The 54,156-nt window shown below is 56.8% G+C and carries 61 protein-coding genes and 3 tRNA genes (2 of these 64 only partly in view); 31 read left to right on the top strand and 33 right to left on the bottom strand.

The features are described from left to right. A protein-coding gene (locus AC2FIC_RS02325) for a GFA family protein (protein ID WP_496690779.1) crosses the window boundary here: on the top strand, window positions 1-392 show its 3' portion. It extends 25 nt beyond the left edge of the window; 392 of the gene's 417 nt are visible here — the last part of the coding sequence; its start codon lies off the left edge, out of view; its stop codon occupies window positions 390-392. A gap of 43 nt (window positions 393-435) precedes the next feature. Then, entirely contained in the window at window positions 436-1,350 is a 915-nt protein-coding gene (locus AC2FIC_RS02320) for a DMT family transporter (protein ID WP_496690780.1), read from the top strand. On the opposite strand, the gene AC2FIC_RS02315 is transcribed toward AC2FIC_RS02320, so the two are convergent. After that, window positions 1,295-1,990, bottom strand: coding sequence for a thiamine diphosphokinase (locus tag AC2FIC_RS02315; protein WP_496690781.1), 696 nt, complete (start codon window positions 1,988-1,990; stop codon window positions 1,295-1,297). The genes AC2FIC_RS02320 and AC2FIC_RS02315 overlap by 56 nt on opposite strands. 134 nt (window positions 1,991-2,124) lie before the next feature. On the opposite strand from AC2FIC_RS02315, the gene AC2FIC_RS02310 reads away from it, so the two are divergent. Next, a complete protein-coding gene (locus tag AC2FIC_RS02310; RefSeq protein ID WP_496690782.1) occupies window positions 2,125-3,720 on the top strand; it encodes a hypothetical protein in 1,596 nt (531 codons plus the stop codon). A gap of 113 nt (window positions 3,721-3,833) precedes the next feature. Here the strand turns inward: AC2FIC_RS02310 and AC2FIC_RS02305 are convergent, their stop codons facing one another. From AC2FIC_RS02305 to nthA, 5 genes are all read right to left on the bottom strand, one after another. Next, window positions 3,834-4,076 carry a DUF2842 domain-containing protein gene (locus tag AC2FIC_RS02305; protein ID WP_142634590.1) on the bottom strand — a complete coding sequence of 81 codons (243 nt, stop codon included), beginning with the start codon at window positions 4,074-4,076 and terminating at the stop codon, window positions 3,834-3,836. After that, window positions 4,076-5,371 (bottom strand): adenylosuccinate synthase, encoded by a 1,296-nt coding sequence (locus tag AC2FIC_RS02300; protein WP_142634592.1) that lies wholly within the window; start codon window positions 5,369-5,371, stop codon window positions 4,076-4,078. Before AC2FIC_RS02300 ends, AC2FIC_RS02305 begins: the two co-directional genes overlap by 1 nt. Window positions 5,372-5,587: 216 nt before the next feature. Then, window positions 5,588-5,923 carry a nitrile hydratase accessory protein gene (locus tag AC2FIC_RS02295; protein WP_281972314.1) on the bottom strand — a complete coding sequence of 112 codons (336 nt, stop codon included), beginning with the start codon at window positions 5,921-5,923 and terminating at the stop codon, window positions 5,588-5,590. Beyond that, window positions 5,916-6,596 carry a nitrile hydratase subunit beta gene (nthB, locus tag AC2FIC_RS02290; RefSeq protein ID WP_496690783.1) on the bottom strand — a complete coding sequence of 227 codons (681 nt, stop codon included), beginning with the start codon at window positions 6,594-6,596 and terminating at the stop codon, window positions 5,916-5,918. The genes AC2FIC_RS02295 and nthB overlap by 8 nt, the downstream gene beginning before the upstream one ends. After that, the gene (gene nthA / locus AC2FIC_RS02285) at window positions 6,593-7,207 is read right to left on the bottom strand and encodes a nitrile hydratase subunit alpha (protein ID WP_496690784.1); all 615 of its coding nucleotides are present in this window, start codon (window positions 7,205-7,207) and stop codon (window positions 6,593-6,595) included. The genes nthB and nthA overlap by 4 nt, the downstream gene beginning before the upstream one ends. A 151-nt stretch (window positions 7,208-7,358) precedes the next feature. On the opposite strand from nthA, the gene secG reads away from it, so the two are divergent. From secG to AC2FIC_RS02235, 10 genes are all read left to right on the top strand, one after another. After that, the gene (secG, locus tag AC2FIC_RS02280) at window positions 7,359-7,724 is read left to right on the top strand and encodes a preprotein translocase subunit SecG (RefSeq protein ID WP_142634600.1); all 366 of its coding nucleotides are present in this window, start codon (window positions 7,359-7,361) and stop codon (window positions 7,722-7,724) included. Between the two features lie 161 nt (window positions 7,725-7,885). Next, window positions 7,886-9,529, top strand: coding sequence for a CTP synthase (gene pyrG, locus AC2FIC_RS02275; protein WP_142634602.1), 1,644 nt, complete (start codon window positions 7,886-7,888; stop codon window positions 9,527-9,529). A gap of 102 nt (window positions 9,530-9,631) precedes the next feature. Continuing rightward, entirely contained in the window at window positions 9,632-10,396 is a 765-nt protein-coding gene (locus AC2FIC_RS02270; RefSeq protein WP_496690785.1) for an isocitrate lyase/PEP mutase family protein, read from the top strand. A 103-nt stretch (window positions 10,397-10,499) separates the two neighbouring features. After that, on the top strand, window positions 10,500-10,949 hold the full coding sequence (locus AC2FIC_RS02265) for a tellurite resistance TerB family protein (protein ID WP_142634606.1): 450 nt from the start codon (window positions 10,500-10,502) through the stop codon (window positions 10,947-10,949). A gap of 20 nt (window positions 10,950-10,969) precedes the next feature. Continuing rightward, window positions 10,970-11,407: a tellurite resistance TerB family protein gene (locus AC2FIC_RS02260; protein ID WP_142634608.1), complete on the top strand. Its 438-nt coding sequence runs from the start codon at window positions 10,970-10,972 to the stop codon at window positions 11,405-11,407. A gap of 5 nt (window positions 11,408-11,412) precedes the next feature. Then, window positions 11,413-12,135 carry a phosphate/phosphite/phosphonate ABC transporter substrate-binding protein gene (locus tag AC2FIC_RS02255; RefSeq protein WP_496690786.1) on the top strand — a complete coding sequence of 241 codons (723 nt, stop codon included), beginning with the start codon at window positions 11,413-11,415 and terminating at the stop codon, window positions 12,133-12,135. Window positions 12,136-12,281: 146 nt separating this feature from the next. Continuing rightward, window positions 12,282-13,058, top strand: a complete 777-nt coding sequence (locus AC2FIC_RS02250; RefSeq protein ID WP_271946306.1) for an ABC transporter ATP-binding protein — start codon at window positions 12,282-12,284, stop codon at window positions 13,056-13,058. A 33-nt stretch (window positions 13,059-13,091) separates the two neighbouring features. Then, window positions 13,092-13,805: a transporter substrate-binding domain-containing protein gene (locus AC2FIC_RS02245; RefSeq protein WP_271946303.1), complete on the top strand. Its 714-nt coding sequence runs from the start codon at window positions 13,092-13,094 to the stop codon at window positions 13,803-13,805. A gap of 72 nt (window positions 13,806-13,877) precedes the next feature. Beyond that, the gene (locus AC2FIC_RS02240; RefSeq protein ID WP_142635158.1) at window positions 13,878-14,765 is read left to right on the top strand and encodes an ABC transporter permease; all 888 of its coding nucleotides are present in this window, start codon (window positions 13,878-13,880) and stop codon (window positions 14,763-14,765) included. Next, window positions 14,762-15,568 carry an ABC transporter permease gene (locus AC2FIC_RS02235; RefSeq protein ID WP_142634616.1) on the top strand — a complete coding sequence of 269 codons (807 nt, stop codon included), beginning with the start codon at window positions 14,762-14,764 and terminating at the stop codon, window positions 15,566-15,568. Before AC2FIC_RS02240 ends, AC2FIC_RS02235 begins: the two co-directional genes overlap by 4 nt. Before the next feature lie 149 nt (window positions 15,569-15,717). Here AC2FIC_RS02235 and AC2FIC_RS02230 read toward each other — a convergent pair. Together AC2FIC_RS02230 and AC2FIC_RS02225 are read right to left on the bottom strand one after the other, a co-directional pair. Next, window positions 15,718-15,794 (bottom strand) — tRNA-His (locus tag AC2FIC_RS02230). 47 nt (window positions 15,795-15,841) lie between these two features. Next, a complete protein-coding gene (locus AC2FIC_RS02225) occupies window positions 15,842-16,324 on the bottom strand; it encodes a GNAT family N-acetyltransferase (protein ID WP_496690787.1) in 483 nt (160 codons plus the stop codon). Between the two features lie 77 nt (window positions 16,325-16,401). On the opposite strand from AC2FIC_RS02225, the gene AC2FIC_RS02220 reads away from it, so the two are divergent. Continuing rightward, window positions 16,402-16,590, top strand: coding sequence for a DUF6324 family protein (locus tag AC2FIC_RS02220; RefSeq protein WP_142634620.1), 189 nt, complete (start codon window positions 16,402-16,404; stop codon window positions 16,588-16,590). Between the two features lie 4 nt (window positions 16,591-16,594). Here AC2FIC_RS02220 and AC2FIC_RS02215 read toward each other — a convergent pair whose 3' ends face one another. Beyond that, window positions 16,595-17,026 (bottom strand): MmcB family DNA repair protein, encoded by a 432-nt coding sequence (locus AC2FIC_RS02215; protein ID WP_496690788.1) that lies wholly within the window; start codon window positions 17,024-17,026, stop codon window positions 16,595-16,597. 113 nt (window positions 17,027-17,139) lie between these two features. Here AC2FIC_RS02215 and AC2FIC_RS02210 point away from each other — a divergent pair, with 113 nt between their 5' ends. Continuing rightward, window positions 17,140-17,460: an ArsR/SmtB family transcription factor gene (locus AC2FIC_RS02210; protein ID WP_271946295.1), complete on the top strand. Its 321-nt coding sequence runs from the start codon at window positions 17,140-17,142 to the stop codon at window positions 17,458-17,460. Beyond that, entirely contained in the window at window positions 17,457-17,882 is a 426-nt protein-coding gene (locus AC2FIC_RS02205; RefSeq protein ID WP_496678221.1) for an SRPBCC family protein, read from the top strand. The genes AC2FIC_RS02210 and AC2FIC_RS02205 overlap by 4 nt, the downstream gene beginning before the upstream one ends. Before the next feature lie 275 nt (window positions 17,883-18,157). Here AC2FIC_RS02205 and AC2FIC_RS02200 read toward each other — a convergent pair whose 3' ends face one another. Next, window positions 18,158-19,054 (bottom strand): LysR family transcriptional regulator, encoded by an 897-nt coding sequence (locus tag AC2FIC_RS02200; protein ID WP_496690789.1) that lies wholly within the window; start codon window positions 19,052-19,054, stop codon window positions 18,158-18,160. A gap of 90 nt (window positions 19,055-19,144) precedes the next feature. On the opposite strand from AC2FIC_RS02200, the gene AC2FIC_RS02195 reads away from it, so the two are divergent. After that, window positions 19,145-19,972 (top strand): TauD/TfdA dioxygenase family protein, encoded by an 828-nt coding sequence (locus tag AC2FIC_RS02195; RefSeq protein WP_496690790.1) that lies wholly within the window; start codon window positions 19,145-19,147, stop codon window positions 19,970-19,972. A 112-nt stretch (window positions 19,973-20,084) separates the two neighbouring features. Here AC2FIC_RS02195 and AC2FIC_RS02190 read toward each other — a convergent pair whose 3' ends face one another. From AC2FIC_RS02190 to AC2FIC_RS02170, 5 genes are all read right to left on the bottom strand, one after another. Continuing rightward, a complete protein-coding gene (locus AC2FIC_RS02190) occupies window positions 20,085-20,390 on the bottom strand; it encodes a hypothetical protein (protein ID WP_142634632.1) in 306 nt (101 codons plus the stop codon). Between the two features lie 59 nt (window positions 20,391-20,449). Continuing rightward, window positions 20,450-20,932: a transcription antitermination factor NusB gene (nusB, locus tag AC2FIC_RS02185; RefSeq protein ID WP_142634634.1), complete on the bottom strand. Its 483-nt coding sequence runs from the start codon at window positions 20,930-20,932 to the stop codon at window positions 20,450-20,452. Further along, complete coding sequence (locus tag AC2FIC_RS02180; RefSeq protein WP_496690791.1) at window positions 20,929-21,480, bottom strand: 6,7-dimethyl-8-ribityllumazine synthase; 552 nt, start codon at window positions 21,478-21,480, stop codon at window positions 20,929-20,931. Before AC2FIC_RS02180 ends, nusB begins: the two co-directional genes overlap by 4 nt. A 2-nt stretch (window positions 21,481-21,482) precedes the next feature. Continuing rightward, complete coding sequence (gene ribB, locus AC2FIC_RS02175; RefSeq protein ID WP_496690792.1) at window positions 21,483-22,604, bottom strand: 3,4-dihydroxy-2-butanone-4-phosphate synthase; 1,122 nt, start codon at window positions 22,602-22,604, stop codon at window positions 21,483-21,485. Between the two features lie 109 nt (window positions 22,605-22,713). After that, entirely contained in the window at window positions 22,714-23,301 is a 588-nt protein-coding gene (locus tag AC2FIC_RS02170; protein ID WP_142634640.1) for a riboflavin synthase, read from the bottom strand. A gap of 138 nt (window positions 23,302-23,439) precedes the next feature. Here AC2FIC_RS02170 and AC2FIC_RS02165 point away from each other — a divergent pair, with 138 nt between their 5' ends. The 3 genes from AC2FIC_RS02165 to AC2FIC_RS02155 all read left to right on the top strand — a co-directional run bounded on the left by AC2FIC_RS02165 (window position 23,440) and on the right by AC2FIC_RS02155 (window position 27,970). Beyond that, window positions 23,440-24,738, top strand: a complete 1,299-nt coding sequence (locus AC2FIC_RS02165) for a capsule polysaccharide biogenesis protein (protein ID WP_496690793.1) — start codon at window positions 23,440-23,442, stop codon at window positions 24,736-24,738. 92 nt (window positions 24,739-24,830) lie between these two features. Continuing rightward, window positions 24,831-25,964: a polysaccharide biosynthesis/export family protein gene (locus AC2FIC_RS02160; RefSeq protein ID WP_496690794.1), complete on the top strand. Its 1,134-nt coding sequence runs from the start codon at window positions 24,831-24,833 to the stop codon at window positions 25,962-25,964. Then, window positions 25,964-27,970 carry a capsule polysaccharide biogenesis protein gene (locus tag AC2FIC_RS02155; protein ID WP_496690795.1) on the top strand — a complete coding sequence of 669 codons (2,007 nt, stop codon included), beginning with the start codon at window positions 25,964-25,966 and terminating at the stop codon, window positions 27,968-27,970. Before AC2FIC_RS02160 ends, AC2FIC_RS02155 begins: the two co-directional genes overlap by 1 nt. Here AC2FIC_RS02155 and ribD read toward each other — a convergent pair. The 6 genes from ribD to AC2FIC_RS02125 form a co-directional block, all read right to left on the bottom strand. Beyond that, the gene (gene ribD / locus AC2FIC_RS02150) at window positions 27,967-29,067 is read right to left on the bottom strand and encodes a bifunctional diaminohydroxyphosphoribosylaminopyrimidine deaminase/5-amino-6-(5-phosphoribosylamino)uracil reductase RibD (RefSeq protein ID WP_496690796.1); all 1,101 of its coding nucleotides are present in this window, start codon (window positions 29,065-29,067) and stop codon (window positions 27,967-27,969) included. The genes AC2FIC_RS02155 and ribD overlap by 4 nt on opposite strands. Next, window positions 29,064-29,534 (bottom strand): transcriptional regulator NrdR, encoded by a 471-nt coding sequence (gene nrdR, locus AC2FIC_RS02145; RefSeq protein ID WP_142634651.1) that lies wholly within the window; start codon window positions 29,532-29,534, stop codon window positions 29,064-29,066. The genes ribD and nrdR overlap by 4 nt, the downstream gene beginning before the upstream one ends. Before the next feature lie 121 nt (window positions 29,535-29,655). Next, window positions 29,656-30,069, bottom strand: a complete 414-nt coding sequence (locus AC2FIC_RS02140; RefSeq protein ID WP_496690797.1) for a secondary thiamine-phosphate synthase enzyme YjbQ — start codon at window positions 30,067-30,069, stop codon at window positions 29,656-29,658. Between the two features lie 19 nt (window positions 30,070-30,088). Further along, entirely contained in the window at window positions 30,089-30,487 is a 399-nt protein-coding gene (locus tag AC2FIC_RS02135; protein WP_142634653.1) for a hypothetical protein, read from the bottom strand. 78 nt (window positions 30,488-30,565) lie between these two features. Then, a complete protein-coding gene (locus tag AC2FIC_RS02130; RefSeq protein WP_496728298.1) occupies window positions 30,566-31,069 on the bottom strand; it encodes a DUF4166 domain-containing protein in 504 nt (167 codons plus the stop codon). Window positions 31,070-31,110: 41 nt separating this feature from the next. Then, a complete protein-coding gene (locus tag AC2FIC_RS02125) occupies window positions 31,111-31,575 on the bottom strand; it encodes a thiol-disulfide oxidoreductase DCC family protein (RefSeq protein ID WP_496700002.1) in 465 nt (154 codons plus the stop codon). 275 nt (window positions 31,576-31,850) lie between these two features. Here AC2FIC_RS02125 and AC2FIC_RS02120 point away from each other — a divergent pair, with 275 nt between their 5' ends. Continuing rightward, the gene (locus AC2FIC_RS02120) at window positions 31,851-32,858 is read left to right on the top strand and encodes a helix-turn-helix domain-containing protein (RefSeq protein WP_496690799.1); all 1,008 of its coding nucleotides are present in this window, start codon (window positions 31,851-31,853) and stop codon (window positions 32,856-32,858) included. A 194-nt stretch (window positions 32,859-33,052) separates the two neighbouring features. On the opposite strand, the gene rpoD is transcribed toward AC2FIC_RS02120, so the two are convergent. The 4 genes from rpoD to AC2FIC_RS02100 form a co-directional block, all read right to left on the bottom strand. Further along, window positions 33,053-35,041 (bottom strand): RNA polymerase sigma factor RpoD, encoded by a 1,989-nt coding sequence (gene rpoD / locus AC2FIC_RS02115; protein WP_142634659.1) that lies wholly within the window; start codon window positions 35,039-35,041, stop codon window positions 33,053-33,055. Between the two features lie 114 nt (window positions 35,042-35,155). Then, window positions 35,156-37,105, bottom strand: coding sequence for a DNA primase (gene dnaG, locus AC2FIC_RS02110; RefSeq protein WP_496700649.1), 1,950 nt, complete (start codon window positions 37,103-37,105; stop codon window positions 35,156-35,158). A gap of 80 nt (window positions 37,106-37,185) precedes the next feature. Beyond that, window positions 37,186-37,482 carry a hypothetical protein gene (locus tag AC2FIC_RS02105; protein ID WP_142634663.1) on the bottom strand — a complete coding sequence of 99 codons (297 nt, stop codon included), beginning with the start codon at window positions 37,480-37,482 and terminating at the stop codon, window positions 37,186-37,188. Between the two features lie 145 nt (window positions 37,483-37,627). Beyond that, window positions 37,628-39,058 carry a Glu/Leu/Phe/Val family dehydrogenase gene (locus AC2FIC_RS02100; protein WP_142634665.1) on the bottom strand — a complete coding sequence of 477 codons (1,431 nt, stop codon included), beginning with the start codon at window positions 39,056-39,058 and terminating at the stop codon, window positions 37,628-37,630. Window positions 39,059-39,390: 332 nt separating this feature from the next. On the opposite strand from AC2FIC_RS02100, the gene AC2FIC_RS02095 reads away from it, so the two are divergent. The 3 genes from AC2FIC_RS02095 to AC2FIC_RS02085 are packed head-to-tail and all read left to right on the top strand — an operon-like array spanning window position 39,391 to window position 42,219. After that, a complete protein-coding gene (locus AC2FIC_RS02095; RefSeq protein WP_496690801.1) occupies window positions 39,391-41,004 on the top strand; it encodes a TadE/TadG family type IV pilus assembly protein in 1,614 nt (537 codons plus the stop codon). Next, on the top strand, window positions 41,001-41,534 hold the full coding sequence (locus AC2FIC_RS02090; protein WP_496690802.1) for a TadE/TadG family type IV pilus assembly protein: 534 nt from the start codon (window positions 41,001-41,003) through the stop codon (window positions 41,532-41,534). The genes AC2FIC_RS02095 and AC2FIC_RS02090 overlap by 4 nt, the downstream gene beginning before the upstream one ends. A 4-nt stretch (window positions 41,535-41,538) precedes the next feature. After that, window positions 41,539-42,219 (top strand): TadE/TadG family type IV pilus assembly protein, encoded by a 681-nt coding sequence (locus AC2FIC_RS02085; RefSeq protein ID WP_496687444.1) that lies wholly within the window; start codon window positions 41,539-41,541, stop codon window positions 42,217-42,219. Window positions 42,220-42,290: 71 nt separating this feature from the next. On the opposite strand, the gene AC2FIC_RS02080 is transcribed toward AC2FIC_RS02085, so the two are convergent. Next, the gene (locus tag AC2FIC_RS02080; RefSeq protein ID WP_496690803.1) at window positions 42,291-42,761 is read right to left on the bottom strand and encodes a hypothetical protein; all 471 of its coding nucleotides are present in this window, start codon (window positions 42,759-42,761) and stop codon (window positions 42,291-42,293) included. 159 nt (window positions 42,762-42,920) lie between these two features. On the opposite strand from AC2FIC_RS02080, the gene AC2FIC_RS02075 reads away from it, so the two are divergent. Further along, entirely contained in the window at window positions 42,921-43,832 is a 912-nt protein-coding gene (locus AC2FIC_RS02075) for a pirin family protein (protein ID WP_496690804.1), read from the top strand. A 7-nt stretch (window positions 43,833-43,839) separates the two neighbouring features. Here AC2FIC_RS02075 and AC2FIC_RS02070 read toward each other — a convergent pair whose 3' ends face one another. Then, complete coding sequence (locus AC2FIC_RS02070) at window positions 43,840-44,427, bottom strand: TetR/AcrR family transcriptional regulator (RefSeq protein WP_142634678.1); 588 nt, start codon at window positions 44,425-44,427, stop codon at window positions 43,840-43,842. Between the two features lie 100 nt (window positions 44,428-44,527). Here AC2FIC_RS02070 and AC2FIC_RS02065 point away from each other — a divergent pair, with 100 nt between their 5' ends. From AC2FIC_RS02065 to AC2FIC_RS02040, 6 genes are all read left to right on the top strand, one after another. Then, a complete protein-coding gene (locus AC2FIC_RS02065; protein ID WP_496690805.1) occupies window positions 44,528-44,776 on the top strand; it encodes a hypothetical protein in 249 nt (82 codons plus the stop codon). A gap of 124 nt (window positions 44,777-44,900) precedes the next feature. Beyond that, window positions 44,901-46,187 (top strand): homoserine dehydrogenase, encoded by a 1,287-nt coding sequence (locus AC2FIC_RS02060; protein ID WP_282027476.1) that lies wholly within the window; start codon window positions 44,901-44,903, stop codon window positions 46,185-46,187. 69 nt (window positions 46,188-46,256) lie between these two features. Further along, complete coding sequence (gene glpX / locus AC2FIC_RS02055; RefSeq protein WP_271946243.1) at window positions 46,257-47,240, top strand: class II fructose-bisphosphatase; 984 nt, start codon at window positions 46,257-46,259, stop codon at window positions 47,238-47,240. A gap of 91 nt (window positions 47,241-47,331) precedes the next feature. Beyond that, window positions 47,332-49,074: a single-stranded-DNA-specific exonuclease RecJ gene (gene recJ, locus AC2FIC_RS02050; RefSeq protein WP_496690806.1), complete on the top strand. Its 1,743-nt coding sequence runs from the start codon at window positions 47,332-47,334 to the stop codon at window positions 49,072-49,074. Between the two features lie 98 nt (window positions 49,075-49,172). After that, window positions 49,173-49,247: transfer RNA gene (locus tag AC2FIC_RS02045), tRNA-Glu, on the top strand. 71 nt (window positions 49,248-49,318) lie between these two features. After that, window positions 49,319-49,393: transfer RNA gene (locus AC2FIC_RS02040), tRNA-Glu, on the top strand. Between the two features lie 133 nt (window positions 49,394-49,526). Here the strand turns inward: AC2FIC_RS02040 and AC2FIC_RS02035 are convergent. The 6 genes from AC2FIC_RS02035 to AC2FIC_RS02010 all read right to left on the bottom strand — a co-directional run. Next, window positions 49,527-50,279, bottom strand: coding sequence for an abortive infection family protein (locus AC2FIC_RS02035; RefSeq protein ID WP_496690807.1), 753 nt, complete (start codon window positions 50,277-50,279; stop codon window positions 49,527-49,529). Between the two features lie 165 nt (window positions 50,280-50,444). Further along, on the bottom strand, window positions 50,445-52,286 hold the full coding sequence (locus AC2FIC_RS02030; protein ID WP_496690808.1) for a V-type ATP synthase subunit A: 1,842 nt from the start codon (window positions 52,284-52,286) through the stop codon (window positions 50,445-50,447). Then, window positions 52,283-52,975, bottom strand: coding sequence for a hypothetical protein (locus tag AC2FIC_RS02025; protein ID WP_496690809.1), 693 nt, complete (start codon window positions 52,973-52,975; stop codon window positions 52,283-52,285). The genes AC2FIC_RS02030 and AC2FIC_RS02025 overlap by 4 nt, the downstream gene beginning before the upstream one ends. 1 nt (window position 52,976) lies before the next feature. Beyond that, entirely contained in the window at window positions 52,977-53,654 is a 678-nt protein-coding gene (locus tag AC2FIC_RS02020) for a hypothetical protein (RefSeq protein ID WP_142634693.1), read from the bottom strand. Next, complete coding sequence (locus AC2FIC_RS02015) at window positions 53,654-54,097, bottom strand: ATP synthase subunit C (protein ID WP_281972343.1); 444 nt, start codon at window positions 54,095-54,097, stop codon at window positions 53,654-53,656. Before AC2FIC_RS02015 ends, AC2FIC_RS02020 begins: the two co-directional genes overlap by 1 nt. Further along, window positions 54,094-54,156: the final stretch of a V-type ATP synthase subunit I gene (locus tag AC2FIC_RS02010; protein ID WP_496690810.1), read on the bottom strand. 1,734 nt of this gene lie beyond the right edge of the window; the window shows 63 of its 1,797 coding nt (coding positions 1,735-1,797); its start codon lies beyond the right edge, outside the window; its stop codon occupies window positions 54,094-54,096. Before AC2FIC_RS02010 ends, AC2FIC_RS02015 begins: the two co-directional genes overlap by 4 nt.

The raw sequence follows: 54,156 nt of genomic DNA, 5'->3' as shown, positions 1-54,156 counted from the left end.
AGGTTTCATTTCGGGTGGACTCGCCCGTTCTGTCCTGTGTGATCTGCCACTGCGACAGTTGCCGCAGACAATGCGCGGCCCCGATGACAGCTTATTTCGGGGTCCGCGACGGACAGTTGAAATGGACGGGCCAGGAACCAAAGACATTCGCATCCTCACCCGGCGTAGAACGCAGCTTTTGTCCTGACTGCGGCTCGCCGATCTCATTCCGGTCCGACGCGATGTCCGGCGTGATGCATCTGTATGTGGCCCTTCTGGACGACCCTAACCAACTGCAGCCCACGCTGCATGTCGCGCATGAAGAGCAGCTGGGCTGGCTGAAACTGGATGACGGGCTGCCGATCTGCATCGGCCCGGACTACACCAAAGTACAACCGCTGCCCGACCCCTAGCTTTCGCCTTTCCCCGGTTCAATCAAATCGCTAGCGTCGCTGCATGACACAGGATCGTCCCGTTTTTGGCATCGTGCTGATGCTTGGCTTTTGTGCGCTCGCACCGTTGGGGGACGCGGTCGCCAAATTACTGGGTGAAACCGTGCCGCTTGGAATGCTGGTCTTTGTCCGGTTTGCCATTCAAGCCATGTTGTTGGTTCCGCTGGTCGCCTGGACTGGCAGGCCCTGGCGCATGCAGGGGCGTATATTTCGCCTGGCTGTCATAAGAACCCTGCTGCACATCGTCGGCATCGCCGCGATGTTCTCTGCCCTGCAATACCTGCCGCTGGCCGACGCTGTGGCCATCGCCTTTGTTATGCCGTTTATCATGTTGCTTCTTGGCAAACTGGTACTAAAGGAAGAAGTCGGCAAACGACGCCTGATTGCGTGCCTTGTGGGCTTTGGTGGTACATTGCTTGTCATTCAACCCAGCTTTGCCGAGGTCGGATATGCGGCTTTGCTTCCACTTGTCGTCGCGGTGGTGTTTGCCCTGTTCATGCTCGTGACCCGGCAAATTGCAAAAGCTACAGATCCCATTGCGCTTCAGGCCGTGTCGGGCGTCATAGCTTCTGTCATCCTACTGCCTGCCCTGTTGGTGGGAACACCCGCCGGAATCTGGGAGCTGTCCCTGATTGCTCCGAATTTGGGCGATATCTGGCTTTTGCTTGCAATCGGGCTTCTCGGCACGGTCGCACATCTGTTCATGACCTGGTCGCTGCGATATGCACCCTCTGCAACATTGGCCCCGATGCAGTATCTCGAAATCCCGGTCGCCACGGTGTTTGGCTGGCTGATCTTTCGCGATCTGCCCGACGGTGTCGCCGCTTTGGGCATCTGCATCACCATCGCTGCCGGCCTCTATGTCATTCTGCGTGAGCGGGCCAGCGCCCGGACGGCACCGACAGAAGCGCCTGCATGACCTGATCCAGCATCGCCCTGGGAAACATTACCAAAAGGCCCGGCCCATCCATACGCAATTCAACCGAGCCCAATGCGCGGTTGGACGTTCCGACAGCGCCGTTCGGCTCCATCACCAACCCGTCGATTGGCCATTCAAGGCCGCGGCTTTGCCCTGATACACGCTGCAATGGAAACAATGAGACGACATCTCGAGGCGCCATAGAAACCGAGATTTTGGGGGGTGCGTGAAAGATAATCTCACTTTCGCCAATCAGAATACAGGGCTGATCTTGCCTGCGAACCAAGACGTTGAGTGCTGCTAACTGGTGATCCAGACGCCCCCCGAGAAAACCAACCCCAATCACCAGCGGCGCCTCGATACTGCGCAGGGCCTTGTCGAAATCCGTGCTATTTTGTTCGCCAATTGGAAACAGTCGATCCAGCGGAATCTGATCTTTGTGATCCGGATCGAGCGAATCAAAATCACCGATAACAGCGTCTGGAATGCGCCCAATTTCCAACAAACTTGCCGCCCCACCATCCGCGGCGACGGCCAACTTTGTGCGAATCAACGCCAAATCCAAATCTTCAGGGCCAATTTGACCGCTTCCAACCAGCGTGATTGACTCTTTCGAACGTACAATTCGCGTCTTTTTCATGAGATTGATCATTTTTTCCGGGTTTTGACACATTGAGACCACAAAATGATAGGTTCATGGACAAAGTTCTGAGCCAATAGCTCTGCCCACGACCGGGCTGATGGCTCGTGTAGTTTGTAGAGGACGTACGTCTGATGGTACAGAATAACAAGGTTTTGACAGTTTCCTACGGAACCTTCTCGTGCACTTTGGAAGGATTTGACGATTCTTTTGAAACGATGAAGTCGATTGCCGAATACTTCCGCGACCTTGCAGCGGATGACAGGTATTTTGGGTCCGAACCCCCGCAACCAGACGCCGAAATGCTGACCCGCATTGCTCAGCGAGATGCGACGCGTAAAGTCGAAGCCAGCCAGAGCGAAAACGGATTGCTTCTGCGGGCGCAAGACCGTGCCGCTTCACCGTCCCTTTCTACCGCGCCCATGACCCCGCCCAGTACCCCGAGTGCTCCGGCCTATACCGCTGCCTCCTCACAGTCCGCGCCCATCGCAGAGGCCGAGCCGGTTGAGGGTCGACCCGAACCCGCCGCCGATAGTATCGCCGCAAAGCTGCAACGGATCCGGGCGGTAGTCTCTCATAGCGAAGAAAACTCGGTGATCTACGCCGAGGATGAAGATTCGCCCCTGATGAAATCCGAAACCGGCCCAACTGATGCCGTATCGGCTGCCTTTCAGGCCGGAACTCTGACCCCCACAGATCTGGTCGAATCCCCCGCGGCCGATGCAGAGGTTGAAGCGGCTCAGGAAATTGAGCCCGAACCTCAGATTGACATACCCCCACCCGCCGCGGAAGAGGCAGAGATCGAAGGCCCGGCCCAAGAGACCCCCGCCGTGCCAGAAATTGATGTCGCACCCATCGTCGACGATGTGACCACTGTCGAGGCAGAAGAGGTTTTGTTTTCGGATCTGAGTGCCGAGACGGACGAAGCCGAGAGCGACGAAATCGACAATATCCTGACAGAAGACATTTCGGCGGACGCAGACGAACCTGAAGAGGTTGCCGGCTATTTGACCGAAGAAGACGAGGAAACTCTGCTTGACGAAATTGCCAGCGTCGAAGCCGTGTTGTCCGCCCGTGCATCCGAGCCTCTGCCTGAGGAACCGAACCTGGACGAGGACGTTTCTCGCCTGATGGAAAAGGCGGTCGAACAGATGGATGATCCCGCGACTGCCACTCAGCGCGAGACATATTCCCGTCTGCGCAATGCAGTGGCCGCAACCAATGCTGATCGTGCAGATGCGCTGAACCGTAATCAGGCTCAGCAGATCAGCCCGCGCCGCCCCGAAAGCAATGTTACAACTGCCCGTCCCAAGGTAGAGCCTGCCGCTCCCCTCAAGCTGGTTGCTGAACAGCGCATCGACAATAAAGACGAGGATGAAATGGGGCCGATTTCTCCGCGCCGTGTAAAATCCAAACCGCTGGGTCTTCCGATCGAGGAAAGCGGCTTTGCGCACTATGCGCAGGAACAGGGCGCACAATCTCTGCCGGACCTGCTGGAAGCTGCGGCATCTTATCTGTCGTTCATCGAAGGACAGGAACAGTTCTCGCGCCCGCAACTGATGAACAAGATCCGTTCTCTCAAGCAGGACGATTTTAATCGCGAGGAAAGCTTGCGCTCATTCGGGCAACTGCTGCGCGATGGCAAGATTGAGAAAGCTGGCGGAGGTCGGTTTGCGGCTTCGGACGAGATAGGGTTCCGCCCTGACGGAGATGAACGCGCCGCAGGCTAAATTCAAACCGAAAAGAAAGAAGGGCCGGAGACCAACTCCGGCCCTTTTTCATTGGGCGATCTTTTGTGGGCAGGCGTATGAACCCGCCGCAGGATGAGCCCGGAATAGGCCGCTCAGTCAGAGGATCCGTTTGGATCTTCTTTTCCGACACCTTTGAAGATGAATTTGAAAGGCAGAGCCCACAAAATGCCGAGCGCTACGTATACCAGAAGTTCCAACCAAATTGGTGGCCGGTCCAACCAGTTTATCACCGTCACCACCGCAACGATATAAGCCGGCAGGCCAATCAGCAGCAGCACCATCGACCAACGACGACGCGCTTTATAGCTCAGGCCATTTTTCTGTTCGCCCGCCATCAGTCAGCAAACGGGTCTGTCACCAAAATGGTGTCATCCCGCTCTGGGCTAGTGGACAGCAATGCAACCGGACATTCGATCAACTCTTCGACCCGACGCACATATTTGATGGCATTTGCAGGCAAGTCCGCCCAACTGCGCGCGCCTTCCGTGGATTCGCTCCAACCAGGCACTTCTTCGTAGATCGGAGTACATCGTGCCTGCTGATCGGCTGCAGTGGGAAGATAATCCAGACGCTTACCGTCAAGGTCATAGGCAACACAGATTTTCAGCGTCTCGAATCCGTCCAGCACGTCCAGCTTGGTCAGCGAAATACCGTTTACGCCGCTAGTGGCACAGGTTTGGCGCACCAGACAGGCATCAAACCAGCCGCAACGCCGCTTGCGCCCGGTGGTGGTACCGAACTCGTGCCCACGCTCACCCAGACGCTGGCCATCCGCATCATCCAATTCGGTTGGAAACGGCCCCTCACCCACACGGGTCGTGTAAGCCTTTACGATGCCAAGGACAAAATCAATCGAGCCGGGCCCGATGCCGACACCGGTCGCCGCCTGACCGGCGATCACGTTGGACGAGGTCACAAACGGATAGGTTCCAAAGTCGATGTCCAGAAGGGCACCCTGCGCGCCTTCAAACAGAATACGCTTACCAGCCTTGCGCTTTTCGTTCAGTACTTTCCAAACGGGTGCTGCGAAAGGCAGAATCTCGGACGCAATTTCCCTCAGCTGAGCAATCAGTGCATCGCGGTCCACGGGTTCGATCCCCAATCCCTTGCGCAGCGGGTCATGGTGCTGCAGCGCGCGATCTACACGTGCCTCAAGGGTCGCTTCGTCTGCCAGGTCAGCAACCCGCACAGAACGCCGCCCAACCTTATCTTCATATGCGGGGCCAATTCCACGACCGGTGGTGCCGATCTTGGTTCCTTTGCTTGCCGCCTCTTCGCGTGCGCGGTCCAGTTCACCGTGGATGGGCAGGATCAGCGGGGTGTTCTCTGCGATCATCAGCGTTTCGGGCGATATCTCGACTCCCTGCGCCTGGATCGTTGCGATCTCTTTCAGCAGGTGCCAGGGGTCCAGAACAACGCCATTGCCGATGACACTCAGCTTGCCGCCACGTACCACACCGGATGGCAGAGCGTGCAACTTATAGACGGCACCGTCGATTACCAACGTATGACCGGCATTATGCCCGCCTTGAAAACGCGCGATCACATCGGCCCGTTCACTGAGCCAATCGACGATCTTGCCTTTTCCTTCGTCACCCCACTGGGCGCCGACAACAACCACATTGGCCATATCTGGTCCTTTTGCGCTGAGATATCAAACCCGGCTCGTATAGCGATGTGTCAGCGACAGGGAAACCGATAATTCGCCGCAGATCATAACCACGCTGTGCGTGGTGCCTCCGGCGGAGGTATTTTTGGCCAGATGAAGAGAGGATCCCTTGCTTCATCTGGCTCAAAATACCTCGGGGGAGTCGCGGCTTGCCGCGGCGGGGGCAGCGCCCCCTTTCTAGCCATTCGACAAATGAACGGGTTCACCATGTGGAGTCGTCAGATAGGCTTTCTCCCAATCCAACGAGACTGCAGAGACATCACTTGGGTTCGCGTCACCCATTTCGGCTAAATAGGCCTCGAGTGTTTCCAGCCAGGCATGGAAATAGTCGTTGCCACCATTCAGCTCTTTGCTCAGACCATGGCGTTTTAGCATCTTCGAAAATCGATCGGCCCATTCCGACCATTCGAATCGTCCCGCTTCATTCAGCGCGACCGTGACCGCAAAGACCTGTGCATGCCAGGGCTCTGCGAATGCCAGCTCGGGTAATGGCTGTGCGTTACACTCACTCATCGGGCACCAGATAGCTTTGCCACAGATCTAATATGACCTCGTCATTTCGGTTCTCGGGATCGGCCCAAAGCTCCGAGGCTGGGAATGCAACCGCATATAGTGGTTCAGGTGCCTCTCCCAGACCATGAGCATTGGAATCTGGCAAAACATGCGCCCCATGCAGGCGTAATATCCGACCGCAAGCGCCAGAAGCGTAAGATGGCAACCTGGTATGACCACCGTTTTTCAGGCGGTTGGCAGCCGGTCGTACTGTACGCACCTTTTGGCCGGGATCAAACTGCACCGCGATATTCGAGGGTCGATCAGCCGGACCGCCTTTGGACAGTGCTCCCTCTACCGCCCCGGCTGTCAGCGCGCGGGAAGCCAAAGGATGTGAAGCATCCGTTCCTTGGCCCAGAAGGTCTTCCAAAGTCAGGACCCCCTGCTCTACCAACAGATCTGCAAGTGCTGACACCCATTTTTCGTAGTAAGAGAATCGTGCATAGTCTTTGGGCGACAGTCGTTCGCGTGCATGGCGCGAGATGTCGATATTCCATTGTCCCAGAAACCCGGCAGCCAATGTCAGTGCCAATGCGCGCCCGTGCCATTCTTCTGGGAAAATCGCTGCATCTTGGGATTCGGGGATCACCGGACCGTCGCCGAACCGTCCTCCCATATCGTGAACGCGGGTCATGACGGCACCTTTGGCAGGCCGGTTCCGATCATACTGTCACGGGTCACAAGCGCGGTCAGGTCGTCTTCGGTCATCCCATCGGTGCCATCGGGGCGCATGGGTAGAACAAGATAGCGTATCTCGGCCGTTGAATCCCAAACCCGCACGGCTGTCTCATCCGCCAGAGAAACTCCGAACTCTGACAAAATTTTACGCGGCTCACGCACGGCCCGCGCACGATAGGCATCCGATTTATACCACCCCGGTGGAATCCCCAACAAAGGCCATGGGTAGCAACTGCAAAGCGTGCAAACGACCATGTTGTGGAGATCAGGGGTATTTTCGACAACAACTATGTGCTCGCCTTGCCGACCGTAAAAGCCAAGCTTTGCCACCTCGGGCGTTGCATCCTTAAGCAGTGCTGCCTTAAAGGCCGGATCAGTCCAGGCTTTGGCAACAACCCGGGCACCGTTCTGCGGGCCAATCTTGTTTTGGTAAGTGTCGATGATCTCATCCAAAGCGGCCGGGTCGATCAAACCCTTGCGGGTCAGAATCGTTTCCAGCGCCTTGACGCGAAGGGCGGGTTCAGGCGGCAATAAGGCGTGCGGATGGTCGGGATCGTCATGTGGCATGGGTCGCAGCCTGCTTTACCATCCCCTTGCCTGTCCAGTCTCTTTGCTGTGATCCCGAAGATCACTTGGCGTGATGGTAACTCGTGACTTGCCCCCGGAACCAAACTTGCATAAGTACCTCGCGATACACGCCACGCTGTACAGGACCACCATGGAAAACGTCGTTCTCATTATCCATCTTCTTCTGGCTTTGGGCCTGATCGCCGTCGTCCTGATGCAGCGGTCCGAAGGCGGCGGCCTTGGCATGGGTGGCGGCGGAGGCGGTGCCATGGCTGGCCGGTCGGCTGCAACAGCATTGGGCAAGGTGACCTGGATTTTAGCCGCGTGCTTTATCGTCACTTCGATCACGCTGACCATTCTGGCGGCACAAAAATCCTCGGGCAGCTCTGTGCTTGACCGGATTGGGACACAGGCACCGGCCGCGACCGAAGAAAGCACACCGGCAATTCCGTCGGCGGATGACCTGTTGCCTCCGGCACAGGGTGACAACGCGCCTTTGATCCCGCAGGCCAACTGACACACAAAACCTAGAAACCGAAAAGAGAACTGCAACAGCATCTTGCGGTTCTCTTGCGCTATTGGCGCGAATCCTTTATACGTGAAGTCCCGTGATGCAGCGGTTTTTCTTGAACCGCCGGGCAGCTGATATTGACGTCTCACGGGGAGCAGCCGAAAAACATGGCGCGTTTTATTTTCATCACTGGTGGTGTGGTTTCATCCTTGGGCAAAGGATTAGCTTCGGCGGCTTTGGGCGCGCTGTTGCAGGCCCGCGGATATTCGGTGCGTCTGCGCAAGCTGGACCCCTATCTGAATGTCGATCCGGGCACCATGTCGCCTTTTGAACATGGCGAAGTGTTCGTTACAGATGACGGGGCAGAAACCGATCTGGACCTTGGCCATTACGAACGTTTTACCGGCGTAGCCGCGCGCAAAACCGACTCGGTCAGTTCCGGGCGGATTTATTCCAACGTGTTGGAAAAAGAACGCCGCGGCGATTACCTGGGCAAAACCATTCAGGTGATCCCGCACGTCACCAATGAGATCAAGGATTTCATCGCCATAGGCGAGGATGAGGTTGATTTCATGCTGTGCGAGATCGGCGGCACCGTGGGCGATATCGAAGGCCTGCCCTTCTTTGAGGCCATCCGCCAATTCAGCCAGGACAAACCACGCGGCCAATGCCTGTTCATGCACTTGACCCTGCTGCCCTACATCAAAGCCTCGGGCGAATTGAAAACCAAACCAACCCAGCACTCGGTGAAAGAGCTGCGTTCGATCGGTCTCGCCCCCGACATTCTGGTCTGCCGGTCCGAAGGCCCGATCCCGACCAAGGAACGTGAAAAGCTGGCTTTGTTCTGTAACGTCCGCCCCGATAGCGTGATTGCTGCGCAGGACCTCAGCACCATCTACGATGCTCCGCTCGCCTATCACCGCGAGGGACTGGATCAGGCGGTTCTGGATGCCTTCCAGATCAGCCCTGCCCCCAAGCCCGATCTGACCAAATGGGAAGACGTCAGTGATCGCATCCACAATGCCGAGGGCGAAGTGAAGGTCGCCATCGTCGGTAAGTACACCCAGTTGGAAGACGCCTATAAGTCGATAGCCGAGGCGCTGACCCATGGCGGGATGGCCAACCGTGTCCGCGTCAAGGTCGAATGGGTCGATGCCGAGGTATTCGATACCGAAGAGGCCGCCCCGCATCTGGAAGGCTTCCACGCGATCCTCGTGCCCGGCGGATTCGGTGAGCGCGGTACCGAAGGCAAAATCAAGGCTGCGCAATACGCCCGCGAACATAAAGTGCCCTACCTGGGCATCTGCCTGGGCATGCAGATGGCCGTAATTGAGGCCGCGCGAAATGCCGCTGGCATCAAAGAGGCCGGGTCCGAGGAATTCGACCATGAATCCGGTAAAAAGCGGTTCGAACCGGTGGTCTATCACCTGAAAGAATGGGTGCAGGGCAATCACAAGGTCGAACGCAAAGTCGGTGATGACAAGGGCGGCACCATGCGCCTGGGCGCCTATGACGCGGTTCTGGCCGAAGGGTCAAAAGTGGCCGAAGTCTATGGCGGTACCGCCATCGAGGAGCGCCACCGCCACCGCTATGAAGTGGACATCAAATACCGCGACAAGCTGGAAAAAGCCGGTCTCAATTTCTCAGGCATGTCCCCCGACGGGCGGTTGCCAGAAATCGTCGAGTGGTCGGATCATCCTTGGTTCATTGGGGTCCAGTACCACCCCGAGCTGAAATCCAAGCCGTTCGACCCGCATCCTTTGTTCCGCGACTTTGTGCGCGCAGCCAAGGACACCTCGCGTCTGGTCTGACACCAGGCACGAAAGCAGATTGTATCGGTCAGCGCGAAAAGACTGTACGCGCTGACCCTTTGCACGGTTAACTGTCCGCAACTCAGAGATAGGAGACCGGCCATGACCGATCAGATCACCAATGCACTGACATTCGCGGCCCTGCACAAAAAGGGCGAACCGGTTATCCTGTACAATATCTGGGATGCTGGCAGTGCCGGTGCCGTGCGCGACGCTGGCGCCCAAGCCATTGCCACTGGAAGCGCTCCTGTTGCGATGGCACAAGGGTTCAGCGACGGCCAAAACATCCCGATGCAGGCCGCGCTGGACAATGCTCGCCGGATTGTCGAATCCGTTGATCTTCCGGTTACTCTGGATTTCGAAGGTGCGTATGCGGCTGATGCTCAGGGTATCTCTGCCAATGTCAGGCTGGCCCTTGAATCCGGCGTTGTCGGCTTCAACTTCGAAGACCAGATCATCGGATCAAATGAGTTGTACGATATTGAAACTCAGGCCGCCCGTGTCAGCGCGATGCGCGAAGGTTGCGATGCGGCGGGTGTTCCTGCGTTTATCAACGCGCGGACCGACATTTTCCTGAAGGCGCAGCCCGAAACCCATGATGATGCGATGCTGGAAGAGGCAATGGTCCGAGCACAAGCCTATTCAGATGCAGGGGCCAGCGGATACTTCGCCCCCGGCCTACGGGATCAGGCCATGATTGCCCGGTTGGTAGAGTCAATCGACCTGCCGCTAAATATCATAGCATTACCCGGCACACCGGACACCGCCACTTTGGCTGGGCTGGGAGTCGCGCGTATAAGCTATGGCCCTGTACCCTATCGGAAAATGCTGGCCTGGCTGCAAGACGAAGCGCGAAAGGTACTCTGACCCAGCGCGCTATCCGGCTCTAGCAGGCGGTCTTTTGATCATTCTGAGCCTTGCGCGATAGTCCGTGCTTGGCGGGTTATCAAATATGGAATAATCTCTGACCATGTTGAAAAAACTCTTTCAGGCTTTCCGCCCGCCACAACACGACAATCTGCCCGACCCAGACGCTGAACTTGCACTCGGGGCGCTTATGGTGCGCGTTGCACAAGCGGACAGGGATTATAAGCTGGAAGAGATCAGCCTGATCGACCGTATCCTCGCCCGACTTTATCAACATAACGCGATCGAAGCCGCAAAGGTCCGCGCCACCTGCGAGAAGCTGCACGCAGCCGCACCGGAAACGGACACGTTCGGTAAGCTGATCCGGGAAACCACGGACCTGCACGAGCGCTTGGCCGCTTTGGATGCCCTCTGGGAGGTGGTTCTTGCCGACGGGAATACAGATGAGGGCGAGATGAAAATCGTCGAAGAAGCCCGCATCGCCATGGGTCTGAGCTTTAACGACAGCAAGACCGCCAGAAAGCGTGTGCAAAGACGCTTGGAAGAGGCGTAAGGCCTCTCTATACCTGTCTCATGTTTAGTGATTTTCTGTCTCGACTGACCCAGCCTCAGCCCGCCCCTTTCACCGATGACGATGCTCGACTGGCCTTGACGGCCCTGCTGGTGCGCGTTGCCCGATCTGACAACGACTATGCCGACAGTGAAATGGCGCGAATCGACCGGATTTCGGTTGAACGCTATGACCTATCCCCGTTCGAAGCCGCCGGCCTGCGCGCCCGCGCCGAAGATCTCGAGGCCGAAGCACCGGACACCGTACGGTTCACTCGCGCAATCAAAGAGGCCGTTGCCTATGACGACCGCCTGGCAGTCGTTCAGGCCTTGTGGTCGGTCGCTCTGGCGGATGGGCACCGCACGGGTGAAGAGGATTCCTTACTGCGACTGGTCGTCAGCCTGCTGGGCATCAGTGATGTCGACTCTGCAATGGCCCGTCAAAAGGCTGCCAAATCTTGATAGCCATGCTGGGCATGTACGACATGCCTGCGCTGCGCCCTGCGAATGATCGGTTTTGGGCATCGATTCGTGATTACCTTGGCTATGGCCCCGCAAACCTAAACCGAGACCGGGATGTCTGGGATGTCTGGTTGGACCCGGATCTGGTTTTTGCCCAGACCTGCGGCATGCCCTTTCGCGCCCGGCTGCATGGCAAGGTGCAGTTGGTTGGAACGCCGGATTACGCGTTGCCTGGCTGCCCACCTGGCCATTACCGGTCGGTTTTTGTAGCCCGCCGCCACGACCCCCGCGATCTTGATGAATTGGCCGATGGTGTTTTTGCCTATAATGAACCGCTGTCGCAATCCGGATGGGCCGCCCCAATGGTTCACCTTGAACGATACCACCGAACACCATCGTCGGTTCTGCAATCCGGTGGTCATGCGCTGTCTGCTCAAGCCATTTCCGAGGGCCGTGCCGATTATGCCGCGCTGGATGCGCTGACATGGGAGATACTGAAGGTCCATTCCGACCTTCCAGAAGCTCTGCGTGAGGTCGCCGAAACAACCCCAACCCCCGCGCTACCTTATATCACAGCGAAGGATCAGGACGCCGCTCAGATCGCACGCGCTGCTCGCAACGCGATTCTAACCATGTCACCGCAAGATCGGAACCTTCTGCACCTGCATGACCTGATCTCTATTCCTGCCAAAGATTATCTGCGCGTCCCAAATCCGTCGAAATTGTAAACTGCGATGGATAATTCATGATCAAATTGACCAGAACGCTTCGTCAAATTGACGGAATCACCCGCTTACTCTGTCATTTGCGCATTGCATTGATCTGATTTTTAAGCCCTAGTACCGCACCAACACCAATAACACCTGGACCAACCGTGACAGATTCAACTCCCGTCATTGAGATCAAGAACCTACACAAGAGTTTCGGCAATCTGGAAGTGCTGAAGGGCGTGGATATCACTGCCAGACGGGGCGATGTCGTATCTTTGATTGGGTCCTCGGGGTCTGGGAAATCCACTCTATTGCGGTGCTGCAACCTGTTGGAAGACAGCCAGCAGGGCGAAATCCTTTTCAAGGGTGAACCTGTTCGTTGGTCCGGTAACAGCCACACGCGCCGGCCTGCTGATGCGAAACAGGTTCTGCGCATTCGCACAAACCTGTCGATGGTTTTCCAACAGTTCAACCTGTGGGCTCATTTGACCATCCTGCAGAACGTGATGGAAGCACCTGTAACGGTATTGGGCCGTGACAAAAAAGAAGTTGAAGACAGCGCACGCAGATACCTTGAAAAAGTTGGTATTGGCGACAAGTGCGACGCCTACCCCGCACAGTTGTCTGGTGGCCAGCAACAGCGTGCCGCGATCGCGCGGGGGCTGTGCATGGAGCCCGAGGCGCTTTTGTTTGACGAGCCCACGTCGGCGCTGGACCCCGAATTGGAACAAGAAGTGATCAAGGTGATCAAAGACCTGGCTGCAGAAGGCCGCACCATGATCATTGTGACCCACGACATGAAAATGGCCGCTGATATCTCTAGCCATGTCGTTTTCCTTCACCAGGGCCTCATCGAAGAAGAAGGCCTGCCTGAAGATCTCTTTACTACCCCTGAATCTCCACGGCTTCAGGGCTTTCTTTCCGCCACTCAGGCGGCATAACTTCAGATCAGAACCAAAACTGGGGAGTATCCAATGAAAAAACTGATCCTGACCACTGCGGCCCTTGCGCTGAGCGCAGGCATGGCTATGGCAGACACCATCCGGATGGGGACCGAGGGCGCCTATGCACCTTGGAACTTCGTCAATGACGCAGGTGAGATCGACGGCTTTGAGCGCGAGCTGGGCGACGAGCTGTGCAAACGCGCAGACCTGACCTGCGAGTGGGTCAAGAACGACTGGGATTCGATCATTCCGAACCTGGTCTCGGGCAACTACGATGTGATCATCGCTGGTATGTCGATCACCGACGAGCGTGACGAGGTCATCGACTTTACCCAGAACTACACACCGCCGGATCCCTCCGCCTATGTAGCAATGTCGGATGACGCCGATGTTGCAGGTGGTGTGGTCGCCGCACAAACTGGCACCATTCAGGCTGGCTATATCGCCGAATCCGGCGCGACCCTGGTCGAGTTCGCCAGCCCCGAGGAAACCATCGCTGCCGTACGCAACGGTGAGGCTGATGCGGTTCTGGCCGACAAATCCTTCCTTGCCCCGATCGTCGACGAAGACGCAGATCTGCGCTTTGTGGCCGATGAGGTTCCGCTGGGTGGTGGCGTCGGCATTGGCGTCCGTGAATCCGACGGTGAGCTGAAAGAAAAGCTCAACGCAGCCATCCAATCCATGAAGGATGACGGTAGCCTGAACGAGCTGATCACCAAATGGGAAGTGTCTTCGACCTTCTAATTCTGATCCGGCGGCGTGCCCCAGTCTACGGGCGCGCCGCCCCAGCGCCTTTACCACCTGAAGAGGCCCGCCATTTTTTCGTTCTGCACTGATCCCGACACGCTGGGAACCTTTCGTTGGTTCTCGTGCTATCTGACCAATGGTGTGCATTGGTCCTTTTACCTGTCCTTCCTCAAGGTACTGGCCCTGCTTGCCGTGACGGCGCCCGTAGCGCTGGGTTTCGGGTTCGTCGGGGCCATGGCTGCCCGTTCGCACGTTCTGCCGGTCAGTTGGCTGGGTAAGGGTTATATCGCCATCGTGCGCGGCGTGCCGGATATCGCCTTTTTCATGTTCTTCGTGATTGCTTTGGATCAGGCATTCGAATGGACGCGGCATCAAATTCTCTGCCCGGACTGGACGGATTCGATCCGACAGGGCAACGACTTTATCGTCTGCCAATCTGCCAAACTGCCACTGGGCACCTCGCCGGAATGGGTGCACGAAACCTATGGGTTCTTTCTGGCTGTCATCACTTTCTCTATTGTTTTCGGTGCTTTCGCCGCCAATGTTCTGTTCGGCGGCATGCGGGCGGTACCCTATACACAGCTGGAAACCGCCGAAGCCTATGGAATGTCCCGCCGCCAGACATTCTGGAAAATCCTTGTGCCTCAGATGTGGGTTTATGCCCTGCCCGGTCTCAGCAATCTCTGGATGGTTCTGATCAAGGCCACACCGTTGCTGTTCCTTCTGGGCATCGAAGATATCGTGTACTGGGCCCGCGAACTGGGCAGCACCAAGACTCCGAAGTTTACGCAATACCCACACGGTGACTGGCGCATGTGGTATTTCCTGTTCCTGCTGGTTTTCTACCTTGGCTTCACCCGTATGTCCGAGATCGGGCTTGAACGCCTGATGCGCCGGCTGTCCCACGGACAGGCCACCGCCGCCGGAGAATTGCTGCGCAAGGAGACCACCGCATGAGCTGCTTGCAGACCATTCAGGACTACGGCCTGCGATCTCTTGGATATGGCGAGCGCCTGCTGCCAAAATCCGACTTTACCTTATGTGAGCACTTTACCCTGATCGGGTCTGGTATGATCTGGAATATCTATTTCGGAGTCATGGCGCTTGCGACCGGATTTTTCCTGGCCACAGCACTGGCGCTTGGCAAAGCTTCACCCAGTTTCTGGCTGCGCAAACCTTCGGAATGGTTCATTTTCATCTTTCGAGGTTCGCCGCTGTTCATTCAGTTTTTCTTTGCCTATTTCTTCTTCCTGTCGCTGAAGAAATCCTATCCGATGTTCGATTCTCTGACGTCGGCCTGGATAGGGGCTCTGATTGTTCTGTTTCTGAACACAGCCGCCTATTCAGCCGAAATTTTCTTTGGCGCGCTCCGATCCATTCCCAAGGGCGATACCGAGGCTGCAGATGCTTATGGCATGTCCGGTTGGTCTCGCTTCCGGCGGATCGTCTGGCCCACCATGCTGCGGCTTGCCTGGCCCGCCTACACGAATGAGGCGATCTTTCTGTTCCATGCCACCACGCTGGTGTTCTTCTCGGCCTTCCCCGCCTGGCAGCAACGAGGCGATGCGCTGTATTACGCAAGCTATTTCGCGGACAAGACGTTCAACCCCTTTGTCGCCTATCCAATCCTTGCCTTCTATTTCATCTTACTGACGCTTGTGATCGTTGGAGGGTTCGGCCTAGTGAACAAGCATCTGAACCGTCATTTACCTGCGGAACGGAAAACGAAAATGCGCTTTCGCCTGAATCTGGCACGCTAAGAACCTACCGGGGATGCAGCCGCTGCAATCCCCGGAAAAGACAATTTCTCAAATAATAATCGGTACCGTTTTGAGTGAAGGCAGCCCTTCGATTTGCGCGGTGGCTTAGGGGCCGAACTAGCTTGGGAATTTTCTGACAATCGGGGAGATGGTACCGCCTCCCTGGCTTGAACAGGGGACCTCTGGATCCACAATCCAGCGCTCTAACCAACTGAGCTAAGGCGGCACTTGTGAAGGGCGATGTACCGAACGCGTTCACGGAATGCAAGAGGATTAAAGCTGAATTTTCCAGCTTTGTTCGACCAGATCAACCCCGAAGGAATGGACCGGTTTGCTATCCATCAACTGCCACCCAGTGGACCCATAAAGCGCACAGGCAGCCTTGTGGCTTTCATGCGTCCACAGCCTCATTTCAGTGTAACCGGCGCCGCGAGCAAAGCCCATGCAGCTCTCCAGCATCCGCTTTCCCAGGCCCATCCCACGCGCTTCGGGCAACAGCAAGAACAAGCGCAGTTTTGCGGTCGTTTCACTCAGGGCAACGCAGAAAATACTGCCCAAAGGTTTACCGTCACATTCGGCTATCCAGCCACGCTCGCGCTTGGCATCATGGTCCGAGATGAAATCGTCGAGGATTTCTTTCACCAACACGGCAAAAGAGTCGTCAAAACCTTCGTCTCGTGAATACAAAAGATCATGCACAGCCACCAACCACGGCGCGTCCAAAGCTTCAAAGGGTCTGATCTGAATAGAGTGCATCCCCTATTTGAACGCAAAGGTAACTTGATTCTCAAGCCTTTGCGCGCTAGCACGAACTCTCATCCCCGGAGGCACACATGAGCATCAATACCGAAAGTGACATTCAGGCGAATTTGCAGATCGGACCAACAGATCAGGGGATGGTGCGCCTATTCATCGAAGCGGAAAACCTTGAAATTCCAATGGATTTCGATCCGGAAGAAGCCGAAGAGATTGCCGATGAACTCCGTGCTGCTGCGCATGCCGCACGGGCGGTAAAAAGCTAACCTATCAGATTCTGGGATCTCTCAGGGACTGCAAGCGCCGGGCTGCATCTGTGGCAAATTTCTGGATCATCTTCTTCCGCCGGGCCGGAGCTATCTTGTCCTCTGGTGCCATACGCACGATCTCGGCGTCATAAGCATCGGCAATGATCAACCCGGTCTCGGCAGGCAACAGCTCGGTCGGAAACTCCGTATCCACTGCCCAGAAGAATCGATCACACCACTCCAAATAACCATGCCATTTGGAATCCGACTGGAAATCAGCGCGGCTTGATTTACATTCGATCACCCAAAGCTCACCCTTAGGACCCAGCCCCATCACATCAACCCGCAGTCCGCGTATAGGCACGAATTCCTCAACGGATACAAAGCCATGCGCCGTCAGGTGACGGGCGACGCCACGTGCAAGTCTTTGTCCGGGTTGCAGGTCCAATGTCATATCCCAAATGTGAACAATTAGTGAACAAATGTAAAGTGAGCCCATACGGCTTGACATAGTACCATTTGGTATCGCATTAATGTGAAACCAAATGGTATCTCTTTAGGTTGCATATGGAAAACCAAACTCAAAACGCGTTCCGCGCTCTGGCTGACCCTACCCGCAGGGACATTGTGCAGATGCTGGCACTGCAGGACATGACGATCGCTCAGTTGACTGATCGCTTCGACATGACCCGCGCGGCGGTCAAGAAACATCTAACCGTGCTGTCGGATGGCGGCCTGATTGCCGTCGAAGCCCGTGGCCGGGAACGCATAAACCGACTTGAACCAAAAGGCATGGCCCCTGTTCTGGATTGGCTCAGCTACTTTGATCAATTTTGGGATGAACGCCTTAACTCTCTTAAAGAAGCTGTTGAAAGGAAATCAAAATGACTGATGCCGTTCTAAGGAAATCCATCTTCCTGAGGGCCGAGCCCGAGACTGTCTGGGCCTATCTAACCGAACCCGACCGGTTGGCGGAATGGTTTCACAAACCCGAACGCCCCCTGGCGCAGGGCCAAAAGCTTGAGATGTTCGGAACAACCAGTGGCGACCTGCTGATCTGGGGAGAGGTCCGCGAGGCGCGCCCTCCGTCCTATCTGGAATATTCGTTCACGGTTAAGCCGATGGGAGACGCGGTCAGCATCGTGAAATGGACCCTGGAACCGGTGGCGGGCGGTACACGCCTGGACCTGCTGCACGAAGGTCTGCCGCAAGGTGCCGATGCCTTTGGCCTGATCCTGGCGCTGGACAATGGCTGGGACGAGCATTTTGGCAAGATGCGCGTGGCCTTGCACGAAACTGTTGACGCCTGACCCCTTGTGCGAACCCGCCGGACGCCCTACTTAGGCCCGTGGCGGGTTCTGCCCTTCTTGTGACTGGTAGCATTCTGGTGGCCTTAAGCAATTCCGAGGGGGCTGGCTCTGTTCAGGTCCTGGCCTGATTACCTGGCGCCCACCTGTACATACAGGTCCTCGGGAATCAAACCGCACGGTTGACTGGTGGTCCCGCCACACTCGATCCAAACTCCGGCAGGAAATAGCCGGATTTACGAGCTCTGGGTTCTGACCTGCGGGCCAGATCGCGCTAATCAAACCTGGATCAGACAGGCATCAAGAAATGCTTTTACGGGTTCGGGTTGCCGAATGGCGCGGGGCTGCACAATCACAACATTAAAATACCCGATATCCTGTACCAGCGGACGCGCTACGACCGCATCGCCTTCTATCGTTCGGCTCGCCTCAGGCGGAAAACCAACCAGCGTGAACCCAAGCCCCTTGCCAACATAGGCATGCACCAACTCTCGTGATTGCGAGGTCAGCGGTACTTCTGGATCAAGCCCGGCGGCCTGCAACAGGTCAAGATAGCTTGGACCCGGACCGGAACGCGACACTGCGATGTAGGGCATGCCTGTCAGCTGCTCAAGCTGTATGCTGGCGGCATGCGCCAATGGGTGCGAGGCCGGGAGTAAAACCAGAGGCGCCAGTTCTTTAAGTACTTCAACGTGATGACGTCGAGGTTCAAACCCTTGATCAAACACCACAAGCGCGTCCAATTCGCCCGCATCCAGCGCAGCAACGAGGTTCGGGAAATCATCCTCAACAACCTCGATGCGGATACCGGGATGGCTTTGGCGAAAAGCCAGAACAGCTGGTAGAATGATCTTCTGCGCAATCGCATAATGCGTCCCGATCACAATAGACCCTGTTTTACCCTCAGCCATCACAGCGGCCCGATTGCCGAGCGCGCCTGCTTGCATCAGCAACGCTTCGGAATCCGTCAAAATGGCTGCGCCAACGCGGGTCAACCTCATCCCGCGTGCGGGAAAGCGGTCAAACAACGTCAAACCAGTGACATCTTCGAGCTTGTCGATTGCCGATGAAATAGCGGCGGCCGAAACATTCAGGTTCCTGGCTGCCTGCGCGATACCGCCACATCGCGCCGTCTCGGCGAAGAACGACAACTGGCGCAAAGTGAAACGTATCATCAATAAAATCTTCTCTTTACAAATTTTAAATCAGTTTTTTCGACCTTTAGCAATGCGCTACCCTGCGTTTGAAACTCAGGGAGAAAGCAGATGGACATCAGACCACTTACCGGCGGTGTGGGCGCAGAGATCATCGGCGCCGATATCCGAGACGGCAGCCTGTTCGACGCCATTCATACGGCCTTTGCTCAGCACTCTGTCATCGTACTCAGAGCGCAGGATGTCGGCCCGGATGAGCATCTGGCGTTTGCCCAACGCTTTGGCGCGATCAACATCAACCGCTTCTTCAGGCCGGTCGAGGGGCATCCAGAAATCGCTATGGTGCTGAAGGAAAAGGATCAGAAAGAGGCCATCGGAGAGGGCTGGCATACCGATCATTCCTACGACCAAATCCCGGCGATGGGGTCTATCCTGCATGCTTTGGAAACCCCGCCCTTTGGAGGCGACACGCTGTTCGTCTCGATGGGTGCGGCTTATGAGGCGCTGTCACCTACCATGCGGAGCTTTCTGGATGGGCTCTGGGCGGTTCATTCCTCTCGGCACGTTTTTGGAACAAGCACACAGGACAGTGAAGCGGCGCAAAGTGGTCGGCTAAGCAATGCACAGGCAGCCACCCAAGACGCGCGACATCCTGTGATCATAAAACACCCCCTCAGCGGGCGGCGCGGTATTTATGTGAATCCAGTGTTCACAACCCATATCGAAGGCCTGAGCGCTGATGAATCAGCAGCCATCCTTGCAATGCTATATGACCATTGCCAGCAACCCGAGTTCCAATGCCGCATTCGTTGGCAAACAGGCGACATGACCATCTGGGACAACCGGGCCACATGGCACAAAGCGGTCAATGACTATCATGGATTTCGACGATTGATGCACAGGGTTACCGTGGAGGGTGTCGCCTTGTCTGCCGAATGACCCGAACCCTGTCAGACAAAAGTCACAACGCAGTCAGACTAAAACTGACGCCCTGACCTACCAATTACGGCGGGCAAGCTCTGCGTCCACCTCAGCCGGCGTGTCACCTGTCTTAACGCCCAGTACGTGCCTCTTGTTTGATCAAGGCAGGCTTTAGCCTGACAGAAACCGGCGTTCCACCGCGCGGACCGCCGGGTTTTTCGGCCATGCTCATAATGGCATAGGCAAACTGTACACCGGCAAAGACGATCCCGTTCATGAACCAGATCATCGCCAGAGCAACCAGACCGATATCAGAACCAGTAATCAGATGACGCAGGTTGGCGACATTCAGGGCCAGAAGCACCCCGACAAAAATTGCCGAGATGGCAAAGCCCCAGGCCACTTGCGTGATATACAAACGGATCAGTTTGGGCATGGCGGACCTCATTGCGCTGTAATATTCAGTTTAACGCATACTTGATCCGTGTAAACGCGTCAGAACGCCTCGGGCTTGGCCTCGTGCGCCATGTGATCCAGCACTGCGTTGACAAATTTGGTCTCTTTACCTTCGGGGAAGAAGGCCCGCGCCACATCGACGAATTCAGTGATGACCACCTTGGGCGGTGTGTCGTTCTGTGTCAGCTCTGCTCCGGCGGCCCGGAAGGCCGCGCGCAGGGTCGGGTCGATCCGGGCAATCGGCCATTTGGCAACCAAAGCGCGATCGGTCATCTGATCGATCGGCGCCTGATAATTGACCGCATCTTCAACCAGCTTGCGGAACAGGCGAATATCGCCGTCCAGCATTTCCTCGCCCTCATAGACGGCGCCAAAGCGGTGATCCAGAAACTCGGTCACAACCTGATCGGTTGTCTGACCCGATTGCTCCATCTGGAACAGCGCCTGCACGGCATAGAGCCGAGCGGCGGATTTCATCAGGCGTTTCTGGTTGGCCGGTTTTGGCGCGTCTGTCTTGGTCATGCTGTTGTGGGTCCGTTGCTGTCGCCCGCCACAAGGATGGACTCGGACGGCGGCTTGAACCCGACGCCCTTTTTGGAAGAGCCCCACTTACGGCTGAGCGCGATCAGATGCAAGGCCGCAGCGGCAGCCCCGCCCCCTTTATTCATTTTTTCCGGATTGGCGCGCACTTCGGCCTGATCGTCATTCTCGACTGTCAGGATACCGTTGCCGATGCACAGCCCCTGCAGACCCATCAGTTGGATGGCACGGCTGGAGTCGTTGCAGACGGTTTCGTAATGCGTGGTCTCTCCGCGAATGACACAGCCCAGCGCGACATAGCCGTCAAAATTGCACTGACGGTCCGCCATGGCGATAGCCGTCGGGATTTCCAAGGCGCCGGGCACTTCGACCACATCACAGGTGCCGCCTGCCCCTTCGATCTCGGCCTTTGCGCCAGCCACCAGATTGTCAGCGATGACGCGATAGAACGGGGCCACAACGATCAACAGCTTGACGGGTTTGTCGAATGTCGGCGTTGGCAGCAAGCCGTGTTTGTCTTGTTCAGCCACAATCAGTCCTCCCTGAGGATTGAACGGGTCCCGACAATGGACAGGCCAAAAGCGTCGAGCCCGAGATAAACGGTTTCCGGCGAGTCGGTCAGCAGCACAAGTTCCTGGATCCCCATCTTGGACAGGATCTGCGCCCCCAGACCGGTTTGTTTGATGGTGCGTGGGCCCTCATCTTCAGCCGCATAGAGCGAGTTGCGCGGTTGGCGGAACAGACAGACCACACCGCGCCCTTCATCCGCAATCTTTTCCATCGCGCGCGGCAGCTCACGTGAGGATTTCGGGCCAAGACCCAGAATGTCGGGCGCCTCGTGCAGCGCATGGGTCCGGGTCAAAACCGGCTCGGGTGTGGTGATGTCACCCTTGACCATCACGACATGTTCGATGCCATGAGTCTGATCGGTGAAAATCCGCATTTCCCAATCGCCGCCATATTCGGATGTGACGGTTTCCCGAGATGTCTCAACCACCAGATTGTCATTGCGCGACCGATAGGCGATCAAGTCGCTAATCGTGCCGATCTTCAACCCGTGTTCCTTGGCGAATTCGACCAGGTCAGGCAGCCGCGCCATGGTTCCGTCAGGGTTCATGATCTCGCAGATCACGCCCGAAGGGTTCAGCCCGGCCAGGCGTGAGATATCAACGGCGGCCTCGGTATGGCCCGCGCGCACCAGCACCCCGCCCCGCTTGGCCCGCAAGGGGAAGACGTGACCCGGCGTGGCGATATGGGCCATCGTGTTTTGCTCGTTGATCGCAGTCGCCACAGTCAGCGCCCGGTCACCAGCGGAAATGCCAGTCGACACTCCCTCGCGCGCTTCAATCGACACGGTGAACGCGGTCTCATGACGTGACGAGTTGTTCACCGCCATCATAGGCAGACCCAACGTGTCAATCCGTTCCGCCGTCATTGGCAGGCAGATCAGGCCGCGACCATGGGTGGCCATGAAATTAATTGCCTCAGCATCAGCGAACTCGGCGGCAATCACCAGATCGCCCTCATTCTCGCGATCTTCGTGATCAACCAGGATATACATCCGGCCTTTGCGCGCCTCGTCGATGATCTCTTTGATCGGGCTGATTGCCGCGCGCAGTTGGGCCTCGACCGGTCCGGGAGTTTCAAAGCTCATGGGGCAGCCTTTCACATGCCAAGTTTGACCGGGTGGATAGACCACCGCGCGGTCAAAGACCAGACCGCATGCGGCACCGTTCCGGTCAGACGCGACGTTGAGTTGTGGACTAGGACATTTCAGCGAGGCGCGCGACATAGCGAGCCAGCGTGTCGATCTCAAGATTGACCCGGTCGCCGATGCCGACATCCCCCCAGGTCGTCACCTCTTTGGTGTGCGGAATGAAGTTGATACCAAAATCGCACCCGTCCACATCGTTTACGGTCAAAGAAGTACCGTTCAGCGCAACTGATCCCTTGGGCGCAATGAAGCGGGCCAGATCTTTGGGTGCGCGCAAGGTTACCCGCGTGCTGTCGCCCTCGTCCAGAACGGCGACCACTTCTGCGACGCCATCAACATGACCAGACACGATATGACCGCCCAACTCATCTCCGACCTTCAGCGCGCGTTCCAGATTGACACGTTTGCCGACGGTCCAGCGATCCAGATTGGTTTTCGAAACGGTTTCCGCGCTGATTTGCACATCATACCAGTCTTCGCCCAATGCGATGACTGTCAGGCAAACGCCGTCGCTGGCAATGGATGCACCAATATCAATCCCCGGGGTATTGTAGGCGGTTTTGATCCGCGCCCGCAGATCGCCTTGCTGCTCCAGTTCGGTGATGGTGCCGATATCTGTGACGATCCCCGTAAACATTGCGTTAACCCTCTGTTTCTAACCTGATGCCAGCGCTCACCGTCGAGGTAAGCGTAAGCGCGCCTACGGGCAAGCCCCAGGTTGCCGCAAATACGACAAACAGGCATAATTCCTCATCTAACGACAAGAGCAGCAGAAATGTCACCACTCAACGGCGCTGCGCAAAAACGCGTATTTCTTTTCCTGCAAGGACCGCACGGGCCGTTTTTTGGCGCGCTTGGTAAGATCCTGCGCGCAGCGGGTTCCGAGGTGTGGCGCGTGGGTTTCAACGCCGGGGATCAGGCTTTCTGGTCTGATAAGGCCAGCTTTATTCCCTATGCTGGCAAACCCGAGAACTGGCCGGTAAAATTTGTTGACCTGGTTGTCGGCCGCGAGGTGACAGACATAGTCCTGTATGGCGATACGCGTCCAATCCACGCCCAAGCCATCCGCATCGCCCGCGCCCACGGGATCACTGTTCATGTTTTCGAAGAAGGGTATCTGAGGCCCTGGTGGGTCACCTACGAACGCACAGGTACGAATGGCAATTCGCATCTGATGAATCTGGAAGTTACCCAGATGCAGCGAGCGCTGGAGCGTACTGATGCGCCGATGCCGCCCCCTCCGACGCATTGGGGTGATATGCGACAGCATATTTTCTATGGCGCGCTGTATCATTGGTTTGTTCTGTTCCTGAACGGCAAGTATCGCAATTTTCGAACCCACCGTGACCTACCGGTTTCGAAAGAGTTCAGGCTGTATTTCAAACGGCTGGCAATGATGCCGTTCCACAGAATCCGGCGGCGTATGGCGACGGAGCGAGTCCGGCGGGGCGGGTTTCCCTATCACTTGGCATTGCTGCAACTGGGACATGACAGTTCGGTTCAGTCACACTCGGACTTTGACTGCATGTCCGAGTTTCTTGAGCAGGTACTGCACGGTTTTGCAAAAGGCGCACCAACGCACCATCATCTGGTCATCAAAGAACACCCGCTGGAAAACCATCGGGAACCATTGCGCCAGGTGGCACGCAAACTGGCCAAAACACTGGGTATCGCTGATCGGGTCCATTATGTACCCGGGGGCAAACTGGCCACATTGCTCAACGAAGCGAGCTCGGCCGTGACGATCAATTCAACTGCGGGTCAGCAGGTATTGTGGCGCGGCATTCCTCTGCGCGCCTTTGGCAAATCGGTCTATGACAAGCCCGAATTTGTTTCCAGCCAACCGATCACTGATTTCTTTTCCAATCCAGATATCCCCGATACCGAAGCCTATCAAAGCTATAGGCGTTTTCTGCTTGAAACCAGTCAGGTCCCCGGCGGGTTTTATTCACGCCGTGGGCGGCGACAGTTGCTTAGGCGAGCCGTGGATATGATGCTAAGGGCGAAAGATCCCTACCAATCCGTGCTGACCGACAAAGAGGCGCGGACGCCACAGTTGAGGATCGTTGAGTAAATCACCCCTCTTGATGCTGGCGATTGCAGTTGGAAACAAGTACGCTGCTGGAAACAAAAGACCAAAACCAAGACGTTCGAGGATATTCGGCAGTGCAGCGCTTTCCAATCCGATGGGGACGGGGTGTAACCCTTGCGGCCGCTCTTGGCCTGCTGGCCGCGTGCCAACTACCTAAAACTGGCCCAAACAAATCCGAAATCCTTGCCGGTTCGACCACGAAAGGTGGAAACGCCTATGTTGTTGAGGTTGACGACCGGGTGGCGCAGGTCACGTCCGCAGTGCCTCAATACGGGTTCTCGCAAACCTTCCGTAGCGCTCAGAACCTGACCGCCGACACGGTTCGTCCGGGTGATGTACTGGGCCTGACAATCTGGGAAAACGTGGATGACGGGCTGTTATCCGGAGAGACCGGAGCTTCAACATCCCTGGAAGAGGTACAGGTCGACAGCGAGGGCTTCATCTTTGTTCCCTATGCCGGGCGCCTGCGCGCAGCCGGAAACACGCCGGAACAGCTTCGCATGTTGATCACGGAAAAGCTCCAGGACCAGACCCCTGATCCTCAGGTCGAAGTGCGCCGTATCGCCGGGGACGGATCAACCGTTTCGCTGTCGGGCACCCTGTCCGCGCCCGGGATCTATCCGATCGAACGACCAACCCGCACACTGGCCGGAATGCTGACACGGGCTGGCGGCGTGATCGAAGGGTCCGATATCGCCCTGGTGACACTGATCCGAGGCAATCAAAAAGGGACGGTCTGGTACAATGACTTGTTCCGCAACCCGGAATTTGACGTTGCCCTGCGGGGTGGCGACCGCATTCTAGTCGAAGCCGACAACCGGTCCTATGTCGCCTTGGGGGCGACGGGCGGTCAGTCGCGCGTGGCATTCGACAGTCAGGATCTGTCCGCGCTGGAAGCGCTGGCACAGGTTGGTGGCTTACAGCCCCTGTCTTCGGACCCGACCGGCATTTTCGTTCTACGAAAGGAACGACAGGACATTGTCCGGTCAGTCATGGGAAAACCGGACCTGCAGGGAGAGCAGCGCATGATCTACGTGCTGAACCTGACAGCACCCAATGGCCTTTTCATCGCCCGCGACTTTGTCATCCGCGATGATGACACAATTTACGTCACCGAAGCACCTTACGCGCAATGGAGCAAATCCATCTCGTTGATCGCCGGTGGCCTGACCCCGCTTGCCAATGTCACGACCCTGACAGGCGGATGATGCCCTCCGTTCCACAAGGAACGCATGCCAAGGCCGAACGCAGTCGTCTTTTGGTCTATAATGGCGGATTTCTGACAGCCGCGCGCGTGCGGAGAATTCTGTCACTGACCGGATATGATATCGGCATCGGCACGCCCAAAGGGTCGGATCTGGTGGGTATCTGGGGCAATAGCCCGACGGCACATCGTGGACTGCGTATAGCGACCAAATACAATGCTCCGATCTTGCGCGTAGAGGATGCATTCCTGCGATCTCTGCACTCAGGACGCAGTGGCGAGGCTCCGCTGGGTCTGCTGCTTGATCGCAGCGGTGTGCATTTTGATCCAACACAGCCTTCGGATCTGGAAACACTTCTTGCGACCGACCCGTTGGATAATACGGCCCTGCTGAACCGGGCACGTGGCGGGATGGCGCGGCTGCGCGAACTACATCTGAGTAAGTATTCCGCCTATGATCCCGCGACCCCTGCGCCGGACCCAGGGTATGTCCTGGTTGTAGATCAAGCACGCGACGATGCTTCAGTAAGGGCAAGCGGTGGCGATGAGGCCCGGTTCCGCGAGATGCTGGTTATGGCGCAAGAGGAGAACCCCGGCGCGACCGTTCTGATCAAATCCCACCCCGACACGATCGCAGGGCACCGGCCCGGATATTACTCTGCCGATGATCTGACCGACCGCGTATCCTTTCAGCACAGCGCCATCAGCCCCTGGACCTTGTTAGAGGGCGCTGTGGGCGTCTACACCCTGTCCTCGCAACTTGGGTTCGAGGCCATATTGGCCGGTCACAAACCCCGCGTCTTCGGCCAACCGTTTTACGCCGGATGGGGTCTTACCCAAGACGAAGCCCATTTCCCAAGACGCCAACGAAACCTGACGCGCGCGCAACTCTTCGCCGCCACCATGGTTCTTTATCCCAAGTGGTACGATCCCTATCGGGATCAGCTGTGCGAATTCGAATCCGTGCTGGACACGCTTGAAGGTCTGACCCGCGCCTGGCGACAAGATCACAAGGGCTGGACGGCATCCGGGATGCGGCTTTGGAAACGCAGGCACCTGCAGCACATGTTTGGGTGCGAGAAAAAGGTAAAATTCACGCCTGACGTTCCCGAAATCCCAGATCGTCCCCACATGGTTTGGGCGCGGCACGGCCGTGATATGGAAAACGTCACACGGGTCGAGGATGGCTTCGTTCGGTCCCGTGGGTTGGGGGCCAGCCTTGTGCCGCCTCTGTCGCTGTCGCTGGATGACCTTGGGATCTATTACGACCCGACCAAACCCAGCAGGTTGGAAGAGATGATCGCCAAGCGGGAGACCCTGCGGCCGGATCAGGAATTGCGGGCCGAGCGGTTGGTGACACAGATTATCGCCGGAGCGGTCAGCAAATATAACACCGGCGGCCCGGTTCCGGACTTGCCAAAAGGTCACCGCATTCTGGTGCCCGGACAGGTCGAGGACGATGCCTCGATCCTGTTTGGAACCAGCACCGTTCGCACCAATACTGAACTTCTGCGCACGGCCCGAGAGATGAACCCGACCGCCGTTCTGATCTATAAACCGCATCCCGATGTCGAAGCTGGCCTGCGTGAAGGTGAGGCCGAGGCTGAGGGGCTAGCAGACCTGATCGTCACGAACACCGATCCCGCCGCATTGTTGGGTGAGGTTCAGGAGGTCTGGACCATGACCTCTCTGCTAGGGTTCGAGGCGCTGATGCGCGGATTGCCGGTCACAACGCTCGGCGCACCCTTTTATGCTGGTTGGGGTTTGACGCAGGATTTGGGGTCCGTCCCCGCCCGTCGTGGTGCACGGCCCTCCCTGCTGGGATTGATTCATGCCGCACTGATCGATTACCCGAGGTATCTGGACCCTGTCACCGGCATGCCCTGCCCTCCGGAAGTGGTATTGGAAAGGCTGACAGACGGCTACCAGAGCCGATCTGGCCCCGGCCTTAGACTGCTCTCGAAACTACAGGGCGTTTTCGCAACACAGGCGCATCTCTGGCGCCGTTAGCGCAATGCCCGCGCCCAGCGATGCATCACGTCTTGACCGATGATGCGGGTCTCCAGCAGTTCAAACCGTGGGGCCTCATCCAGACGATCCATACCAAGCGCCCCGATGGCAGGCAATCCTTCGGCACCAATCGCAAGCCCGGCACTGAAGCCGATCAACTCATCAACCAGTTCATCCACCAAAAGCGACGCAGCCAGGGATGATCCGCCCTCGCAAAAGACGCGGGTCAAACCCTCCTGCCCCAACTGCAGCAACAGGTCAGCGGCGTCAATGTGATGATCGCGTAACGCGCAGGGGATAAGCCTTGCGCCCAGTCCTTCCCACGCTTTTGCACGTTCGGCATCCGGTGACGGACCATGGCACAACCACACCGGAATTTTCGAGGCGGTGCGTGCCAGTTGACCCATCAACGGGATATCCAGATGGCGCGAAACGACGACGCGCACAGGCTGACGTTCAATCCCAAGATCCCGAACTGTCAGAGAGGGGTCGTCTACGCGCGCCGTACCTGCCCCAACCATAACGGCATCATGCGTTGCCCGCATGGCATGAACAGCCCGCCGCGAGGTCTGACCCGTAATCCACTGACTATGGCCGCTTTCGGTTGCAATGCGCCCGTCAAAGCTGCAGGCCAGTTTAAGCGTGACAAATGGCCGGCCCTGTTCGGTTTTTAAGAAGAAACCGGCGTGGTCGCGGGCCGCCTGATCGGCAAGGATACCGGTTGTCACGTCAATCCCAGCCTCGCGCAGCATGGCAAAGCCCTGCCCGGCAACACGCGGATCACTGTCTTCGATGGCTGAAACAACACGCGCCACACCGGCCTCAATCAAGGCCTGAGCGCAAGGCGGGGTCTGTCCGTGATGGGCGCAGGGTTCAAGCGAGACATAAGCAGTCGCGCCACGCGCCTGCGATCCCGCCTGTCTTAACGCTTCGGTTTCCGCATGTGGCCGACCACCAGGTTGCGTCCAACCACGCCCAACAATCCGCCCGTCCTGTACGAGTATGCAGCCAACGGATGGGTTGGGCCAGCACGTCCCCTGTCCGCGCCGCCCCAAGGCAAGGGCCAGCGCCATATATCGCTTATCTGTTTCGCTCACTCGTCCGTCGAAGGCTGCGGCGGGCGCAGTTCGTGGACAAACTCCTCGAAATCATCGGCCGCCTGGAAATTCTTATACACGCTTGCAAACCGAACATAGGCAACGGTGTCGATCCGCGCCAGAGCTTCCATAACAATTTCACCGATCTTGCTGGACGGAATGTCGGTATCGCCCATGCTTTCCAGCCGCCGCACAATACCCGAGATCATCTGATCAATGCGTTCCGGATCAATCGGGCGTTTCTGCATCGAGATCCGGATCGAACGTTCCAGCTTGTCTCGATCGAAATCTTCGCGCTTTCCATTGGTTTTGATCACAACCAGATCGCGCAACTGAACGCGTTCATAGGTGGTGAACCGGCCGCCGCAGGCCGGACAGAAACGGCGCCTGCGGATCGCGACATGATCCTCTGCCGGGCGTGAATCTTTGACCTGAGTGTCGATATTTCCGCAAAACGGGCAGCGCATCCGCCGTCTCCTCGTCTCTTGTTCCGCCTCTTTTAGTAAGCGCTGTGGCCCACTTATCCACAACTATAGGGCAGCCTCTAGGATTTGGGTAGTCGGAAATTTTCACCGCTAAATAAAGGGGTCACACGAAATGCGCAGCGACGCGTCGGTTGTGTGATTGGGTCCGGTGTTCAAACAGATAAACGCCCTGCCATGTCCCCAGCATGGGCACCCCTGCGGCGACAGGAATGCCCAAGGACACAGGCAGCAACGCAGCTTTGATATGTGCTGGCATATCGTCTGGCCCCTCATAGGTGTGCCTTAAATACGCCATCGACGGATCATCCGCCGGTGGCACTAGACGTTCGAAAAAGGCCTGCAAATCCGTCCGCACCTCGGGGTCCGCATTTTCCTGAATGGCCAGAGAACACGAGGTATGGCGCACAAACAGGGTCAACAATCCGTCGCGACCGCTTGGGGCAAGCCAGTCTCGTATACCCGAGGTGAACTCATACAGCCCCGGCCCCTGCGTTGAAATTATAAACTCGGTCTGCAAAACGCGGGTCTTACCTTCTTTAATCAAAAATTGGCTGCCGGAAACACAGGCCATTCGCGTTCTGGACGGACCTGCTCTGCCCCGGCTGGAAACCAATGGAAACAAAGCTTGTGCTCTGCTCGACATTTGCTGGAGGGGTCAACGAGAATTGGACCGCCGTGCGGCGACCGGTGGCTTCGCTTGGGCCATATCCACGCACAACATAGATATTCTGCTGCCACCCTGCCCCCAAGCTGCGACGAGCAAAATCTGCAGCAGCGCACCAATAGCCATCCACATCCCTACGCGCGCGCGGGATCACCTCAAACACTTTGTCGTTTACTGCAACAGTCTGAAAACCGTTTGGTGCTGCTGTCACCGCCCCCGGTTCAAACAACGTGGCGGCGGCCAGAACCGCAGATGTGATCACTTTTTTCATAATGCTACTCTCTCATGTTTCTTGATAAATATTAAAGTAGATTGCAGGAGGCCATGGCAAAGCCACCTCACGTTCAATTCAGGCATTGTTCCTATTTACGTGAACCGGCATCAGCCAGCCCCGATATCTGATCAGTTGACCCAACATCGGCATTTCTGCCGAAACATCGAACCGAAACCGGCCTTGATCATCCTGCCATTCTACCGTCGCCGAACGCGGTAAAAGAAAGTTCGGGCATGGCACCCGCAATAGAGTGAGACGCAGGATGTTCAAATGCAGCTTTTGACCTCGAACCTGTGGGCGCATCCAGATGGTCAGCCCTCCGATCCTCTCTTTCACGCACCGCCTGTCTGCGTCGTAGACCAGATGAGACAGCGTCTCATGCCCGCCAAAATCTCTGAACCATTCCCATTCCTGGCCATTGAGTTTGGTTCGAATGCGGACCGTCTGAGTATCTGCAGCGGGAGGAAACCCACCCAACCACAATGACAAAGAGGTCAACCACCCGGTTCCTCTTTGGATGCTGCATAATCCTGTAAACTCTGCCGTTTCACTGTGGAATTTTCGAACCGCATCCGGCACCTCAGAATTGGCAGGAAGAGCCTGCAGAAATGGGTCCGGCCTCACGCATACCCTCCGGGGAAGAACCGCGCTTTCAGGGATGAATCCGGAACCAAGCACGTTTCGAACCGTCCAAAGAATGCAAATCGGTGGCGCGCGATGAAATGATAAAGCGGATCCTTCAAAAACCGCGGAAGAAATCGACAGGCCGACAGAACAGGCCACAAAGCGGGTAAGCTGCGCATTGCAGCAGCAAAAGCATCCAAGCGCTGATGCACAACACCGTCAACGATCACAAGATTGGTTTCAAACTCGTCGGTGGGCAGGCCGAGTTGCCGGTAAAGGCTTTGTCCTATGGGGGACTGGGCAATTACAAACTTGAACCGCTTCTTTGTGTCAGCCCACAGCATGAACCTGAAAAACCGAGAACACAGCACGCATTCTCCATCAAAAACGATGAGGTTCTGCTCGGTTCCCACATCTGAGATCGCCCGGTCTTGCATTGGATACCAGATCAATTTCGCCACAACCGGACCGTGCCATTGAAGGGTAAAATCCGCAATGCGACACGTAGGTTTTCAGATGAAACGTGCCGGGGAGCCACCGATCGCTAGTCTGAGACGACCGGAGCTCTACCCTCATCCCCACAAGGTGCTGACCCGACAACACGAGGTAACTATGCCTTTGCGTTGCTATATCCTTGCTGAAAAGTGCCAGAAACTTGTGAAAACCTGCCAGATGGGTTTGCCTGCACCCGTGCAAACTGGGTTCAAATTTTTCGCGAAAGCATTAAGAATTGGATATGGAGCTTGATATTGCCAGAATTCAACACCTGACCCGAACGGTAGATGAGCGTTCGGGCGGCCCAGAGTTAGCAGACCAGCTTTTGGAAGGCAGCGGTCTAAGCCGAGCGGCAATCGCTCCCCCCACTACAGTCTACAGTGCGCAAACTGAGGCGATGTTCATCAGATATGCCTGCGACGCTATGCGCGACATAACTTTTGCCGCCTATGCGGGTTCGAAAGTCAGTTCGGCCTCTAGTATTACGGCCTATATCAGCAAGTACTCTCGTGACCTCCGACAGGTGTTTGAAAACACAACCCGCTTCTCTCGCATCATAGATCCCACAATCACCTTCAGTCTGCGCCATGCCGGGAACTTTGTGTCCTTCGAGGCGGAATGGGAAGACGCAAGTTTTGCCCGGTATCATAGACGCACAGAGTTTTTGATGTTTGGGACGCTGGCGCGAATGCGGAACCTGACGCAGTCAGACTTCCACCCCATAGCAATTCGCTTTCAACACGAGGTTGGAGAGAAAAGAAATCTATTTCAAAAGCTTGCAGGATTTTCGGTAGAATTTGGAGCAGAAAACCTAGAGATTGTTCTGTCGCCTTCATCTCTGGATCTTCCCGTGCCCACATATGACCCGATGCTTCGAGAGCATCTGATTGAGTACGGGGAACGCGTCCTGGCAGAACGGGCTTCGCCTAAGCAAAAATTGCGGGCGCAGGTCGAGGGTCTGATTACACGTTCGATGCCGGGGAATTTTCCGCAATCCGATGACATAGCCGCCAATCTCGGCATGAGCCCGCGAACATTTGCGCGTCGGCTAAAAGATGAAGGGTCAAGCTATCGAGAGATCGCAGACGATCTGCGCTGTGATCTGGCCCAAACTTTCATCACCAACGGTATGCAGCTATCTGAAATTGCATTCTCACTTGGCTACGCAGACCAACCCGCCTTTTCCACCGCTTTCAAACGGTGGACGGGTCGCGCGCCCAGCGCTTTTCGCAGCCGCCTGGATCCTTGATCGTAACTTTGAGGTAGCCGGGGGTCGTCAGCCTTGCAGCCTCGCCCCGGCCCGTCCCATGAGTGGACATTGCGGATATAGGAAGACGCGCAGCGGGATTCTTGTGAGTTCTCGCCAAATTGATGTTTCTACAAGCCACCGTGAACATTGGTTTCAAACGAAAAAGGCGCCTCGGTCGAGGCGCCTTTTCTAGGTTACTGATCCAGGAACGACCGCAACTTTCGCGACCTGCTGGGGTGTTTCAGTTTTCGCAGCGCCTTCGCCTCGATCTGGCGGATACGTTCGCGAGTCACGCTGAACTGTTGGCCGACCTCTTCCAGGGTGTGGTCCGTGTTCATACCGATGCCAAACCGCATCCGCAGAACCCGTTCTTCCCGCGGGGTAAGTGAGGCCAGAACACGCGTGGTCGTTTCCTTGAGGTTTTCCTGAATAGCACTGTCCAGCGGCAGCACAGCATTCTTGTCCTCGATGAAATCGCCAAGCTGGCTGTCTTCTTCGTCGCCAATCGGCGTTTCCAGGCTGATCGGTTCCTTGGCGATCTTCATCACCTTGCGGACCTTCTCCAGCGGCATCTGCAGCTTTTCGGCCAGTTCTTCCGGCGTCGGCTCGCGGCCGATTTCATGCAGCATCTGACGTCCCGTCCGAACCAACTTGTTGATCGTCTCGATCATATGGACTGGGATACGGATCGTGCGTGCCTGATCCGCGATGGACCGGGTGATCGCCTGACGGATCCACCAGGTGGCGTAGGTCGAGAACTTATACCCGCGGCGGTATTCGAACTTGTCTACGGCCTTCATCAGGCCAATGTTACCTTCCTGAATAAGATCAAGGAATTGCAGACCACGGTTCGTGTATTTTTTGGCGATCGAGATCACCAGACGCAGGTTGGCTTCGACCATTTCTTTCTTGGCCTGGCGCGCCTCTTTCTCGCCTTTCTGGACCTGCTGTACGATGCGGCGGAATTCGCTGATGTCCAGGCCAACATATTGCCCGACCTGAGCCATATCGTTGCGCAGTTCCTCGACCTTGGAGGTCGAGCGTTCGATGAACATCTGCCAGCCCCGGCCCGGCTTTTCAGCCATCTCGGCCAGCCAGTTCGGGTCCAGTTCACGCCCACGATAGGCGTCCACAAATTCGCGACGGTTGATGCGGGCCTGATCCGCCAGCTTCACCATCGAGCTGTCCAGCGACATGATCCGACGATTGATGCCATAGAGCTGGTCGATCAAAGCATCGATCCGGTTGTTGTGCAGATGAAGGCCGTTCACCAGCTCGACAATCTCGGCGCGCAGCTTCTGATAGGTCGCTTCGTCCGTGTCGCTGAATGTGCCGTCTTCGTTCAGGGTTGCCGAAATCCGGCTGTCCTGCATTTCGCTCAGCATCGCAAAATCAGTCGAAATACGCTCGAGCGTAGTCAGAACCTGATCTTTCAGAGCAGCTTCCATAGCAGCCAGCGACATGTTCGCCTGCTCGTCTTCGTCATCGTCATCATCGGTCGCAATCGGGTTGCCATCGGCATCCAGCTCGGGGCCTTCTTCTTTGGCGGGCTTTGCGGCCTGCACGGTCGAAGTGTCGACGACCGGCTCTTCGACATCGCCGTCTTCGTCCATCTGATTGCCGAAAGTGGCCTCCAGATCAATGACGTCGCGCAGCAGAATGTCTTCGGACAGCAATTCATCATGCCAGATCGTAATCGCCTGGAAGGTCAGTGGGCTTTCACAAAGCCCCAGGATCATCGTATTACGACCAGCCTCGATCCGCTTGGCGATAGCAATCTCGCCCTCACGGCTGAGCAGTTCGACCGAACCCATTTCGCGCAGATACATGCGCACCGGGTCATCGGTACGATCAAGCTTTTCTGCGGCGGCACCGGCCAGCGTGACCTCACGGTTGCTTTCCGTTGTGATCAGGTCGGTCGAGCCTTTATTCTCTTCCTCTTCCGCCTCTTCATCTTCGATGATGTTGATCCCCATCTCGGACAGCATCGACATAACGTCTTCGATCTGTTCCGAGCTGACCTGATCAGGCGGCAGGACCTGATTGAGCTGGTCGTAGGTGATGTAGCCTTTCTCACGAGCCTCGGCGATCATCTTCTTGACCTGAGTCTGGCTCATGTCCAGCGAGATTTCCTGTTCCTGCTCGTCGGATTTGCTGTCTTCGTTTGTATCCTTGGCGGCCATTCAATGCTCCTGCAGGGATGGGTGATTCGATTGAACCGAATCATTAGCGCGTTGAAGTGATTCGGCCACCCGTTTACCTGTTTTTCTTTTCCAGTGCCTTACGAAAACACCACATTACCGGCGTTTTCGCTCGAAATTGATACCTGACATGATTGCCTTAAACGCATCCTTCTCGTCGCGGTTGATTCGCGCACCATTGTCAGCGATGTCGAAAACGGCCCTGTCTTCATTCTGGCTTCGGCTTGTTCTGTTGCGCTCTTCGGCAGCTTGCGCCAAGCGATAGGTCAACGCTTCATCGTCCAGATCAGACAGCTCCTCTGCGGCTTCGGCAATCTCTGCGTCCAGACCCCTGAGAGCTTTGATTTTGGCGAGTTCCTCAGCCAATGTCATTTCGGCCTTTTCAACGTCGCCCGGTTTATTCACGCAGGGGATCACTGCGACATGGCGAAGGGCCAGCAAGTTTTCAAGGGCGTGATGTCCCAAAGTTTCCGCAATATGTTGTTTGAGGTTCTCAGGATCATCTATCGCGTGCCGCAGAATGGCATCGCGCAGGCCAGCGTGATCTTGGTCACGGCACTCCATTTCTTCCAGTTGGTGTTCAAACTGCACCACGACTTGGGGGTTCAATGCGGCGATGGCCAGAATGGCGGCTTCGCGCATCTGGATATCGGCATTGTCGGATGATGCCAGGAATGACGCCCGCGCGCCCGGTGTGGCCGGTTGCGGCTGGGGCTTCCATTTCCCGCGTGTTTGCCAGGTACGGTTTTGTGGCTGCCTTTGAGGGCGAAACAGCTGCCAGCGCAGGTCTTTGATCTCTTGCCCGTAATGCGACCGGATCGACGGGTCACGGATCAGCTTGATCTTGTCGCGCAAGACCTTGTCCAAAGCTGCTTTGCGTTCGGGGCTGTCGAACACCTTGCCTTCGGTTTCGCGCTGCCAGAGCAGCCTGACCATCGGCATTGCGCCTTCCAACACCGCCTGCACGGCTGCCGGTCCTTCCGCCCGCAATAGGTCGTCAGGGTCTTTGCCCTCGGGCATCAGCGCAAAGCGCAAGGACTTTCCTGCCTCAAGCAGCGGCAGGGCCAGATCGACCGCCCGCATCGCAGCACGCAAACCCGCCGTGTCGCCATCCAGCGCAATGATCGGCTCGTCCGAGATACGCCACAGCAGTTGCAACTGATGCTCGGTGATTGCGGTGCCCAATGGGGCCACCGATGCGCCAAAACCGGCCTCGGCAAGCGCGATCACATCCATATATCCTTCGGCCACGATCAATGGCTGCCCTTTGCCGGCAGCCTGCCGCGCGGGGCCTTGGTTATAGAGGCTGCGCCCCTTGTCGAACAGTTCGGTTTCGGGCGAGTTCAGATATTTCGCATTGTCATTGGGGTCCATCGCCCGGCCACCGAACGCAATGCAACGCCCGCGCGGATCCCGGATCGGATACATGATCCGGTTCCGAAACGTGTCATAGGGCTTTTTACCTTTGTTCGAGGGTTTCGCCAGACCCGCACCAAGGATCAGATCTTCGGCCACGTTCTTGCCGCGTAGGTGATCCCAAAGCGCCTGCCAACCGTCGGGAGCAAAGCCGATTTCCCACCGATCCAGCGCCTGCACTTTCAAGCCGCGCCGCGCCAGATAATCGCGCGCCTCCCCACCTGCCCCTGTTTTCAGTTGCAACCGAAAGAACTGCACCGCCTGTTCCATCACCTCGGCCAGTTGCGTGCGACGATCCTGTTTCTCTTGCGCCTTGGGGTCACGTTCTGGCATCGGCATTCCGGCTTCACGCGCGAGAATTTCGACCGCTTCGATGAACGAGACATTCTCGGTCTCTTTCACGAAGCTGATCGCATCCCCTTTGGCATGGCAGCCAAAGCAGTAATAGAAACCCTTTTGGTCATCGACGTGGAACGATGCTGTCTTCTCGTGATGGAACGGGCACGGAGCCCACATGTCGCCCTTGCCCTGATTGGACTTGCGCTCGTCCCACATGACTTTGCGCCCGACGACCTGAGACAAGCTCAGCCGGGTGCGCAACTCATCCAGAAAACCGGGTGGTAATGACATGGGTTAAACCTGACAGAAACGGCAACGCGCGCCAAGGGGAAGGCGCGCGTTTGTCCGCAAAGAAATCGCAAGGTTTTGGATTACTGCTGCAGGCACAGCTCCATCCACGTGGCGCCGAGATCCTTTTTGCGCACATCGCGCATCTTCTGCTCATAGACCCAAGGGGTGATCAGCGGGATCGCGGCATTATAGTTCGCGGGCCAGGTCGGACCTGTATCGGCCACGGCTTGCGGCACGTCGCGCTCTTTCACGCGGTCAAGTCGCGCCTGCTGGATCGCCGCCACGACATCCGCCTGATGCTGGCAGCTTTGTTCTTTTGTTTCCTGAGCAGCCAGAGGTGTGGCCAGTAAAATAGCCGCAACGGCAATACGCAACATGGTGGTCTCCGGGATTCGTTCTCGTCGCTGAAGTCTACTGCCGGGCGCGGATGCGCGCCATCGTCGAATTGCATCTTGCGCAGCCCTGTTGCGCCTTGGTCCTGCGGGCGATGGATCAGATGCCAACCGCCCGCAGAGAGTATTGTCAAAGCCCCTTAGCGCGGTAGCTTTTCGAGACACGGTCAATGGCCACGATGTAGGCCGCGGTCCTCAGATCCTCGACATCGTCGCGACTGTGCCAGACTTCACGCATCGACTGGTAAGCAATCCGCATGGTGTCATCGAGCCCCGAACGAACCAGCTCAAGCTCATCCGCACCTTTCAGGTATTTCGCCTTGAAGTTCGGAGACATGGACCAGGCATCGCCCAGATAGCGGTCCAGCCGTTCCAGTTCACTGACGATCAGCTCGTGCCGCGACTCTTCCTGGCGACGCTGCATGCGGCCAAACCGGATATGGCTTAGGTTCTTAACCCATTCGAAATACGAAACGGTCACACCGCCAGCATTTGCGTACATATCAGGAATGATCACGACGCCCCTATCGCGCAGAACTTCGTCTGCACCAGCTGTTACCGGGCCGTTTGCAGCTTCGATGATCAACGGGGCCTTGATGCGATCGGCATTATCAAGGTTGATCACACCTTCCAGCGCCGCCGGGATCAGGATGTCGCACTCTTCTTCCAGCACAGCCCCGCCCTCGGCGGAATGGGTGGCGTCGGGATAATCGCTGACGCCGCCATGCTTGACAATCCATTGGCGAACCGACTCGACGTCAATCCCGTCCGGATTATACAGCGCTCCGTCCCATTCAATGATGCCCACGATACGTGAGCCGTCTTCCTCGCTCAGGAACTTGGCAGCGTGGTAGCCCACATTTCCCAGACCCTGAACAATAATGCGCTTGCCGTCCAACTTGCCCGACAGCCCTGCCTTTTGAATGTCCTCAGGATGGCGGAAAAACTCGCGCAGCGCATATTGAATGCCGCGGCCCGTGGCCTCGACCCGTCCGGCAATACCGCCAGCATTCAGCGGCTTGCCTGTCACGCAGGCGCGCGCGTTGATGTCAGTTGTATTCATCCGGGCGTATTGGTCCGCCATCCACGCCATTTCACGCTCACCCGTCCCCATATCCGGGGCTGGCACGTTCTGTGACGGGTTGATCAGGTCGCGCTTGGCCAACTCATAGGCGAACCGGCGGGTGATCTGTTCAAGCTCATGCTCTTCGTATTGGCGTGGGTCGATACACAACCCACCCTTTGATCCGCCAAACGGCGTTTCGACCAGAGCACATTTATAGGTCATCAGCGCCGCAAGCGCTTCGACTTCGTCCTGGTTGACCGCCAAGGCAAAGCGGATACCGCCTTTCACCGGCTCCATATGCTCAGAATGCACCGATCGATATCCGGTGAATGTGTGTATGTCACCGCGCAGCCGGACGCCGAAGCGTACAGTGTAGGTGGCGTTGCAGACCCTTATCTTTTCTTCAAGGCCCGGAGGCAGATCCATCAGGGACGCTGCCCTGTTAAACATTAGATCTACACTCTCTCGAAAGCTGGGTTCTTTTGTGGCCGTCATTTAAACCTCCGTGCCGGCGAACGACTTGCGTTCTGACGTTTTGTCGCACCCCTTTGCTAAACGATCAATGTTTAAGCAGAAATAAAATCTCAAGTTACGGGGAAATATTCGAACTCTGGCTGAGTCGCCAAACCCAGACATTATCCGCCGAATTGTTCACGCATCGAATACAGCCCCGCGCGACAGTCCGGAATTATCCCTCAATTTCCCTCAAACCAGCCAAAACTGGGCCCTTTTCGCCCAATTCCCGCCACGTTTCGCAGTTAATTTCCATACGTTAACTTTTCCTTAGCAGCTTTGGATGTCTGCTCAGCGAGGTCTGCAAGATGAAAATGCCCAAGTTTCTACGCGAAAGCAAAAGCGGCGCTAAATCCGCGCTAAGCGCGCGCCGGTTCGCAAAAAGCGAAGACGGTACATTCACAATCTTTGTATTGTTGGGTTTCCTGGTGATCTTCGCTTCGACCGGAGCTGGCGTTGACCTAATGAATTTCGAACGCGACCGCGCCAATCTGCAATCAACATTAGACCGCGCCGTTCTTGCGGCCGCTGACCTTGATCAGAAAAAGCCCGCACGCGAAATTGTCGATGCCTATTTCGAGAAGGCCGGCCTGGGCGGTAAAATCACTTCCGTCGTGGTAGAAGAAGGCTTTGGATCACGCAAAGTATCAGCCACCGCCGAAGCGACCATCAAAACCCACTTTATGCATTTCTCTGGCGTCAAGAACTTAACCGCGAACGCGGCCAGCACGGCCATCGAAAGCATTGGTGCTGTTGAAATCTCGCTGGTTCTCGACATCTCAGGCTCTATGAACAACTATTCGCGTTCTGGCGGGAAGAGCAAAATTGCCCTTCTGCAGGATGCGGCCACTGAATTTGTCACGCTGATGCTGGATTCAGATGATCCGAACCGCACGGGCATTTCGATCTCGATCGTGCCTTACGCGACTCAGGTCAACGCGGGTGAACCCATCCTGAGCAAATTCACCAACGTTACAGCAGAGCACAACTACTCCCATTGTGTGAACTTTATCCCGGAACAGTATAGCGACGCGGACCTAGAGCGTGATGACAGGCTGGAACGCACTGCGCATTTTGACCCCTTCACCTATTCCGAAGGCTCGATCAGAACACCGGTTTGCCCGGTCCGCGATGGCAGTGCGATTACGCCTGTTACCGATAATCTGGAGGCATTGACCAACCAGATCAAGGCGTTGACTGCAACCGGGAACACCTCGATAGATGTCGGCATGAAATGGGGCGTGGCCTTCCTGGACCCAAGCGTTCGTGGCATTGTGAGCGACCTGGCTGACGACAACATCGTTCCAAATCACTTCCGGACCCGCCCGTCAGACTATAACTCGGACATCTTGAAAATTGTAATCGTAATGACCGACGGTCAGAACACGGACCAGTATATGCTGAACCCGTCCCTTCGGGAGGGCTTGTCGGATGTCTGGTACAATGCTGAGGCCTCCGAATACACAGTCTACCATTCGCAGGGTCGGCCTAACTTTTTCTGGCCACAGCAGAACACATGGGCGGACCATCCGTTCGGCAATCCTGATCCAGAGACACCAGCCAACGAAGAATTGGGTACGGCTGTTCGCCTGACCTATCCAGAACTTTTCAACCGTGTGTCTTTGGCCTGGAATGCAAGATATAACTATTACTGGCAGTCAAGTGCATGGGCCGAGTGGTACTCGAAAGCGTATGCCAAAGTTGAAACTTCGGCCAAGAACCAGCGCACCAAGCATATTTGTGACGCAGCCAAAGATGAGGGCGTCATTGTCTATGGCATCGCCTTCGAAGCACCCAGAGCCGGGTACAAAACCATCAAGGACTGTGCCAGCTCGGACAGCCATGTATACAATGTGAACGGTCTGGACCTGGAAGACGCATTTGCTTCTATCGCGTCGTCGATCAGAAAACTGCGGTTGACCCAATGATCGGAGCCCTTGTTTCAAAGCTGCGAAGCCTGAAACGCAGGGAAGATGGGGCGGTCACCGTCGAGTTTGTGATCATCTTCCCGGCTTTCATGTTCTTCATCCTGAGTGCGATGGAGTATTCGGTGGTCACCTTGCAGCAGGCGATGTTAGAGCGGGCTGTGGACCAGACAGTTCGCGACATTCGCCTCGGCACGGGCACCAACCCAACGCATGATCAGATCAAAGATACGATCTGTGATCGCGTCGTAGTGATCAAACGCTGTACCACCAACTTGCAGCTGGAGATGCTGCAACAAAGCGCGTTTGTCGGGTTGAACCTTCCGCCTGTTCCGGATTGCACTGACAATTCTGAAGAAGTGAACCCAGTTCGCGCTTTCGAAAATGGCCTTTCGAACGAGTTGATGATCCTTCGGGCCTGCGCAAAGGTCGATCCGATTTTCCCTACATCGGCGATGGGGCGTATTTTGTCGGATGAATCAGGCCAGATCGAACTTACCGCGACAACTGCCTTCGTACAGGAGCCTCTGTAAGCCTATGTTTTTCATTTCAAAGCTCCGGAATCTTCTGAAATCCAAGACGAAAGACGAGAGTGGGGTACTCACGGTTGAGGCTTTGCTTGTCTTTCCGATGCTGGTTTGGACGATCACAGGCGCTTTCACGTATTTCGACGGCTTCCGCCAAAGCGCATCTAACCTGAAAGCGGCATATACCGTTGGCGATTTGATCTCTCGCGAGACCGGCACGATCACGGACACTTATATCACCTCATTGCATTCGCTGCTGGTGGCGATGGTCAACAACCGATCACAGATGAATCTGCGCGTGTCGCTGGTTGTGTTCGACGAACAGGATGATCGTCATTACGTCAGATGGTCAACCGCGCGCGGTTACGACAGCATCTGGACCGACGACAATATCGACCGCATGCGTGATAACCTGCCGCCTATGCCGAACCAGGACACACTGATCATTGTTGAAACGGCGAATGCTTACATTCCGGTCTTTGACTCGATCTATGGGGTGGATTTCCTCAAAGGCGAACATGTCTTTGAAAATTTCGTCTTTACACGCCCACGCTTTACCAATGAGGTTGCGGCAAATGTGTCGGGCGTTGTTGAAATTGAGGAAAATCCCGACGGGTCTGGCGAGATCGGTGAAATCGAGGACCCTGGCACAGGGGATTCCGGTGCGAGTGCGGAAAGCGCAACGAACTAGGACAGGGTGGGTTGGCATCTTAGTGCCTTCCACCCCGCCTTCGAATAACGAGGTGGCGCTGAAGGTCTGACCTAGCCGCGTTCTGCCACCATCGCAGACAAAATCTCGGACATGAATTTGGTTTCGGCGGCGGATGTCATGCCGCCTATGCCAACGCGGCGTCCCAAGCGCCACCACAGCCCCGGCGCCCATCTATTTGCACCTGATTGCCGGGTTGTTACCAGAAAGCCATTCGACGGCTTGAAGGCAAACGCACCTCTTTCGACGGTTTCAATGTCTTCTATTGCGGCGATCGGCTGCCCTGCCCCGGTTCTCAGCTCGGTCTCAGTCAGCTCGATCCAATCCGAGGTTGCCTGCCACATGCGATAGGCCAGCCAGAAGGACGCCGCGCCTACCACAAACAGGAATGCCTGCCAGGATGGCTCCGGCGGCGCGGCAAGCGCGACGAAAACAACCAGAAAGCCCACGGTCGACAACATTCCGACACCCATCCACCGCCTGGGTGATGAGGCTTTGACCACGGCCAGAACTTCTTGTTGCATTTGCTGCTCTCCCACTTTGCAGTTGGGTTTAGCCACTTTCCCAGCCAAACAACAGAGGCGAACGCACCTGCTGAATTTCGCACAGGTTGCGTGTTTCAGCGCAAATTGACCCGCCATGGCGGTGCGGTACATCTTCCCCATAGCAACAGGAGCGCAGCAATGTCCCTCAGACCGACTTTGGAAACCCGAAAGGCCATACCGACGATGGAGGGGGCCGGCGTTAAACTGCACCGCGCTTTCGGCTTTCAGGACCCGTCAGAACTGGATCCTTTTTTGCTGTTCGACGACTTTCGCAATGAACGCCCGCAGGACTATCAGGCTGGATTTCCATGGCATCCGCATCGCGGGATCGAGACGATCACCTATGTCCTGTCCGGCTCGGTTGAGCATTCGGATTCACTTGGCAATAACGGAACACTTGGCGCGGGTGATGTGCAGTGGATGACGGCAGGGTCCGGAATCCTGCATCAGGAAATGCCCAAGGGGAGCCAAACCGGCCAAATGCACGGGTTTCAGCTGTGGGGCAATCTACCCGCGGCCCAAAAGATGACAACACCGCGATATCAGGACGTGCCGCGCAAAGAGATCCCTGAAATCACAGACGATGACGGAACCGTTGTCCGCGTGATCGTGGGGACGTTTTGGGGCAAGACAGGCCCAGTCGACGGCATCGCCGCCGACCCTCAGTATCTGGACATCCAAATTCCGGCAGGCGTGAAGAAGACCTTCCCCATAGACACCTACCGTCGCGCATTTGCATATGTATTCGAAGGCGCGGGCGCCTTTGCTGATGCCTCGCGGCCTGCGGGGGTCCTTTTGGAAAAAGAAGTTGACGGCCAAGAGGTGAACATTCGTGACATGTCGGGAGACCGAACACTGGTTCGGTTTGGGAGTGGTGACGAAGTGACCGTTCAGGCAGGTCCGGAGGGTGTCCGGTTCCTGCTGATTTCCGGCGCACCGATCAATGAGCCGGTCGCGTGGCACGGCCCCATCGTCATGAACACCCGGACCGAGCTGGAACAGGCTTTTCGCGAATTGCGCAACGGGACGTTTATTCGGCCGGCACATTGACTGCCCCTTAAGCAGTCATCGCCTTTCGGACCATGTCCCAATAGACGGCTTCAACCTCGTCCAGCGAAAGCCTCCCACCGGCGCGATACCACGTCATGACGCCGTTCAGCATGGCGATGACCGCCAATGTCGCAATCTTCGTATCCGCGACCGCAAAGATACCCGCCCGCTGACCTTCGCGCAAAATGGCCTCAAGCCCGTCTTCATACTTGCGGCGCAGATCCTCTATTTCGGCGAAGTTTTCGGGCGTGAGGTTCCGAAGTTCCATATAGGCGATGAATACCTCGTCAGGGCGCTGCAGGTGGAACCGGATGTGAAATCCGACAAACCGACGCAAAGCATCCTGCGGATCGCCAGTTTGCTTTTGCTCGCCATAGGCGGACAACAAATCCTGCATATGGTCGCGCATCAAACGGAACAGAAGGCTCTGCTTATCCGGGGTGTAATTGTACAATGCCCCGGCCTGCACCCCAACCTCGCCCGCAATTTTCCGCATAGAAACAGCAGCATACCCATGGCGCGCGAAAAGCCGAAGCGCTGCCTGCCGGATACGCGGGCCGGTAATGTCCGAGTGTGAGCCTTGTGTACGTGCCATGTATCCACCATATCTGAACGGATGTTCAGATAGAAGCCCGCTTGAAACGACCGGACAAAAAGTGCATCACGGATGCCAGTTGCCACAATAAGGTTTCATCATGAAGCCCCTTCTTCTTCTGCCCCTAGTTTTGCTCTGCCTAGGATGCACCAATTTTCCCGAGCTGAAAGACCGCGAAGGGCCAAATGTGCAATCGGCCCCCTACCCCAAATTAACCCCACTGGCAGATGTTTTCGCTGTGCCTGTTGACCCGCTGTACGAAGCGGTAGAGGTCGAAAGTGAACTGACCGACCGCAGCAGGGCGTTGAAGAAAAAGGCAACGGCATTGCAAAACGCTCAGACCATTTAATCCTCAGGATTTCTGCCGCCCAGCATGGGTGTCGCGGATTGCGCCTCGGCGCCGAACCCGCTAAGGCAGCGGGAACGGGGAAACACCCCAGTTTAGGATATTCGAGCGGAAAGGAACCCACAGGATGACACAGGCGCTGCGGCTTGGAATTGCGGGCTTGGGAACTGTTGGTGTGGGTGTCGTCAGGATCGTGCGCCGCCATGCCGACCTGCTGCAGGCACGAACGGGTCGTCCCATCCAGATCACAGCGGTTTCCGCGCGTGACGCTGGCAAGGATCGCGGTGTGAACCTGTCGGATTATGCTTGGGAAACTGACCCTGTCGCATTGGCGCAGCGCGACGATATTGATGTTTTTGTTGAACTGATGGGCGGGGAAAACGGACCTGCCAAAGCCTCGGTCGAAGCGGCGCTAGCCAGTGGTAAGGATGTCGTCACCGCCAACAAGGCCCTGTTGGCCATTCACGGTCAGGAACTGGCCGAAATGGCCGAAGCCGCGGGCCGTGTGATCCGCTTCGAAGCGGCCGTGGCTGGCGGCATTCCAGTGATCAAATCCCTGACCGAAGGACTTGCGGGTAACGAAATCACCCGCGTCATGGGGGTGATGAATGGCACATGCAACTATATCCTGACCCGGATGCAATCGCAGCGGCAGGGATATAACGCCCTGTTCGACGAATGCGCGCAGCTGGGTTACCTTGAAGCCGATCCAAATCTGGATGTGGGCGGGATAGACGCCGCCCATAAACTGGCGCTGCTTGCCTCAATCGCATTCGGCACCAAACCGAATTTCGACGGGATCGAGATCGAAGGCATTCAGCAGATCAGTCTGGATGACATCGACCAGGCCCATGACATGGGATACCGGATCAAACTGTTGGGCGTGGCTCAGCGCACGGCACGGGGGCTTGAACAGCGGATGCAGCCGTGTCTGGTGCCCAGTGACTCGCCCCTGGGCCAGCTTGAAGGCGGCACCAATATGGTGGTGATCGAAGGCGACGCGGTCGAGCAGGTTGTTCTGCGTGGCCCCGGAGCTGGCGAAGGGCCAACGGCCAGCGCGGTGATGGGCGATGTCTGCGATCTGGCACGTGGGCTTCAGATTCCGACCTTCGGCCGCCCTGCCAGTTCGTTGCAGGACGCAGTGCCAGCGCTGACTGGCCGCCCTGCCCCCTATTATCTGCGTCTGGGTCTGCTGGACAAACCCGGCGCCTTGGCCAAAATTGCGGCCATCCTGGGCGATGCCGGGGTCTCGATTGATCGCATGCGCCAATACGCCCATGCGGAAAGCACCGCGCCGGTTCTGATAGTTACCCACAAAACCACCCGTGCCACGCTGGATGTCGCCTTGCTGGGCCTGCACGAGACCGATGTTGTTTCGGGCACACCGGTTGCTTTGCGGATTGAAGAGGTTTGACCCTTGCGGCCTGCACGATACGCAGGCTATGCCGGACAAGACGCCGATACTGACCTGAGGATAGTGAAAATGAGTGCTGCCAAGATCGATTTCAATGACCGCCTGTTGTCTCTGGGCCTGGCGCGGGTTGCGGAACAGGCTGCGCTTGCTTCGGCGTCGCTGGTTGGACGGGGCGATGAAAAGGCCGCTGACCAGGCTGCTGTGAATGCCATGCGCGAACAGTTGAACCTGCTGGATATCGCCGGTGTTGTCGTGATCGGTGAAGGCGAGCGCGACGAAGCGCCGATGCTGTACATTGGCGAAGAGGTCGGGTCCGGCAATGGTCCCGGCGTCGACATCGCGTTGGACCCGCTGGAAGGCACCACGCTGACCGCCAAGGACATGCCCAACGCGTTAACTGTGATAGCAATGGGCCCGCGCGGATCAATGCTGCATGCACCGGACGTTTATATGGACAAACTGGCCGTTGGCCCGGGTTTCCCTGAAGGCGTTGTCAGCCTGGACATGAGCCCGCGCGAACGTGTGGAAGCACTGGCCAAGGCCAAGGATTGCGAGCCTGCCGACATTACCGTCTGCATTCTGGAACGCCCTCGGCATGAGGCTATGATTGCCGAGGTTCGCGAAACCGGTGCATCTATCCGCCTGATCACCGATGGTGATGTTGCTGGCGTCATGCACTGCGCCGAAAGCGAAGTCACCGGGATCGACATGTATATGGGCCAAGGCGGCGCACCCGAAGGTGTTCTGGCCGCCGCAGCGCTGAAATGTATGGGCGGGCAGATCTTTGGTCGCCTGCTGTTTCGCAATGATGACGAACGCGGCCGCGCAGCCAAAGCGGGCATCACCGATCTGGACCGCATCTATTCGCGCGATGAGATGGTAACCGCCGATGTGATCTTTGCCGCAACCGGCGTCACCGGCGGCTCTTTGCTGCCGCGTATCAAGCGCGAGCCGGGTTGGGTTGAAACCACCACTCTGCTGATGCGGTCGAAAACCGGGTCGGTTCGGCGTATGTCCTACCGCACGCCGACGTGGTCGCATAGCGACGGCTAAGTTCTTGCGCCTGACCATCGTGCAGGGCTATCCATAGAAATGATAAGGCCGGGTCCGCGAGGGTCCGGCCTTGGCACATCAGGGGCAGGACATGAGCTTTCTTGGGGTTGAACATTCACTGTCAGCACGTCGCTGGGTCGGCCCCTCGGCGGATGTAGAGCGCGCGACCGAGATGCTGGTACAACAAGCCGGATTGCCTCGGGCCGTCTGCCAGGTTCTGGCCCGGCGCGGTGTTCCGGCAATGGAAGCTCCGGGATTTCTAGAACCCAAACTGAAAGAGCTGTTGCCCGATCCGCGCGCGATGAAAGACATGGAAACCGCTGCAACGCGATTTCTGACTGCGGTCCGTCTAAAGCAGCGCATTGCGATCTTTGCCGATTATGACGTGGATGGCGGCAGCTCGGCTGCTCTGCTACTCACGTGGTTGCGTCAGATGGGCCTGCAGGCGACGCTCTATGTGCCTGACCGGATTGATGAGGGCTATGGCCCCAATGTCCCGGCGATGCAGGAACTGGCCGCCGCGCATGATCTGATTATCTGCGTCGATTGCGGAACCCTCAGCCATGAACCCATCGCCGCCGCAAAGGGGGCCGATGTCATCGTCCTGGACCATCACCTTGGTGGTGAAACTTTGCCCGATTGCGTGGCCGTGGTGAACCCGAACAGACAGGACGAAAGCGGCGATCTCGGCTATTTCTGCGCCGCCGCTGTCGTGTTCCTGATGCTGGTCGAGGCTGGACGGCAGTTGCGCGAAGCGGGTACAAAAGGGCCTGACCTGATTGCAATGCTGGACCTTGTGGCGCTGGCCACAGTGGCGGACGTGGCCCCGTTGATCGGTGCAAACCGTGCGCTTGTGCGTCAGGGGCTGAAGGTCATGGCGCAACGACAAAGACCGGGGTTGGTGGCGCTGTCGGATGTGGCGCGGATGGATTCCGCGCCCAACAGCTATCATCTGGGGTTCATGCTGGGCCCGCGCGTCAACGCAGGGGGTCGGATCGGTCAGGCCGATCTGGGTGCCCGGCTGCTCAGCACCGATTCAACCCATGAAGCAGAGGCTCTGTCCCAACGGCTGGACGAGTTGAACACCGAGCGGCGCGATATTGAAAATGCGGTTCGGGCAGCCGCCATGGAACAGGCCGAAGAACGGGGCCTTGATGCGCCCTTGGTCTGGGCGGCCGGGGAAGGCTGGCATCCGGGCGTTGTCGGCATCGTCGCGTCGCGCCTCAAAGAAACCGCCAACCGCCCGGCCATCGTCATCGGTCTGGACGGGGATGAGGGCAAAGGATCGGGCCGATCAGTGACCGGTGTCGATCTGGGTGCCTCGATTCAGCGGCTGGCGGCGGAAGGTCTGTTGGTCAAGGGCGGCGGCCACAAGATGGCGGCTGGCCTGACGGTCATGCGTGATCAGCTGGAACCGGCGATGGAACGGCTCAGCGAATTGCTGGCAAAACAAGGGGCAGGTCAAACCGGCCCTGCTGACCTGAAACTGGAAGGCACACTTATGCCCGGCGCGGCCACTGTCGATCTGATTGAACAGATTGAAAAAGCAGGGCCTTTCGGCGCCAGTGCTCCGGCTCCGCGGTATGCCTTTCCGGACTTACAGGTGCGCTTTGCCAAGCGGGTCGGCGACTCCCATCTGAAGCTGTCGCTATCGGACGGGGTGGGTGCCGGGTTGGATGCCATTGCGTTTGGCGCCTTTGACGGACCAATGGGGGAACGGCTGACCAATCACGGCGGCGCGCGCTTTCATTTCGCCGGACGACTTGAGGTAAACACATGGGGTGGACGGCAAACCATACAACTCAGATTGGAAGATGCCGCCGAGGCGATCTAAGGCCGCATTCGCCACCGCCAAAAAACTTTCACAACCCTGCGTTTTTCGGCTTGCGGGGGTCAGAGTGAAACCGTAAAAGGCCCCCCACAAGCTAGCGTGGCCCGTTCGTCTATCGGTTAGGACGCCAGGTTTTCAACCTGGAAAGAGGGGTTCGATTCCCCTACGGGCTACCAGCTTGAATTTTCGCCTATTTTCCAGCGGGTTGGCCATAGCTAGCCGTGGAATTCCCAAGGCTAGCCAATGCGGCCCGTTCGTCTATCGGTTAGGACGCCAGGTTTTCAACCTGGAAAGAGGGGTTCGATTCCCCTACGGGCTACCATTTTTATTTAAAACAATATCTTAGCGGGCGGAATTAAGATTTCGCAACCTTCCCGTACATGCTGCATATTGAATTTGAAGAGGTCTCGCTGTTGCTCGCGATTCCTCATAGCGCTTGAACGAAGATCGCTGCCCTAGTTTGAGCGTGACTGCCACGTTTCGATTAGGAAAAGAGCCATCGAACCTGCAAGGTTTACGGCAAGTGCGGCATGTCTAGGCGCAGGTTTTACTTTCTTTCTACCACCACCGTGCGCGTCGCTGATTTTATTCCTAAGCTGTCCAAGGTTCTCCACAACTGACTGGCAACCTCCGAGTATTTTCTTAAAGGCGTCTTCAGAATGCTGAGACGGCGCAACATTTAATTCTTTAGCGACCGCACTGTACAGTTTCGGCAGATCCCATTTCTCTTCGTATTCAATGCTCGCGTCCTCGAGAATGTGTTTACAAACTTCTTCTAACAACGTCCTCGATGCTGTAATTGCCCCCTCAGGATCAGTCGCCCTTCTCTCCAGTGCCTTTTGCCATGCAAGACTGACAGCATCTGCATCGTATGAATGCACGCCGACTGTAAGAAGCCGGTCAGTTCCGGAGCGCCCAAACTCTAAGAATTCAAGAACTGGAGTAAACGTGTCGTTAATCATTTTTCGACGAGCCGCATATGCGCCGCTTCCTTCGTGGAAGTCTTTTAGGTGTGCCCAAAGACTGCCGCCATCCCGGCAAACTCGTATGTAGTCAGGGATCAATTTACGCGTTTCGGGGTCGTCACAAAGTTCAGCCCTAATCGAACTGTATGCTGCTCCTTCCAACCCACCGCCAGTTCCCAATGCCTCCACCATATCCTTCAAATAGAGAGTTCGTTCGAACAGGTTATCAGGCAAATCATCCATTCAAACTTTACTCAAAATTTCGTTCAGTTAAAATTTGGAACTTACAAATGGTTAGCCAAGTGAAGCAAAAACCTCAACGCAGAAACGCACGGTTAAGTTGACCAACCTTGGCATAACCCTATGGAAACAAATAATTTTGGCAATTCCCTACGGGCTATCATTTCATCACACTCCGAACTTTTCCTGACACAGGGCCTGCACCTGCGCCCAGACGGACTTGAATTCCGGCGTGTTTTCGGCGGCATAGTGGAAGTTCTTCATCAGCCCCGTGAGTTGAGTGAAGACCTGGCGCACCTCGGCCTTGTCGGCGAACTGCGCGGTGGATTGAGTGACGCCATAGACCAGTTTGAACGTCATCTTCTGACGCTCTAGCGGCACCGACGCATCCACCGGGTCAAAGGCATCCTGCTGCAGATAGACCATGTCGACAAACAGCGCCTTTTGCTGAGTCACAAAATCCTCGATCGTGACCCCTTCCTCGCCGGTCACCTGCATCATCTGGTCAACCTGTTCACCCCTTTCGATCAATGCCAGCAAGTCGCGCACTTTGCCCGTCCATCCGGCTTCGGCGTTGGTGTCGTACCAGTCCGAGAGCTGTTCCAGATAACGCGACCAGCTGAGCATCGGATCGACCGCAGGATAGAACCGCTTATAGGCGCGTTCGGACGACAGGCCGAGGAAACACTTCACCGTGGACAGCGTCGATTGCGTGACCGGTTCATCAAAGTTCCCACCTGCCGGTGACACGGTCCCGATCAGGGTCAGGCTGCCGGTGTCCCCATCATTGGTCTTCATCGCTCCGGCGCGTTCGTACAACCCCTTGATCGAGCTTTCGAGATAGGCGGGAAAGCCCTCTTCCCCCGGAATTTCTTCGAGCTTGCCGGAGGTCTCGCGCATGGCCTGAGCCCAGCGACTGGTACTGTCCGCGATCAGCAGCACATCATACCCCATCTGGCGGTAATACTCACCCAGAGTGATCCCGGTGAAGATCGACGCCTCGCGTGCAGCTACGGGCATCGAGGAGGTGTTGCAGATGATGATCGTCCGGTCCATCAGACTGCCGCCAGTGGTCGGGTCGGTCATCTTCGGGAATTCCGCAATCGTCTCGACAACCTCACCCGCGCGTTCACCACAGGCCACCACGATCACGATGTCCACCTTGGCGTTGCGTGCAATCAGGTTCTGCAGCACCGTCTTGCCTGCGCCGAACGGACCAGGAATACAGGCCGTCCCACCGCGGGCAATCGGAAAGAACGTGTCGATCAGGCGTTGAGAGGTCAGGACAGGTTCGGTCGGATAGAGCCGCTCGGACAAGGTGCGTTTCAGAACGTTTTCCGGCAAAGCCCGCCGTACCGGCCATTTCTGCGACAGGGTCAGCGTGTGCTCACCCCCCTGTGCATCTTCAAGCCGCGCCACGATATCATGGATCATGGCCGCACCCTTCTGAACCCAAATGACTTTGTAATCCCCAACCCAGTTAAAGGGCAGCATGATCTTATGGGTAAAATGCCCCTCGGGCACCGCCCCGATGCTGTCGCCTGCAGTGACCGTGTCGCCCACCTTGACCGATGGGGTAAACGACCACTTTGCCTGAGTGTCCAGCGGCGCCACGTCCGCCCCACGCGGCAGAAAGGTTCCGAATTCTGCCGCCACCTTGGCCAAAGGCGACTGCAAGCCGTCAAACACCTGCCCCAACAGCCCAGGACCAAGTTCGACCGAGAGCAGCTGCCCGGATTGTTCGACCGGGTCGCCCACGGCGACGCCATCAGTGCTTTCGTAAACCTGCACATCGGCAGTGTCGCCCCGCACCCGTAACACTTCGGCTTTCAGACGTTCCTGACGTCCACCGGGGCCGGGCCGCGTGGGCAGAATGAAAACGACCTCATTCTTGACCAGCTGTCCGGGATGGCCTGTGGCATCAGGGTTCGCCTGAATTTGTACCAGCCCTTCCTGTACCGAGACGACGCGGGCAGTAGAGGTCTGCGTGGCGGAGGTTGGGGCTGTCATGCGCTTACTCCCTCGAAATCCAAGTCGATCGCACTTGCCATGGCGTGTTGCGCCAGTTTCTCAAAGCGCGTTGCCGCGTCACGCGCATTGCTTTGCGCCCAGCGATCAAAAATATTCCAGATCAGAACATAAATCGCCACGGCTTCGAAATCGAACAGATGGCGCGCGGCGTAGCGTTTCAGTTGCTTATGGCTGACCGACAAAAGCAACCGTTCAAGCCCCAGGGGGTCATCGACATCCAGCAAGTGTTTGGCTTCTTTGATCCAGGGCATTGGGGTTTCCAGCCGAAAGGCAGGGTCGCCCCAGTTGGCCGGAATGTGTCGGCTCCAGCGTCCAACGCCATAGACGCCACTGGGTGCAGCACCCCCCTGTTTGCGCAGGCGCAGCGCGGCAACCGCCGTCCTCAAATCCATCCGTTCCATGAACAGCTTGCGCAAGGTCGGTTGTGGAATGTGCCGGAGCGCTTCTTTGCATCGCTCAATGGTCTGCGCATCCGTGACGTTCATATCGTAGTTGTTCCAGTTCAGAGCGTGTTCCATTACCTCCAGAACCCGCGCATCCGCTGGTGTCAGCACCCGCAATCGCCGGTCCAGCCTGAGCCGCGACAGCGGAGGTTGTTTGGCGATGAACAACCGTTCCGAGCCCGGCAGGCTGCTGATCAGCGCGATATAGGCGTCAGGGTCCGACATGTTACCGGATCACACCTTCCAAAACGGCACGAAAGCGCGGCTGCAAATGTTCCATCAACAACGAGGCGACTGCCTTATCGGTCAGATCCAGAACAACCCCCTGTTCATCAGCCCGGATGCGGATGCCATTCTGGGTGTCATCCGCGCTGTGCAGCTCAACCTGTTCCTTCAGCATTTCAGCCGTCAGTCCCAGAACGTAACGCGTCAGCTTTCCCGACTGAATATCATCGGCGTTCTGTTTGATGTCATCCTGAGTGGCGACCCTGGGGGGCAGTATGACCTGCGCGGGCCCTTCCAGTCTGGCGTCTGACGCGGCGCGACCGACGACCTCAAGGATCATTTGTTTCAGCAGTTCAGGATCAGTCATTTCTTGGGTGACCAGCCGTTCAACATCCTTGCGGAATCGATCTGTCAGACCGGCCTTCATTGTAAGCACCGCATCACGCATCGCTGTGTTCAGCGCCTCTTCTCCGGCTGTGCGATAATTATCCGCTTCGGCACGGGCCTTTTTCCGATACTCATCTACGTCGCGCTTGGCATCGGCAAGAATTTTGGCCGCCTCGGCTTTGGCATCAGCGCGCAGCTTGTCTGCATCGGCCTGACCGGCAGCCACGCCATCGCTGCGCAGCTTGTCGATCAGCGCATCCACCCCATGCGAAATCATCCCGTCCTGTGCCATCAGCTAATCCCCGCGCTGATGACCAAAGCAAAGACAAAGGCAAATACGCCAAAGCCCTCGATGATTGCAGCCGGCGCAAGTGCCAGGCCAAAAATCTCGGGCTTTTCCTTGGTTGCGTTAATCGCTGCAGCACAGGCCCTTCCCTGCCAGATGCCGCAATACATCAGGGCGATGCCCGACAGGATACCGATCCCGAACAGCCCGCCTGCATTTTCAGGCGTCACATCGCGGTTCAGCGTGAACATGATGACGATGCCGTAGATCACCATCGTCGATGGAAAGGCCGACACGCCGATAAACCGGCCATACCCGCCTTCGGTTTCCGTCATCGCTCCGATACTGGCCTGTCCAGCAATGGAACAGCCAATCGCGCTTGCTGCGGCGCCCAGCGCCATGGGGGCATAGATTCCCAACCAGCCCAATGTAAGTACAAGCTCATTCATTCCTGAACCTCCTTGCGGGCGAACGGGCGAAAGACGATGCCTTCATCCGGCAGGCCCCA

The organism is Ruegeria sp. CDSC079, assembly GCF_059610505.1.
Note: the sequence above shows the minus strand (reverse complement) of the source record. Positions and strands in the feature narration are given on the sequence as shown.

What these genes read in the sequence shown, in the direction of transcription:
- AC2FIC_RS02315 (WP_496690781.1), bottom strand. Translation starts at nt 1,990, where the DNA reads ATGAAAAAGACGCGAATTGTACGTTCGAAAGAGTCAATCACGCTGGTT.
- AC2FIC_RS02270 (WP_496690785.1), top strand. Translation starts at nt 9,632, where the DNA reads ATGACCGATCAGATCACCAATGCACTGACATTCGCGGCCCTGCACAAA.
- AC2FIC_RS02065 (WP_496690805.1), top strand. Translation starts at nt 44,528, where the DNA reads ATGAAGCCCCTTCTTCTTCTGCCCCTAGTTTTGCTCTGCCTAGGATGC.
- AC2FIC_RS02255 (WP_496690786.1), top strand. Translation starts at nt 11,413, where the DNA reads ATGCTGGGCATGTACGACATGCCTGCGCTGCGCCCTGCGAATGATCGG.
- AC2FIC_RS02265 (WP_142634606.1), top strand. Translation starts at nt 10,500, where the DNA reads ATGTTGAAAAAACTCTTTCAGGCTTTCCGCCCGCCACAACACGACAAT.
- AC2FIC_RS02225 (WP_496690787.1), bottom strand. Translation starts at nt 16,324, where the DNA reads ATGCACTCTATTCAGATCAGACCCTTTGAAGCTTTGGACGCGCCGTGG.
- AC2FIC_RS02210 (WP_271946295.1), top strand. Translation starts at nt 17,140, where the DNA reads ATGGAAAACCAAACTCAAAACGCGTTCCGCGCTCTGGCTGACCCTACC.
- AC2FIC_RS02320 (WP_496690780.1), top strand. Translation starts at nt 436, where the DNA reads ATGACACAGGATCGTCCCGTTTTTGGCATCGTGCTGATGCTTGGCTTT.
- AC2FIC_RS02205 (WP_496678221.1), top strand. Translation starts at nt 17,457, where the DNA reads ATGACTGATGCCGTTCTAAGGAAATCCATCTTCCTGAGGGCCGAGCCC.
- AC2FIC_RS02025 (WP_496690809.1), bottom strand. Translation starts at nt 52,975, where the DNA reads ATGTCGGACCCTGACGCCTATATCGCGCTGATCAGCAGCCTGCCGGGC.
- AC2FIC_RS02070 (WP_142634678.1), bottom strand. Translation starts at nt 44,427, where the DNA reads ATGGCACGTACACAAGGCTCACACTCGGACATTACCGGCCCGCGTATC.
- AC2FIC_RS02295 (WP_281972314.1), bottom strand. Translation starts at nt 5,923, where the DNA reads ATGAGTGAGTGTAACGCACAGCCATTACCCGAGCTGGCATTCGCAGAG.
- recJ (WP_496690806.1), top strand. Translation starts at nt 47,332, where the DNA reads ATGAGCTTTCTTGGGGTTGAACATTCACTGTCAGCACGTCGCTGGGTC.
- AC2FIC_RS02030 (WP_496690808.1), bottom strand. Translation starts at nt 52,286, where the DNA reads ATGACAGCCCCAACCTCCGCCACGCAGACCTCTACTGCCCGCGTCGTC.
- AC2FIC_RS02165 (WP_496690793.1), top strand. Translation starts at nt 23,440, where the DNA reads ATGTCACCACTCAACGGCGCTGCGCAAAAACGCGTATTTCTTTTCCTG.
- AC2FIC_RS02100 (WP_142634665.1), bottom strand. Translation starts at nt 39,058, where the DNA reads ATGACGGCCACAAAAGAACCCAGCTTTCGAGAGAGTGTAGATCTAATG.
- AC2FIC_RS02095 (WP_496690801.1), top strand. Translation starts at nt 39,391, where the DNA reads ATGCCCAAGTTTCTACGCGAAAGCAAAAGCGGCGCTAAATCCGCGCTA.
- glpX (WP_271946243.1), top strand. Translation starts at nt 46,257, where the DNA reads ATGAGTGCTGCCAAGATCGATTTCAATGACCGCCTGTTGTCTCTGGGC.
- AC2FIC_RS02155 (WP_496690795.1), top strand. Translation starts at nt 25,964, where the DNA reads ATGCCCTCCGTTCCACAAGGAACGCATGCCAAGGCCGAACGCAGTCGT.
- AC2FIC_RS02215 (WP_496690788.1), bottom strand. Translation starts at nt 17,026, where the DNA reads ATGACATTGGACCTGCAACCCGGACAAAGACTTGCACGTGGCGTCGCC.
- AC2FIC_RS02190 (WP_142634632.1), bottom strand. Translation starts at nt 20,390, where the DNA reads ATGCCCAAACTGATCCGTTTGTATATCACGCAAGTGGCCTGGGGCTTT.
- nthB (WP_496690783.1), bottom strand. Translation starts at nt 6,596, where the DNA reads ATGACCCGCGTTCACGATATGGGAGGACGGTTCGGCGACGGTCCGGTG.
- AC2FIC_RS02090 (WP_496690802.1), top strand. Translation starts at nt 41,001, where the DNA reads ATGATCGGAGCCCTTGTTTCAAAGCTGCGAAGCCTGAAACGCAGGGAA.
- AC2FIC_RS02020 (WP_142634693.1), bottom strand. Translation starts at nt 53,654, where the DNA reads ATGGCACAGGACGGGATGATTTCGCATGGGGTGGATGCGCTGATCGAC.
- AC2FIC_RS02220 (WP_142634620.1), top strand. Translation starts at nt 16,402, where the DNA reads ATGAGCATCAATACCGAAAGTGACATTCAGGCGAATTTGCAGATCGGA.
- AC2FIC_RS02085 (WP_496687444.1), top strand. Translation starts at nt 41,539, where the DNA reads ATGTTTTTCATTTCAAAGCTCCGGAATCTTCTGAAATCCAAGACGAAA.
- dnaG (WP_496700649.1), bottom strand. Translation starts at nt 37,105, where the DNA reads ATGTCATTACCACCCGGTTTTCTGGATGAGTTGCGCACCCGGCTGAGC.
- AC2FIC_RS02135 (WP_142634653.1), bottom strand. Translation starts at nt 30,487, where the DNA reads ATGAAAAAAGTGATCACATCTGCGGTTCTGGCCGCCGCCACGTTGTTT.
- AC2FIC_RS02260 (WP_142634608.1), top strand. Translation starts at nt 10,970, where the DNA reads ATGTTTAGTGATTTTCTGTCTCGACTGACCCAGCCTCAGCCCGCCCCT.
- AC2FIC_RS02195 (WP_496690790.1), top strand. Translation starts at nt 19,145, where the DNA reads ATGGACATCAGACCACTTACCGGCGGTGTGGGCGCAGAGATCATCGGC.
- AC2FIC_RS02305 (WP_142634590.1), bottom strand. Translation starts at nt 4,076, where the DNA reads ATGGCGGGCGAACAGAAAAATGGCCTGAGCTATAAAGCGCGTCGTCGT.
- AC2FIC_RS02310 (WP_496690782.1), top strand. Translation starts at nt 2,125, where the DNA reads ATGGTACAGAATAACAAGGTTTTGACAGTTTCCTACGGAACCTTCTCG.
- rpoD (WP_142634659.1), bottom strand. Translation starts at nt 35,041, where the DNA reads ATGGCCGCCAAGGATACAAACGAAGACAGCAAATCCGACGAGCAGGAA.
- AC2FIC_RS02235 (WP_142634616.1), top strand. Translation starts at nt 14,762, where the DNA reads ATGAGCTGCTTGCAGACCATTCAGGACTACGGCCTGCGATCTCTTGGA.
- ribB (WP_496690792.1), bottom strand. Translation starts at nt 22,604, where the DNA reads ATGAGCTTTGAAACTCCCGGACCGGTCGAGGCCCAACTGCGCGCGGCA.
- AC2FIC_RS02300 (WP_142634592.1), bottom strand. Translation starts at nt 5,371, where the DNA reads ATGGCCAATGTGGTTGTTGTCGGCGCCCAGTGGGGTGACGAAGGAAAA.
- secG (WP_142634600.1), top strand. Translation starts at nt 7,359, where the DNA reads ATGGAAAACGTCGTTCTCATTATCCATCTTCTTCTGGCTTTGGGCCTG.
- AC2FIC_RS02120 (WP_496690799.1), top strand. Translation starts at nt 31,851, where the DNA reads ATGGAGCTTGATATTGCCAGAATTCAACACCTGACCCGAACGGTAGAT.
- AC2FIC_RS02015 (WP_281972343.1), bottom strand. Translation starts at nt 54,097, where the DNA reads ATGAATGAGCTTGTACTTACATTGGGCTGGTTGGGAATCTATGCCCCC.
- nrdR (WP_142634651.1), bottom strand. Translation starts at nt 29,534, where the DNA reads ATGCGCTGCCCGTTTTGCGGAAATATCGACACTCAGGTCAAAGATTCA.
- AC2FIC_RS02035 (WP_496690807.1), bottom strand. Translation starts at nt 50,279, where the DNA reads ATGGATGATTTGCCTGATAACCTGTTCGAACGAACTCTCTATTTGAAG.
- nthA (WP_496690784.1), bottom strand. Translation starts at nt 7,207, where the DNA reads ATGCCACATGACGATCCCGACCATCCGCACGCCTTATTGCCGCCTGAA.
- pyrG (WP_142634602.1), top strand. Translation starts at nt 7,886, where the DNA reads ATGGCGCGTTTTATTTTCATCACTGGTGGTGTGGTTTCATCCTTGGGC.
- nusB (WP_142634634.1), bottom strand. Translation starts at nt 20,932, where the DNA reads ATGACCAAGACAGACGCGCCAAAACCGGCCAACCAGAAACGCCTGATG.
- AC2FIC_RS02060 (WP_282027476.1), top strand. Translation starts at nt 44,901, where the DNA reads ATGACACAGGCGCTGCGGCTTGGAATTGCGGGCTTGGGAACTGTTGGT.
- AC2FIC_RS02200 (WP_496690789.1), bottom strand. Translation starts at nt 19,054, where the DNA reads ATGATACGTTTCACTTTGCGCCAGTTGTCGTTCTTCGCCGAGACGGCG.
- AC2FIC_RS02170 (WP_142634640.1), bottom strand. Translation starts at nt 23,301, where the DNA reads ATGTTTACGGGGATCGTCACAGATATCGGCACCATCACCGAACTGGAG.
- AC2FIC_RS02105 (WP_142634663.1), bottom strand. Translation starts at nt 37,482, where the DNA reads ATGTTGCGTATTGCCGTTGCGGCTATTTTACTGGCCACACCTCTGGCT.
- AC2FIC_RS02080 (WP_496690803.1), bottom strand. Translation starts at nt 42,761, where the DNA reads ATGCAACAAGAAGTTCTGGCCGTGGTCAAAGCCTCATCACCCAGGCGG.
- AC2FIC_RS02245 (WP_271946303.1), top strand. Translation starts at nt 13,092, where the DNA reads ATGAAAAAACTGATCCTGACCACTGCGGCCCTTGCGCTGAGCGCAGGC.
- AC2FIC_RS02075 (WP_496690804.1), top strand. Translation starts at nt 42,921, where the DNA reads ATGTCCCTCAGACCGACTTTGGAAACCCGAAAGGCCATACCGACGATG.